Genomic DNA, 54,251 nt, shown 5'->3' with positions numbered 1-54,251 from the left:
CTGCCGACCGGAATCGTCGAGAACGGGCGGGTGATCGTCGAGAACGACCGCATCGTGGGCGGCACCGCCCCGGACAGCGCGGCCTCCCTCGACCTCTCCGGCCACTGGGTCGTGCCGGGCTTCGTCGACATCCACAACCACGGCGGCGGCGGCGCCTCCTTCACCAGCGGCAGCCTCGACGAGGTCCTGACCGGCATCCACACCCACCGGCTGCACGGCACGACCACCCTCGTCGCCTCCTTCGTCACCGGCGAGGCGGACTTCCTCAGACAGCGCGCCGGGCTGCTCTCCGAGCTGGCCGAGCAGGGTGACATCGCCGGCATCCACTTCGAGGGCCCGTTCATCTCGCCGTGCCGCAAGGGCGCCCACGACGAGACGCTGCTGCGCGACCCCGACCCGGCCGAGGTCCGCAAGCTGATCGACGCGGCGCGCGGACGGGCCACGATGGTCACCCTCGCCACCGAGCTGCCCGGCGGCATCGACTCCGTACGGCTGCTCGCCGAGCACGGCGTGATCGCCGCGATCGGCCACACGGACGCGACGTACGAGCAGACGCGCGAGGCCATCGACGCGGGCGCGACCGTCGCCACGCACCTCTACAACGCGATGCCCGCCCTCGGCCACCGCGCGCCCGGCCCCGTCGCGGCGCTCCTGGAGGACGAGCGGATCACCGTCGAGCTGATCAACGACGGCACGCATCTGCACCCCGCCGCCCTGGAGCTGGCCTTCCACCACGCCGGCCACGACCGGGTCGCCTTCATCACCGATGCCATGGACGCGGCCGGCTTCGGTGACGGCATCTACCACCTGGGGACGCTGGAGGTCGAGGTGAGGGAGGGCGTCGCACGGCTCGTCGAGGGCGGCTCGATCGCGGGCTCCACGCTCACCCTGGACACGGCGTTCAAGCGGGCCGCGACCGTCGACCGGCTGCCCGTCGAGTCGATCGTGCGGGCGATCTCCGCCAACCCGGCGAAGCTCCTCGGCATGGACGACCGGATCGGCTCGCTGGAGCCGGGCAAGTACGCGGACCTGGTCGTCCTGGACGCCGACTTCACGCTCAAGGGCGTGATGCGCAGGGGCGCTTGGGTGGTCGAGCCCCACCTGGGCTGATCCGTCCGCGCGCTCCGGCAAGGCGGTTGGCCCGGGGGTCTGGGCCAACCGCCCTCCGTTTGGCATGATCGTGGCGCGTACGGGGACAGCAAGCGCGTTCTGCACGGGGATTGACAGGGTGTACTGGTGATTCTGACGGTCACGCTCAACACCGCGCTCGACATCACCTACCAGGTCCCCGCGCTCGTCCCGCACGCCTCCCACCGCGTCACCGAGGTGACCGAACGCCCCGGCGGCAAAGGCCTCAACGTCGCCCGCGTGCTGGCCGCCCTCGGCCACGAGACGGTCGTCACCGGCTTCGCGGGCGGCGCGACCGGGGAGGTACTGCGCGGCCTCCTGGCCGTCGGGCCGGTGCGCGACGCGCTGGTCCCGGTCACCGGCACCACCCGCCGCACCCTCGCCGTCGTCGACGCGGCGTCCGGCGACACCACCCAGCTCAACGAGCCGGGGCCGCACATCTCCCCCGGCGAATGGGCCGCGTTCCTCACCGCCTACGAGCGGCTCCTGCGCGAGGGCTGCGCGGCGGTCGCGCTCTGCGGCAGCCTGCCGCCCGGCATCCACGTCGGCGCCTACGCCGAGCTGATACGACTCGCCCGCACCGCCGGCGTCCCCGCCCTCCTCGACACCAGCGGCGAGCCGCTGCGCCGGGGCATCGCCGCCCGCCCCGACCTGGTCAAGCCCAACGCCGACGAACTCGCCCAGCTCACCGGCTCCCGCGAACCCCTGCGCGCCACCCAGGACGCCCGCCGCCGCGGCGCACACGCCGTCGTCGCCTCCCTCGGCCCGAACGGCATCCTGGCGGCGACGGCCGACGGCACCTGGCAGGCCACCCCACCGGCCACGGTCAAGGGCAACCCCACGGGCGCCGGCGACTCCACGGTCGCGGGCCTCCTCTCAGGCCTGGTCGAACACCTCCCCTGGCCGGACCGCCTGTCCCGCGCGGTGGCCCTGTCCACGGCGACGGTCCTGGCACCGGTGGCGGGCGAGTTCGACGCGGAGGCGTACGGGGAGCTGCTCACGCGGGTCGTGGTCCGGGAACACGCGGCGGCATGACACACGGGTCCCCGCACACGAAAACGCCGCACAACAACTCGTCCCGGCTCGCGAGCGAGACCGGGACGAGGTGGATGACGGGACGGCGACGTGATCAGGCGTTGGGCCGGACCTCGAGCCAGTCGAGGATCGCGTCGCACTGATTGCCCTGCTCGCACGAGATCTTGATCTCGTTGTCGCCCTCCTGGAGGTCGACCGGCGCCCAGGTGGTCTGCCAGTTGTTCTCCCACGCGGGGTCCGTGGAGTGGCGGAAGTTCTTCAGCCCTATGGGGCTGGTGTTCGCCTTGCCGTTGACGGTCAGCGTCGCGTTCGCGTCGACCATCGGGATGGCGTAGCGCACATACAGCTTGTACCTGCCGGCCTGCTCCAGCTTCGCCTTCCAGGTGACCGAGGCGCCCACCGCGTTGAAGCCGGTGACATACGCGCCGTCCGTGCCCTCGGCGCCCTTGATGTCCTTGGCGAGCATCGCCGGCGGGCCGAGCTTCAGCGTCGCCGCGTCCTGCTTCGGGAGCTTCTGCTGCGGCTTGTCCTCGCCGGAGGGCTCCGCGCTCGGGGACTCCTGGACCTTCGTCGGGCCGCCGCCGGCGTTGTTGTTCGAGCCGGCGCCGTTCTTGTCCTTCTCGCCGCCGTTGGTGAGCAGCGCCGCCGTGATGCCGATCACCACGACCGCGACCACCGCGATCGCGCCGATCAGCAGACCCCGGGTGTTGGGGCCGTCACCGCGGCCGCCGCGCTGGGGCGGGCGGGCGCCGCCCTGCGGGGGGACCTGGCCGTAGGTCTCGGGGGCGGCGTACTGCGCGGCCGGCTGCGCGTACTGCTGCTGCGACACCTGGCCGTACTGGCGCTCGCCGACCGTCCTGACCTGGTTGTACGACGTTCTGGGAACGCCGGGCTGCGCGGCCGGACCGGGGTAGCCGTAGCCACCGCCCTGGCGCGGCGACTGAGCGCCCGACGCCTGTCCGTCCGCATACAGGTAGCCGAACGGATCGTCGTTCTCGGGCGTGTTCGCGCCGTCGTTACCGGCAGCCATCCCTGGTCACTCCTATCCATGCTCGCCAGCCGTCGCCGACCGGCCGAGCCTACCCCGAACGGGCCACCCCGGGCCCCGGCCCTTGACAGGCGGGGGCCTCCCGCGCACCGGGAGCGCCGGCTATCCGGCCCGGCGGTGGACCTTGGCGCGGGAGCGCTTTTCGATGTACATCCGCTGGTCGGCGGAGTTCAGGACCTCTTCGACGGTCATGCCGCACTCCGCCCAGCCGATGCCGAAGCTGGCCCCGACGCGGACCGCCCGTCCGTCCACCCGGATCGGCGGAATGATGGCGTTGCGCAGGCGTACGGCCAGGTCGGCGGCGTCGGCGGCACCGAGGCCGTCGGCGAGGACGACGAATTCGTCACCCCCGAGCCGGGCGACGGTGTCCCCGTCCCGTACGCCGGTGGTGAGCCGGCGCGCGACCTCGATCAAGACCGCGTCACCGGTGTGGTGCCCGAAGCGGTCGTTGATCGACTTGAAGCCGTCGAGGTCGCAGAAGAGCACCGCGAGGCCCTTCGTACCGTCGTCGATGTCACCACCGGTGGGCGCGACGGTGTGCACATGGTGGTCGTACGGTCCGCCGGCCGCCATCCGGTCGAAGTCGAAGCCATCGGCGCGAAAGCTGTGCTCGTAGTCACGGTGCTCGTACTCCCCGGGCTGCGGGTACTCGCCGTACTCGCGCCGGTCCGCGAACGCCGCGTCCAGCGCCTCCACCGCCGTGGTCCGCGCCGCCCCGGGCCGCTCGCACAGCCGGGAGCTGAGGCGGGCACGCAGCTCGGCGCTGTTGGGCAGGCCGGTGAGCGAGTCGTGCGAGGCCCGGTGGGCGAGCTGCAGCTCATGACGCTTGCGCTCCTCGATGTCCTCGACATGGGTGAGGAGGAAGCGGGGGCCGTCGGTGGTGTCGGCGACGACGGAGTTGCGCAGCGAGACCCATACGTACGTGCCGTCACGCCGGGCGAGCCGGAGCTCGGCGCGGCCGCCCTCGGCGGAGGTCCGCAACAGGGTGCCGATGTCCTCGGGGTGGACGAGGTCGGAGAAGGAGTAGCGGCGCATCACGGACGCGGGGCGGCCGAGCAGTCGGCACAGCGCGTCATTGGTGCGCAGCAGCCGGCCGTGCTGGTCGCCGCCCATCTCGGCGATGGCCATGCCGGAGGGGGCGTATTCGAAGGCCTGCCGGAAGGACTCCTCGCTGGCGCGCAGCGCCTGCTGCTCGCGCTCCAGGCGGACCAGGGCGCGCTGCATGTTTGCTCGCAGACGTGCGTTGCTGATCGCAATCGCCGACTGGGAGGCGTACATCTGCAGGGCCTCCTGGCCCCAGGGCCCGGGGTGTCTGCCGTTGCGGGGCCGGTCGACCGAGATCACGCCGAGAAGCTCGCGTCCGCTGCCGGACGCGTACATGGGGGCGTAGAGCCGGTCCTGCGGGTGCCACTCGTCCTCGAAGCGCGGAGCGGGACCCTCGGTGTGCCACTGCGGCACGTCGTCCTCGATGAGGACCCATCCCTCGGTGTGCGGTATGAACCGCAGGTCACCCCAGGCCTCACCCATCGAGAGGCGGCGTTCCCAGGAGGCGCGGGAGCCGACCCGGCCGGTGATCAGGGCTTCGGCGGCGGGGCTGCCGGCGAAGGCGGCGACGACCAGGTCACCGTCGGGGCGTACGAGATTCACGCAGGCCAGCTCGTAGTTGAGCCCCGCGACGATGCCGTCGGCGACGGTCTGCAGCGTGTCAGCCAGGCTGCGGGCCGTGTTGAGGTCGGCCACGGCCTGATGCAGCTGCCGCAGGGTCGCAAGGCGGACGTACGGCTCCGACTCGGTCTCCATTGCTCGCTCTCCCCGAGACCTCGACAGCAACTCCTGGGTTCTCATCGGCACTCCTGCTGCACTGTCCCAGCCACTGAATCACAGCGAGCTGTGCACCCGGTACACAGGGTCAACAATTCCTGGCCTCTGTGACTCAAGTCACAAACGATGATGAAGGGTGGCACGGGAAGCGCGGGAGCGCTCCATCGCTTTATTGAACGCAAATTGAACACCCGGCCATTGCTCCGTGCGCCGTGCGGGTCGCAGGTGCACCCTCGGTCCTAGGACCGGACTGGTCCCAAGGCCCGATGCGCCGGCCGGACGGCCGCAGCTAGCGTGCCGGGTGTGTTGCAGACGACTCCCGCCCCCGCCCATGCCATCCCCCATCCTGAGGGGGTGAGCAACGACGAGTTCCGTGCGGCGATGTCCCGGCTGGCCGCCGGCGTGGTCCTGGTGACGGCCCACTCCCCCGACGAGGGCCCCTACGGCGAGGACGTCGGCATGACCGCGACGGCGTTCATGTCCGTCTCGCTGGACCCTCCCCTGGTCATGGTCAGCCTGCGGAACGGCTCCCGCATGGACGACCTGCTGGCTGAGGAGCCGATGTGGGGCGTGTCCGTGCTGTCGGAGAACCAGCGGCACGTGGCCGGGCGATTCGCCATGAAGGGCCGGATCAGCGACCGGCTGCTCTTCGAGGACATCCCGCACTCGCGCGGCGACATCTGCGGGGCGCCGCTGATCGGCGGCGCGCTGGCGGTACTTGAGTGCCGCACCGAACAGCGGGTCGAGGCGGGCGACCACACGCTGGTGATCGGCCGGGTCCTGCGGGCGGCGCTGCCGAGCGCGGAGAACGGACCGCTGCTGCACTTCAAGGGCCGCTACCGGCATCTGGGATAGCGGGGGCCCGGCTGTCGCGGCGCCGCGTCCGGGCACGGCGTCGGCGAGACCACACCGAGCACCATGACGGGCACCACGCCGAGCACCATGACGGGCGCCGGAACGACGAGCGGGAACCGACTACGTCCAGCCCTGGCCCGACCGGCCCCGCTTCGTCTCCGCCCGCGCCTTCTTCTGCCGCAGCCGCCGCTCGTTGATCCCCCTCGGGATCCGCGTCGCACGGCGGGGCTTGGGCGGCGGCGCCGTCGCCTCGGCCAGCAGGGACGCCAGCCGCACCGCCGCCGTCTCACGGTTGCGCCACTGCGAGCGGTGCTCCGAGGACCGTACGGTGACCACCCCGCCGACCAGGCGGGAGGCGAGGTGCTCCAGGGCCCGCTCCTTCCACACCGGCGGCAGCGACTCCGTCGCCGCGAGGTCGAAGCGCAGCTCCACCTGGGAATCACTGGTGTTGACGTGCTGGCCGCCCGGGCCCGAGGAGCGCGAGAAACGCCACTTGAGCTCGGCCTCCGGCAGGGAGACGGAGCCTCTGATGACATAGGGACCGGACATGCGGTTCATGTTCCCCGTTCCCGCCCCTTTCCGTCACCCTCTTTTCGGCTCCTGGAACCAGTCCGCTACGCGCCGCGTTATGGGGGATGACGGGTCCGGCCACTGGGCGGGACGATCACGAGGAAAGGCACTCCCCATGGCTGTAAGCCTGTCCAAGGGCGGCAACGTTTCGCTGACCAAGGAGGCGCCGGGCCTGACCGCCGTCACGGTGGGCCTCGGCTGGGACGTCCGTACGACCACGGGCACCGACTTCGACCTCGACGCCTCGGCGATCGGCGTGAACCCCACGGGCAAGGTCGCGTCCGACGCGCACTTCGTCTTCTTCAACAACAAGTCGACGCCGGACCAGACGATCGTGCACACCGGTGACAACCGCACCGGTGAGGGCGGCGGCGACGACGAGCAGATCAACGTCAACCTCGCGGGCCTCCCCGCCGATGTCGACAAGATCGTTTTCCCGGTCTCCATCTACGACGCGGTGAACCGCTCGCAGAACTTCGGCCAGGTGCGCAACGCGTACATCCGCATCGTCAACCAGGCCGGCGGCGCCGAGCTCGCCCGCTACGACCTGAGTGAGGACGCCGCCACCGAGACCGCGATGGTCTTCGGCGAGCTGTACCGCAACGGCGCGGAGTGGAAGTTCCGCGCGGTGGGCCAGGGTTACGCGTCGGGCCTCGAGGGCATCGCCCGTGACTTCGGCGTCAGCATCTGACGGAATGCGGCTGTTGGCGCGTACTTCCTGACGCAGCGCCGTACCGAGCCCCGGCGGAAGCCCCCGCCGGGGCTCGGTGCGTCCCCAGGACCTTCCGGCAGGACCCGAAAGACGGGTTCTAGGGACGGGCCGGCTTCTCGTCCCCGTACAGCCAGACGTCCCACAGCTTCGTCAGATCCCGGCCGGACACCTTCTCCACATAGGCGGTGAAGTCCTCGGTGGAGGCGTTGGCGTGGCGGTACTTCGCGGGCCAGCCCGCCAGGATCTCGTAGAAGGTGTCGTCGCCCACCGCCTCACGGATCTTGTGCAGGACCATCGCGCCGCGCCCGTACACCGGGGCGTCGGAGATCTCCTCGGCGGTCGGTGGTTCGGCGGGCGGGAAGGCCCAGTTGTCGTCATCGGCGAAGGCCGCCTCGAAGCTGTCACAGGCCGGGGTGTCCTCGAAGTCCTCCGCGTACAGCCACTCCGCGTACGTCGCGAAGCTCTCGTTCAGCCACATGTCCTGCCAGGAAGCGGGTGACACGGAGTTGCCGTACCACTGGTGGGCCAGCTCGTGGACGAGCGTCGCGGTGTCGAAGGCCGCTTGGGGGAAGACGGGCCGGGTCTGTGTCTCCAGGGCGTAGCCGAGGTCGCCGGTCCGCTCGACGATCGCACCGGCGGAAGAGAAGGGGTACGGGCCGAAGTTCTCCGTCTGCCACTCCAGCAGCTCGGGGATGCGGGCGAGCAGCGGGCCGCTCGCGGCGGTGACGGCCGGGTCGGTGGCGGTGAGCACCGGCGGGCGGGAGGGCGTGCTCCTGGTGTCGTACCGGCCGATGGCGAGCGTGGCCACATAGCTCGCCATCGGCTCGGCGCAGTGCCAGACGGCGGTGGTGCGGCCGTTCGCGGTGCGCTGGGACCGCAGTTCGCCGTTGGACAGCGCCCGCAGCCCGGCGGGGACGGTGACGGTGATGTCGTACGTCGCCTTGTCGGAGGGGTGGTGGTTGCCGGGGAACCACGCCATGGAGCCGGTCGGTTCGCCCACGGCGAGGGCTCCGTCGGCGGTCCGCAGCCAGCCCTCCTCCGAGCCGTCCGCGTCGGTGATCTTCTCCGGGGCGCCCGAGTACGTGACGGTCGCGCGGAACGTGCTGCCCTTGCGCAGGTCGTCGCCGGGGCGCACCGTCAGCTCGTTGCCGGCGCGGCTGACGGCGGCCGGAGCGCCGTCGACGGTGGCGCCGTCGACCGTCAGCCCGGCCAGGTCGAGGTTGAAGGCGCTGAGGTCCTGCGTGGCCCGGGCGGTGATCTCGGCGGTGCCGACGAGCCGGTGGCGGCCGGGGTCGTAGTCCAGGGTCAGGGCGTAGTGGCTGACGTCGTAGCCGCCGTTGCCGAGCTTGGGGAAGTACGGGTCGCGCATTCCGGAGGCGCCGGGGGTGCCGTGAACGCCGCTGCCGGTGCAGCCGGAGGCCAGCAGGGCGACAACGGCTGCGGTCAGGGCACAGGCACGGCTTCGCGGTTCCACCACGTGATCATATGCGCGGAATATCCGGGTCCGGGCGGGGCGTCCGGGGCCCATAGGAACGCGGGGTCGCGGCGGGTGCGCGCGCAAGGGGCGGCGGGAGGCCGCGTGGGCGCCCGGGAGACCCGGGCGCCCACCGAGCGCGCTCACTTGTCCAGCTGCTTGAACGGCTACCTGTCCCGCCGGTCGGCTTGGTTGGCCGGTTACTCGGCCGGACTACTTGTCCAGGGAGGCGACGCCCGCCTGGGCGAACTTCTCGTCCAGGTCGCCGCTCGGCGCGCCCGCCACGCCGATGCCCGCGATCGGCGCGCCCTTCGCCGTGACCGGGGCGCCGCCCGCGAGGAACAGCGTGCCCGGGATGTCCTTCAGGTTCGGGGCCTGCGCGAGCCGCTTCGCCAGCTCGGAGGTCGGCGCGTTCCAGGAGACCGCGGTGAACGCCTTGCGCTCGGCGGACTCGGGCGACTGCGGGCCGGCGCCGTCGCCGCGCAGGGTGACGATGGTGTTGCCGTTGCGGTCGACGACGGCGACGGAAACCCGCTGGTTCTCCTTGCCGGCGGCCTCCAGGACGGCCTGGGCGGCCTCGGTCGCGGCCGCGACCGTCAGGTGGGTGGACTGCTGGAGGTTGCCGTGCGCGGCGTCGGCCTCGACGTTCGAACGGCTCTCGGCCGCCGGGGCGGACGCGCTGGCGGAGACGGCGCCGAAGGTACCGGCGGCGAGGGCGGCAGCGACGGTCGCACCGATCAGGATCTTCTTCATGGGGAGGGCTCCTCGGACGTGGGGTGGCGGGGCGGGGGTCGTTCGCCCTGCCTTCGATCCTGGGGCCGTGTCCGGGGCCGTACGGTCCACGGAGCGGATGCCTCCGTCGCGCATGATGGACGACAGGAGGGTCAGCCGATCGGTTGATGCCGATCTGGTCCCGCCGGGTCACCATGAAGACATCCACCCAGGTCAGTAGGAGACCGAGGTCAGGTCGGTACGAGTCCGAGGTCGGTGCCGGCCCCGGGCCAGTGCCGGCTCGTGGCCGTACGAGCCTGGCCGTACGAGCCCGGCGCCGACCGGATCCCGGGCCGGCCGGATCCCGGACCAGTACCCGTGCCGCGCGCCATGCGAGAGGAGCCAGCGGTGACCCACGAGCACGACCCAGACGCCCACTGGCTCGCCCGGGTCATGCACGCGGCGTTCTTCGTGCTCCTCGGCGCCTCCCTCGCCCGCTATCTGCTGCGCCACCCGTGGGAGGGCCGCAGCCCCTGGATCGTCGCCCTGAGCGGCGCGCTCGTCTCGCTGTACGTCCTCGGTCCCGTCCTCGGCACCCGCGCCACTCCCCGCCGGATCGCCTGGCTGTCCACCGTCGTCGCCGTCTGGATGGTCCTGGTCGTCCTCGCGCCGAGCTTCGCCTGGTGCGCCGTACCGCTCTTCTACACCGGACTGCGCACCCTCCCGCCCCGCGCCGCGATCGTCCTCGTCGCCCTGCTCACCGCGTTCGTCGTCGCCGCACAGCTCCAGCTCGCCCATGGCGCGTTCGACCCGAACCTGGTGGTCGCGCCGCCCGCCGTCGCCGCCGTCGCGACCGCCGTCTTCGTCCACGCGCAGCGCCAGACCGACCGGCAGCGCACCCTGATCGACGACCTGATCAGGACCCGCCGCGAACTGGCCGCGACCGAACGCCGCGAAGGCACCCTCGCCGAACGGCAGCGCCTGTCCATGGAGATCCACGACACCCTCGCCCAAGGCCTGTCCAGCCAGCAGATGCTGCTCCAGGCCGCCGAACGCACCTGGGACAGCGACCCGTCGACCGCCCGTCGCCATGTCCGTACGGCCGAGTCCATCGCCGAACGCAACCTCGCCGAAGCCCGCCGCTTCGTCCACGACCTCGCGCCCGCCGACCTCGCCGAGGGCGGCGGACTGGAACAGGCCCTGCGCTCCCTCGCCGCCCGCGAGTCCGCCGGCTGTCGCGTCGACGGCACACCCGTCCCGCTGCCCGACCGGGTCCAGTCGGCGCTGCTGCGCATCGCCCAGGGCGCGCTGGCGAACGTACGCGAGCACGCGAACGCCACAGCCGCCGCGTTGACCCTGACCTACCTCGACGACCAGGTCGTCCTCGACATCGCGGACGACGGCCGCGGGTTCGACCCGCACGATTCGGCGCTGTCGCCGGACAAGGGCGTACGAGGACACGGCCTGCCCGCGATCCGGGCCCGCGTCCAGCAGCTCGGCGGCACCCTCACCATCGAGTCCGCCCCCGGCGAAGGCACCGTGCTCTCCGCCGCGATCCCCCTGGAGGTCGGGCAGTGACGGTCCGGATCCTGCTCTGCGACGACCACGCCGTCGTACGCGCCGGGCTGCTCGCGCTGCTCGGCAGCGAGCCCGAGATCGAGGTCGTCGGAGAGGCGGGCAGCGGCGAGGAGGCCGTGGCCATGGCCGCCAAGCTCGCCCCCGACGTCGTACTGATGGACCTCCAGCTCGGCCCGGGCATCGACGGCGTGGAGGCGACCCGCCGGATCGCGACCCCGGCCGTGCATGTCCTCGTCCTCACCACCTACGACACGGACGCCGACATCACCCGCGCCATCGAGGCGGGCGCCACCGGCTATCTGCTGAAGGCGGAGCGCCCGGAGGAGCTGTTCGCGGCGATCCACTCGGCCGCCCAGGGCCGTACGACCCTGTCCGCGCCTGTGGCCGGGCGGGTCATGGACCGGATGCGCGGCGCGGCGCCACCCACACTGACCGACCGCGAACGGGACATCCTCGGCCAGCTCGCGCAGGGGCTCGGCAACCGGGAGATCGCCCGGGCGCTGTTCATCAGCGAGGCGACGGTGAAGACCCACCTGGGCCGCATCTACGGCAAGTTGGGAGTGGACACGCGAGCGGGCGCGGTGGCGGTTGCCAAGGAGCGCCGGCTCCTCCCGTAGGGCACGGCGCCTCCCCCGTACGGTGGAGGCAACCGGCCGCGGGGGACGAAGCGCGGGCCCCCTGCCCGGGGCCAGAGTGAGAGCCATGACGACAACAGCAGCCCAGACGCCCACGCCCCGGAACACCCCCGCCCCCGCACCGGCACCGCGCTGGGCCCGTCGCGCCGCCCATGCCATCGCCCTGTGCGCCCTCCCCTCCGGCCTGTGGCGGATCGCCATGGCGAGCGGCATCTACGTCGGCTACAGCGAGCGAATCCTGCGCGACGTCTTCGACATCCCGGGCTGGGGCATCGCGTACGTCGTCGGCCTCTCCGTCCTCTCCGAGCTGGCCGCCCTCCTCCCGCTGCTCCTCGTCACCGACCGGTGGCGGCCCCTGCGCCCCCGGACCCTCGCCGCCTGCGCATGGACGGCGTCGGCCGTGCTGGTCCTGGTCGCGCTGTCGCAGTTCGTGGTCCTCTTCACCGTCGAGAGCCAGACCTACATGACCGCCACGGCCAACACCGTCTGGGGGTTCTTCTTCGCCCCGCTGGCCGCCATCCCTGTCCTGATGACCGCCGTGACCTGGTCCTACGCGAAGCGGCACCGCGCACACCACGGGGCATGACACCATCGCGTACGTGCTCGACATCGGCTACTCCCTCTCCCGCCGCTTCCCGGACCCCCCGCAGACCGACTACCGGCGCGCGGACGTCCAGGCCATCCGCCACGACCTCTTCTGCGGAGACGTCTATCTGGCGGACACCAAGGCCGACCGCGAAGTGTCCACAGCCTGGGGATGGGTCCCGGTGCTCGACTGGGCCTGGGCCCTGTGCGACATCGTCGAGCAGCTCGACCGCGACCCGCGCGGCAGCCGCGCCTCCCAGCCGCAGTACGCCGAACTCGACTTCACCGAGTCCACCGACCGGATGCTCTTCGAGCGACGCTTCGGCTGGGTCGACGTCGAGGCCGACTGGATGCCCGGCGACGAACCCCCGCTCACCTTCAGCCACAGCGAACTGCGCCGCGAGGCACGCGACTTCCTGCACGACCTGATCGCCGACCTCACCGACATGCACGAGGGCCTCGCGGACAACCCGGTGATCTGGGACCTCCAGGCCCGCTTCCCCCGCACCCCCTGAGGCGGCAGCGCGCCCCCTGGCCTCGGCGCACCTCAGACCGGCGCCCACCCCCGCCACGGCTCACCCCCGGCCGGCGCCGCCCCTGCCACGTCTCACCCCGGCCGGCGCCCGCCCCCGCCGCGGCTTGACCTCAAGGGCGCTTGAGGTCGGAGGCTGTTCCCGTAGCAGCCGCCCACCAGGGGAGCCCGACATGCACGCCATCCGCCTCCACGCCTTCGGCCCCGCCGAGAACCTCCTCTACGAGGAGACGCCCGACCCGCAGCCCGGCCCCGGCCAGGTACGGATCGCCGTCACCGCCGCGGGCGTCCACCTCCTCGACACCGCGCTGCGCCAAGGCATGACAGGCCCGTTCCCCGCCCCCGCCGAACTGCCCACCATCCCCGGCCGCGAAGTCGCCGGCACCGTCGACCGGCTCGGCGAAGGCACCGACCCCTCCTGGCTCGGCAAGCGCGTCGTCGCCCACCTCGGCATCGCCCCCGGGGGCTACGCCGAACTCGCCGTCGTCGACGCCGCCAAGCTCCACGAACTGCCCCCGCACCTCGGCGACGCCGAAGCCGTCGCCATGATCGGCACCGGCCGCACCACACTCGGCATCCTGCAGTTCACCGAACTCGGCCCCGGCTCGATCGCGATCGTCCCGGCCGCCGCCGGCGGCATCGGCACCCTCCTCGTCCAGTACGCGAAGAACGCCGGCGCCACCGTCATCGGCCTCGCCGGCGGACCGCAGAAGGTCGCCCGCGTCCGCGAGAACGGCGCCGACCTCGCCGTCGACTACAAGCAGCCGGACTGGCCCGACCACGTCCGCGCCTTCCTCAAGGACAGGCGGGCCACCGACGTCTTCGACTCCGTCGGCGGCGACACCGGCCGCGCCGCCGTCGACCTCCTCGGCAAGGGCGGCCGGCACCTCGTCTTCGGCTGGTCGGGAAAGGGCCCCCACGACGGGACCCCCCTCACCTTCACCGACGAGGAACTCGCCGAGCGCGGCATCACCTCCGAGGGCGTCCTCGGCGCCACCATGATCGAGAAGGCCGGCGGAGACGTACGCGCCCTCGAAACCCGCTCCCTCGCCGAAGCCGCGTCCGGCCGCCTGCGCCCCGCCGTCCAGCGCTTCCCCCTCGCCGAGGCAGCGGCCGCCCACCACGCCCTGGAGACCCGGGGCACGATGGGCAAGGTCGTCCTGATCCCCTGAGCTTCTGAGCTTCTGAGCTTCTGAGCTTCTGACAGGACCGAGACGATCCAGGGTCTACGAACCCAGCTGGGTCAGCGCCTCGTCGGTCAGCCGGTACACGGTCCACTCGTCCTGCGGCCTCGCGCCCAGCGACTTGTAGAAGTTGATCGACGGGGTGTTCCAGTCCAGCACCGACCACTCCAGCCGCTCGTACCCACGCTCCACACAGATCCGCGCCAGCTCCGCCAGCAGCGCCTTCCCGTGCCCGCCGCCCCGCATCTCCGGCCGGACATACAGATCCTCCAGATAGATCCCGTGCACCCCCCGCCACGTCGAGAAGTTGAGGAACCACAGACAGAACCCGGCCACCTCACCCTCCTCCGTCTCAGCGATGTGAGCGAACGCCGCGGGCCGCTCCCCGAACAACGCCTCCCGCAACTGCGCCTCACTCGCCCGCGCCTCATCGAGCGCCCGCTCGTACTCGGCGAGCTCACGGACCATCGCGTGAATGACAGGGACATCGGCAGGTTCAGCAGTACGAATCATGAAGTCAGCCTCCCCCGAACCCGCCCTCCCGCGCCAGCAACAACCGAGCGGCCACCCGCGCCCCACACGACGAAATCCGCAGGCCCAAAGCCCCGCCGCATCCAGTAACGTCCCGCCACACGCACCCGTCCGCACCCACTCGCACCGAGGAACACCATGAGCACCGTCAACGGCGGCATATCGTTCTGGTACGCGCAGGAGGGGGTCCCCGCCCCCCGCGAGCCGCTGCCCGGCGACGCCACGGCCGACGTCTGCATCGTCGGCGGCGGCTACACCGGACTCTGGACGGCCTACTACCTCAAAAAAGCCGTGCCCTTCCTCAACATCACCGTCCTCGAAGCCAAGTTCTGCGGCTACGGCGCCTCCGGCCGCAACGGTGGCTGGCTCTACAACGGCATCGCCGGCCGCGACCGCTACGCCAAGCTCCACGGCCGGGACGCCGCCGTCCGCCTCCAGCAGGCGATGAACGACACCGTCACCGAAGTGATCCAGGTCTGCGACACCGAAGGCATCGACGCCGACATCCACCACGGCGGCGTCCTCGAAGTCGCGCACTCCCCCGCCCAGTTGACTCGCCTCAAGGCCTTCCACGCCGCCGAGACCGCCTTCGGCGAAAAGGACCGCGAACTCCTCGGCGCCCGCGAAACCGCCGAGCGCATCCGCGTCACCGGAGCCGTCGGCTCCACCTGGACCCCCCACGGCGCCCGCCTCCACCCGGTAAAACTCGTCCAGGGCCTCGCCGCCGCCGTCGAAGCACTCGGCGTCACCATCCACGAATCGACGCCCGTCTCCGAGATCCGCCCCAAGCACGCCATCACCCCGTACGGCACGGTCCGCGCCCCGTACATCCTGCGCTGCACCGAAGGCTTCACCGCCAACCTCAAGGGCCTCAAGCGCACCTGGCTCCCCATGAACTCATCCATGATCGCCACCGAGCCCCTCCCCGAGGAGATCTGGGCACAGATCGGCTGGGAAGGCCGCGAAACCCTCGGCGACATGGCCCACGCCTACATGTACGCCCAGCGCACCGCCGACAACCGCATCGCCCTCGGCGGCCGTGGCATCCCCTACCGCTACGGCTCCCGCACCGACAACGACGGCCGCACCCAGCCCGAGACCATCGACGCACTCCGCGAGATCCTCGTCCGCTTCTTCCCCCAGCTCGCCGGCGTCGGCATCAGCCACGCCTGGTCCGGCGTCCTCGGCGTCCCCCGCGACTGGTGCGCCACGGTCACCCTCGACCGCTCCACCGGCCTCGGCTGGGCCGGCGGCTACGTCGGCTCCGGCGTCGCCACCACCAACCTCGCGGCCCGCACCCTGCGCGACCTGATCCAGCAGGACTCCGGCCAGGGCGGCCCCACCGACCTGACGACGCTGCCCTGGGTCAACCACAAGGTCCGCACCTGGGAACCGGAACCCTTCCGCTGGCTCGGCGTCCACGCCCTCTACGCGGCCTACCGCACCGCGGACCGCCAGGAGTCCCAGTCCCCCACGTCCGAAACGGCCCGCCTCGCCCAGGTGGCGGACCGCATCTCGGGCCGCCACTGAAAACACCCGTGGCCCGGACCTGAAAACGGTCCGGGCCACGAGTCTGCTGGAGCCCCACTGTCGGATTCGAACCGACGACCTACGCATTACAAGTTGTCAGATCTTGTTCCGGGGGTGTCCGCACTCGTCCGCGAAGGGCATGGCCTCGCTGGTCAGCGTCGTTGCGAGTCGTGAGCCGACATCCCCGGACAGCAGTGGAAACCGAGGCAACTGAGACCAGGAATGAGACCGCCAAAGCGGTTATCTGGGGTGCTCAGGAGCCGTAAGGCAAGCAAGTCAAGTGGGTCCGATCGGTCCGTGCCTCACAGATATCCGGGGGTCGTCAGGCACGTACGGCACGTCAACGACGGGCGTGTTCGGCGGCCTGGGCGAGGTCTGCCGCGAAGTCCGGATTCTCCCGGTTACAGCGTCTGTGCGACATCACGCGAGTTCTCCTGAGCCCCAATGAGCCTCGACCGCTGTGGCCAGGGGATCCTTCCCCCTCCGAGTGTCTCGGCGCCGGGTGACGTAACTTCGGGATTTTTGACGCGCCCTCATCGTGTCCGACCGATCTGCGGTCCGGGTGAAGACGAAGCGACGCAGGTTGTCGATGCCAGCAGCGGCGGGACAGGAAGGGTGCCCATGGATCAAGGACTCGCGGCCTTTCTCACCGACATGGCACCCTACGGCCTGTCTACTTGATCAGGGCATTCGCGATAATGATCACCAGGCCGATCAGCATGTCCAGGCCCCCTGCCCGGCACGAGGACGGCCATCCGTGCCCGGCGGTGCGGGCGGCCCAGGTGCCCCAGCCGAACAAGGCGACGGTGTTGAACAGCAGGGCCGCGTCCACAGCCGTGGCCTCTGCCCACCACCCGGCTACCGCGGCAAGCAGCATCCCCACCGTGGGCAGCACGGCGGCGACCAGTGGCCACTCGGAGAGCACCGACCGCAGTCTGCTGGTGGTGGCTGCCCCGTCGACGGACGCACGCTGGGCGATGACGTGCGCGTACCCGTGGGCGGTGCCTGACGCCAGCGCGGTGAGCAGTACCCACAGTGCGTCCGGACCGGGATCGGCCTTCTCGCCCGTCGCGTCCAGCGCGGCCACCAGGGCGCTGGCCAGCACCAGTCCGTAGATGCCGCTGAACAGCGACTGCTCCGGCGGCCGGTGCCGCGAGATCCACCTTGGTGCGACGTTCTCGGGGCGGGCAGGGCCGGCGCGGTCGGGCATCGCATCGCCTCGGTGCGGGAAAAGGGGCTGGGTCCGCACATACTCACCCGCGTGACGTCAGGGAACACGACGCCACGCGCTGCTCGCATGATTGTTGTGCCCTAATCAAGGGTGGCCGGACGCCGGTGTCGGGTCCCCTGTCGGTAACGGCCGGCACGGCACCCCATCGGGTCAGCAGCAGCGGCTGCTCGGATGGGCCTCCTGGTGCCGGGTGCTGCCGGTGTTCGTAGTGCCGACGGGTCGGCAGGGGGCGTGCGGGTGGCTACGGCGGTGGCGTGCGCAGCAGCGGTCGTACTCCGCCTCGCCGGTGAGCTTCTCCAGACCAGCCTCGGCGCTGACCCGGCGTGTTCGCCGTGAACCCGCGGGCCCATCCCCGAAAATGGTGGCACCGGACCGTCGGGTTCCCGCTGAAACACCTTCAGTTACCGCGAACCCGCGGGCTTCGGAGGCCCTGCGCTCGGGTAGCTACGACGAAGTGACAAGTAACGGCCTGTAGTCAAACGTGGCCTTTGGTTTCTTGAAGCCCGACCGGCAGCGCGAGCCGCTCCGGCCGCCATGATCAATCTCACCGTTAACCGCCGTACGGCTACTACTCGCCCCCGGGCGATTCGCATGCGGTCGGGCAGAGGTGGGAATAGCCCAGGTACTCATGTCCGCAGAGTGAGCAATCCTGGGGGGAATCATGACGGGTGACCGTCACAGTGCGGCCAGCCCAGCTCGCCGCACCCGGCGCCAGAAGATAGCGGCTCGGTTTAGTCTCCATCCGATAACGATCGCCATATGGGGCTTTTTGCTGCTGCTGGTGGTGCTCGGCGTGATTGTTGCGCACACCTACCACGGCACTGGCGAGCCGTGCCCGCCCAGCAAGGTCTGTAATTTCGTCCGTTGAGCTTGCCGAACCGGCCAAACTCCCACCGGACGTCGTCCAGGTCGAGCATCCGTGCCTCGTTGATCCGCAGTCCCAACGGCCTGCGGTCACCCGAACCCGGAACAACACGCCGTCACATCGGCTACAGAGAGCTACTTGTCCCGCCCCCCGGCCGAACATGATCAAGGCCTGATCGCCCGCCAGAACGACGCGGCCCAGAAAGCCACATCAGCCCCATTCGGCCGGCACCCGCGTACGGCGCCCCCGCCATCCCGGAGTTGGAGCGCCCCCGCCGGAGGCATGCTTGTGCGTGATGGAACCGCCAGCCCGCAGGGATTGGGCTCGACTCATGCCCTTGGCCCGACGGCCGGCCGCTGGACCCGCGTCAGGACTGGGAGGAGTTCAAGGAAATTTTGGAGGAGGCGGGGATTGACGACCGTCGTCTCTACGACGGGAGCCGCCACACTGCCGGCACGATCCTGAACGAGCTGGGGGTGCCCCTCGTGACCATCATGGAGATCCTGCGGCACACCCAGGTGACCCAGACCCGCCGATATGTGAAGGGTCGGTCCGAGCAGTCCCGGGACGCGATGAAGCGCATGGGAGACGCCTTCCTCCCCAGCTCCGGCCGCCGGTTCGGCGGGCTCCGCAGGACCCTACTGAGACCAGAACTGAGACCACCGGCAGCCGGGCCGCCCGCGCCCGACTCCGGCGTCGCATTCGTTGAACAACAAAACCCCAGGTCAGAAAGAATCTGACCTGGGGTTCTCGTGGAGCCCCCTGTCGGATTCGAACCGACGACCTACGCATTACAAGTGCGTTGCTCTGGCCAGCTGAGCTAAGGAGGCAAGGAGTGCAGTGTAACCAACGCCCGCACCGCCCCGGTCGAAAATTTCCGCGCCTCCGGACTGCTGACAGATCGGACATCGCCAGGTAGCGTCCTGACCCAGTTCACTCAGCTGGACTACACCACTCATCCCTGTACTCGGATCGTCCGGCACGTTCCTGCCGGTGAAGGGACACATCACCATGGCTTCTGTCACGTTCGACAAAGCGACCCGGCTCTACCCGGGGTCCACCAAGCCCGCCGTCGACCAGCTCGAGCTGGAAGTCGCGGACGGCGAGTTCCTCGTACTCGTCGGCCCCTCCGGCTGCGGCAAGTCCACCTCGCTCCGGATGCTCGCCGGGCTCGAGGACGTCAACGGCGGTGCCATCCGCATCGGTGACCGTGATGTCACGCATCTGCCGCCGAAGGACCGGGACATCGCCATGGTGTTCCAGAACTACGCGCTCTACCCGCACATGACCGTCGCCGACAACATGGGCTTCGCGCTCAAGATCGCCGGGGTCAACAAGAGCGAGATCCGCGCGAAGGTCGAGGAGGCGGCGAAGATCCTCGACCTCACCGAGTACCTGGACCGCAAGCCGAAGGCGCTCTCCGGTGGCCAGCGGCAGCGTGTCGCGATGGGGCGCGCCATCGTGCGGGAACCGCAGGTGTTCCTCATGGACGAGCCGCTGTCCAACCTCGACGCCAAGCTCCGCGTCTCGACCCGTACGCAGATCGCCTCGCTCCAGCGGCGTCTCGGCATCACCACCGTGTACGTCACGCACGACCAGGTCGAGGCCATGACCATGGGCGACCGTGTGGCCGTCCTCAAGGACGGTCTGCTCCAGCAGGTCGACTCGCCGCGCAACATGTACGACCGCCCGGCCAACCTCTTCGTCGCCGGCTTCATCGGCTCCCCGGCCATGAACCTGGTCGAGGTTCCGATCACCGACGGTGGTGTGAAGTTCGGCAACAGCGTCGTCCCGGTCTCCCGTGAGGCGCTCACCGCAGCCGCCGACAAGGGCGACACCACGGTGACCGTCGGCGTCCGCCCCGAGCACTTCGACGTGTCCGGCGCGGACAGCGAGGAGGGCCTGGCCGTCTCCGTGAACGTCGTCGAGGAGCTCGGCGCCGACGGCTACGTGTACGGCTCCGCCCGGGTCGGCGGCGAGGACAAGGACCTGGTCGTCCGTGTCGGTGGCCGTGCCGTCCCGGACAAGGGCGCCGTGCTGCACGTGGTCCCCCGCCCGGGTGAGATCCATGTGTTCTCGACGTCGACGGGCGAGCGCCTCAGCGACTGATCCGCAACCGCAGTTCCGCCACCTGGCCCCGCACTCCGGTGCGGGGCCTCGTGCGTGCTCCGGACACCCTCGAACTCGTGTCGACAAATACCCCGGCAGACCGGCCAATTCGGACTTCGGCGTCAACACCCGATTCGAAAAGAACCCTCGAACCATCCCCCGCGAGAGTGACTAAATGTCGCCAAATCATCACCGGGCGCTACGCTCGCCTCCGTGACCCACACAGCCCGCCGAATCGGCCGCTCTCTCGCCCTCGTCCTGCCCGTCGTCCTGGTGCTCTCCGGAACTCTCGCGGTCACCAGTGTCCCGTGGGCAGGTCATGGAACCGACTCCCAGATGCTGACCGCATCCTCGGAGGACGTCTCCGTACGCGCCAAGCCGCGTGCACCGCAGGATATTCTCCGCGACCGCCTTCTCGCAGAACTTCAGGAGAAGGACCCCGGCACGGCGCTCACCCACCTCCAGCGTGAGGTCGAGGCGCGCCCCTCGCTGGCCAAGCACTGCATGTCGATCGCCCGCGCCCTCGGCCGCGCCGCGGTCCAGCACTACGGCCCCACGCGCGCGCAGTCGTACTCCCGCCCCGTCTGTGACACGTCGTTCGCCTCCGGCGTTCTGTACCAGAGCTGAGCCGGTCCCAGAGGTGCGCATATCGTGCGCGGTATGCATACCTCTCCGACGCAGGCCGTGATCCTGGCGGGCGGCCAGGGCTCGCGCTTGCGCCCGTACACCGACGACCGCCCCAAGCCGATGGTCGAGATCCCGGGAACAGGGGTCCCGATCATCGGCCATCAGCTTTCCTGGCTGGCGTCCGAGGGCGTCACGGACGCCGTGGTGTCCTGCGGGCACCTCGCCGGGGTGCTCGAGGACTGGCTCGCGGGCGCCGATCTGCCGTTGCGGGTCAAGACGGTCGTGGAGACGGAGCCGCTGGGCCGCGGTGGCGGCCTCAAGTACGCGGCCGCGCATCTGCCGGAGCCCGAGCAGCCCTGGTACGCCACCAACGGTGACATCTGGACCCGCTTCTCGCTGCGGGAGATGGCCGCGTTCCATGCCGAGCGTGACGCGACGGCGACGCTGGCCCTGGCCCGGCCCCGGATTCCGTGGGGGGCCGTGGAGACCGACGCCTTCGGTCACATCACCGACTTCATCGAGTCGCCGCCGTCGCCGTACCTGATCAACGCGGGTGTGTACGTCTTCTCCGCCGCGTTCACCGAGCTGCTGCCGGACCAGGGCGACCACGAGCGCACGACGTTCCCGCGCCTGGCCCGCGAACGGAGCCTGGCGGGCTTCCCGTTGCCGCAGGGGGCGTACTGGCGCGCCATCGACACGGCGAAGGACCTGGCGGAGGCCGCCAAGGAACTGGCGCTCCACGGCCCCTGAGCGCCTTCCTCCCGGCCCTGGTTCCCGCCCGGGGCCCCGGGGCCGTGAGGACCTCCGGCGTCCCTGCCCGAGCGTCCAGGCCCACCCACGGCTCCCCCTCGCGCACAGAAGGGCGGCCACCGCTTCCGCGGTGGCCGCCCTTCTCCGTGTCCGTGGGGAGGTCAGCCCAGCAGGCCGCCGATCGGGTTGCTGCTGTCGCCGCCCGAGCCGCCGTCGTCGGAGCCGCCGGTCGAACCGCCGCCACCGGTGCCGCCCGTGGAGGTCGGGCCGGTGCTGGTCGCCGGCGGGGGTGCCGGCTTGGAGTGCCGCGGGGGACGCTGGCCGGTGCCCTGGGAGGAGCTGGGACGGCCGCCCTCGATCCGGCCCGACTCGCGGACCTTGCCCGCCGGGGAGGACTTCTCCGCCGAGGGACTGCTGTCGGCGCCGCCGGAGGGGGACGGCTTGGGCCGCTTGGTCGGCGCCTTGAAGGACGGGCTGCGCTCGCCCGGCTCCTGCGGAAGGGGCTGGCCCGGCAGGTGGTTGATCGGGTCGTCGTTCGGTCCGGGGACGGTGACCATGTCGGTGGACCGTACGGCTCCGCCGAGGACCGAGCCGGTCAGCAGTGTCAGGCCGACGACGAGGGCCGCCATGACGGTGCCGCGGCGCAGTACCCGGCGCCGCAGGTCCCAGAGTTCGGCGCGCGGGCCGAGCCTGCGCCAGGCCTCGCCCGCGAGACGGCCGTCGAGCGAGTAGACGGGGGCGCCCGCGATGATCAGCGGGGACCAGGCGGCGAGGAAGATGATGTCGGGCGCGTCGTAGACGGGGACGGTCTTCCAGCTGACGGTGAGGATCAGCGCGGCCGACAGGAGAGCCCCGCCGACGGCCGCGACCCGCTGCCAGAGGCCGAGGACGGTGAGGACGCCGACGACGACCTGGAGGAAGGCCACGGTGAGTCCGGCGCCGACGGGGTGCTGGAGGGCGAAGTCGCGCAGCGGTTCGGCGAGGGGCCACGGGTGGAGCGAGGTGAGCCACTTGACCATGGAGCCGCGCTCGCCGCCGTCGAAGTAGACGGGGTCGCAGAGCTTGCCCATGCCGGCGTAGATGGAGATGAAGCCGAGGAAGACGCGCAGCGGGAGCAGGACGACGCCGAGGTTCATGCGGCGGCCGGGGTAGTAGGCGTGGCGGACGCCGGCGGTGTCGGAGGACGCGGGGCGGGTGTCGCCGCGCTGCTGGGGCCGGACGTCGAACCGCTCGTCCTCGTCGGTCCCGCGTGCGTACGACTGGTACGCCTCGTACTCGTCGTAGGCGCTCTCGGCGCGGCGCATCGTCGGCAGCAGCGGGGTGGCGGGGCGGCCGCGAGAGGGGCCGCCGACGGCGGGGCTCTCCATGGTGTCGTCGGCGAGGTCGAGGCGCGGAATGACCTGGGTGGCGCCGGCGTCGAGGGTGCCCACCGCGCCGCTCTCACGGACGGCCTGGAGCAGACCGGTCGCTCCCGGATCTCCGGGGGAGGAGCGTCCGCTCCAGACGACGGGGGCCCTGCGCCGCGCCATGGCCGCCCCGCTGAGCGCGGAAGCCCTGGCGCTCACGGCGAACTTCGGCTTCTGGGCCGGGGCGAGCTGCACACGGAAACTGGCGTGGTTCACGATGACCTGCGCGGGATCGCAATCCACCTTGACCATGCTCAATGCAGGCTGATCGTCGAACCCCGGCCGGGGCGTTCTGGTGTCCACACTCATCTAACCGAGTGACGCGGGATTAGGACACTGCCTTGACGGGCTCGGAATGTCCGAGACCCGTCAAGATCGCCTTCGGCCGGACGGAGTAAGCGCGGGGGTACGGCGGGGGCCGCGGAAAGCGCCCAGTTCAGAGCGCCGGACGCCGGTGTTCCGAACGGCGCCGCGGGTGACCCCCGCCTGTACCTCCGGTGCTAGTGGGCCCTGCGCCGGGCCACTTCGTAGAGCACGATGCCCGCGGCGACACCGGCGTTGAGCGACTCGGCGCCGCCCGGCATCGAGATGCGCACGCGGTAGTCGCAGGTCTCGCCGACGAGGCGGCCGAGGCCCTTGCCCTCGCTGCCGATGACGATGACGACAGGGCCGTCGAGCTGCTCCAGGTCCTCGACCGTGTGCTCGCCGTCGGCGGCCAGGCCGACGACGGTGAGGCCGGCCTTCTGGTAGCTCTCCAGGGCCCGGGTCAGGTTGGTGACGCGGGAGACCGGCGTACGGGCGGCGGTGCCGGCGGAGGACTTCCAGGCGCCGGCCGTCATTCCGGCGGCGCGCCGCTCGGGCACGACCACGCCGTGGCCGCCGAAGGCGGAGACGGAGCGGACGATCGCGCCGAGGTTGCGGGGGTCGGTGACGCCGTCGAGGGCGACGATCAGCGGGTCCTCGCCGTTGTCGTAGGCGGCGGCGGTGAGGTCCTCGGGGTGGGCGTACTCGTAGGGCGGGACCTGGAGGACGAGGCCCTGGTGATTGAGCCCGTTGGTCATCCGGTCGAGCTCGGGGCGCGGGGCTTCCATCAGGTTGATGTTGCCGCGCTCGCCGGCGAGCTTGAGGACGTCACGGACGCGCTCGTCGTTGTCGATGAACTGCTGGACGTAGAGCGTGATCGCGGGGACGCCGTCGCGCAGGGCCTCGTAGACCGGGTTGCGGCCGACGACCATTTCGGACGTGCCCTTGACGCCTCCGCGGCGGGGCGCGGGGCGGCGGGCGGCGGCCTGCTTGGCCTGGGCGTTGGCGATGCGGTTCTTCTTGTGCCCCTTGCGGGCGGAGGCGGGCGGCGTGGGGCCCTTGCCTTCGAGGCCGCGGCGTCGCTGGCCACCGCTGCCGACCTGCGCGCCCTTCTTGTTGGACGTGCGGCGGTTCCTGCGCTGGCTGTTCCCGGCCATGGCTATCTGTTTCCCGTCAATCTCCATCCACATGAGGAATGTGGATCGCGTACATAAGTCAAAGTGTGCCGCCCGGGCTGCCGGGCGGCACATCAGCGGCGGCTCAGCGCGCTCCCAGCGTCCACCGGGGCCCGTCGGGGCTGTCCTCGATGGCGAGGCCGGACTGGTTCAGCTGGTCGCGGATCGCGTCCGCGGTCGCCCAGTCCTTGCGCTCCCGTGCCGACTCGCGCTGCTGGAGCACCAGCCGTACGAGGGTGTCGACGGCACCGTGCAGGTCCTCGCCGCGCTCGGTCTCGCCGGCCCATCGCGGGTCGAGCGGGTCCAGGCCGAGGACACCGAGCATCGCACGTACCTCGGCGAGGCGGGCGATGGCGGCGTCCTTGTCGTCGGCGGCGAGGGCGGAGTTGCCCTGGCGGACCGTGGTGTGGACGACCGCGAGCGCCTGCGGGACGCCCAGGTCGTCGTCCATGGCCTCGGCGAAGGCCGGCGGGACCTCGGCGGAGGGCTCGACGGGGCCGCCCGCCTTCTCCACGACGCGCTGGATGAAGCCCTCGATCCGCGCGAACGCGGACTCGGCCTCGCGCAGGGCCTCCTCGCTGTACTCGATCATCGAGCGGTAGTGCGGGGTGCCCAGGTAATAGCGCAGGACGATGGGGCGCCATGTCTTGGTCATCTCGGAGACGAGCACCGAGTTGCCGAGCGACTTGGACATCTTCTCGCCGCTCAGGGTGACCCAGGCGTTGTGCATCCAGTACCGCGCGAACTCGTCGCCGAAGGCCTTGGCCTGGGCGATCTCGTTCTCGTGGTGGGGGAAGATCAGGTCGAGTCCGCCGCCGTGGATGTCGAAGACGCTGCCCAGGTACTTGTGGGCCATCGCGGAGCACTCGAGGTGCCAGCCGGGGCGGCCGCGGCCCCACGGGGTCTCCCAGTCGGGCTCTCCGGGCTTGGTCGCCTTCCACATGGCGAAGTCGCGGGGGTCGCGCTTGCCGGTGATGCCTTCCTCGCTGGGCTGGCGCAGGTCGTCGATGTCCTGGTTGGACAGCGCCAGGTAGCCGGGGAAGGAGCGCACGTCGAAGTAGACGCTGCCGTCGGCCTCGTACGCGTGGCCGCGCTCGATGAGGCTGCGCATCATCTCGATCATCTCGGGGACGTGGCCGGTGGCGCGCGGCTCGTAGGTCGGCGGCAGGCAACCGAGGGCGTTGTAGCCGTCGTTGAAGGCGCGCTCGTTCTCGTAGCCGATGGACCACCAGGGGCGGCCCTGTTCGGCCGACTTGGCGATGATCTTGTCGTCGATGTCGGTGACGTTCCGGATGAAGGTCACGTCGTAGCCGCGGTAGGTGAACCAGCGGCGCAGGATGTCGAAGTTCAGGTAGGACCTGACGTGCCCGATGTGCGGGGCGGCCTGCACGGTCGCGCCACAGAGGTAGATCGAGACGCAGCCCGGCGTGAGCGGGGTGAAGTCACGGATCTGCCGGGCGCTGGTGTCGTACAGGCGAATAGTCACGGCATCCAGGGTAGTGGCCCCATACCAGTGCCCCGCGACCTATTCCCGGTCGCGGGGCGTCTTTTTGCGCACGCTTTCGCCTGCGGGGGCGGCGGCGGAGGGCTCAGGCCGTACGGAAGACCAGCGCCGTGGCGATCGCGGCGAGGCCTTCACCCCGGCCGGTGAGGCCGAGTCCGTCCGTCGTCGTACCGGAGACGGAGACGGGGGCGCCGGCCGCTTCGGAGAGCGCCTTCTGTGCCTCGTCGCGCCGCTTGCCGACCTTCGGCCGCACTCCGATGACCTGGACGGCCACATTACCGATCTCGAAGCCCTCGGCGCGGACGATCCGGGCGGCCTCGGCGAGGAGGGTCACTCCGGAGGCGCCCGACCACTCGGGCCTGCTGGTGCCGAAGTGGGCGCCGAGGTCGCCGACCCCGGCGGCCGAGAAGAGCGCGTCGCAGGCGGCGTGGGCGGCGACGTCACCGTCGGAGTGGCCGGCGAGGCCGTACCCGTCGTTCTCGGCGCCGTCCCAGAGCAGGCCGGCGCACCACAGTTCGCGGCCCTTCTCGAAGGCGTGGACGTCTGTGCCGATACCGACGAGGGGGAGCGTGCTAGAAGCCATCGTTGGCCCTCCTGCGGGCGAGAACCGCCTCGGCGAGTACGAGATCGAGGGGCCGGGTGACCTTGAAGGCCTCCTCGTGACCGGGGACGACGACGACCCGCAGGCCGAGCTGCTCGACCATGCTCGCGTCGTCGGTGACGTTGTCGGTGACGGTCGCGTGGGCGCGCGCCAGGGTGTCGTGGTCGAAGCCCTGCGGGGTCTGCACCGCGCGCAGGAGGGACCGGTCGGGGGTCGCGACGACGGGCTCGGGCTCGCCCTTCTCGCGGGGCTCGACCTGCTTGACGGTGTCCGCGAGCGGCAGTGCGGGGACCACGGCGACGGCGCCGTCCCGTACCGCCTCGATCACCGCGTCGACGGTGTCGACGGGGACGAGGGGGCGGGCCGCGTCGTGGACGAGGACGGTGGTGATGCCCTCGGGCAGCGCTTCGAGGCCGAGCCGGACCGACTCCTGGCGGGTGTCGCCGCCGGGGACGACGAGGTAGTCGGTCCTCTCGGGCAGGGCGTGGTCGTCGAGGAGGTTCTTGACCTCGTGGGCGCCGTCGGGCGGGGCGACCACGACGACGAGCGAGACCGCGCGGGAGGCGGCCATCGCGCGGATGGCGTGGATCAGCATGGGGGTGCCGTTCAGGGCGCGGAGCGCCTTGGGGGCGCCGGGGCCGAGGCGGACGCCCCGGCCGGCCGCTGGGATCACCGCGGCGGTGCGGCCAGGCCGCGTTTCGTCTGACATCGGTTGCACTCCGGCAGGTTTGTTGGCTCGGCCGACATGGGTATGGCCTTGGGGGCACCCCCCGGGCCCGGAGGTTCCCGAGGATTGGGGGAGTGCCGGGCGCTCGACCGGACCCTTCCGTGACACCGGTTGAGCACCAGCTGCGTCAGCTGCCCGGCCCGGCACACCAGGGGTGCGGTGGGTGTGAGGCGCTGGGGTGTGGTGGTCCGTGGTTTCGGTGTGATGGCCAGTGGTGCGCCTGTGGTGCTAGGCGCGGTGCCTCTGTGGTGCAGTGCGTCTGTGGTGCAGACATGCCGCAGCGCCCGGCGACAAGCCTGATTTCTCAGGATGTCAGCGGGCACCGCGGCATTGACTACAGCGACCAGCGACCTTGAAGCAGGTCACTCAGGACGCGAGGACCTCGTCGAGCAGAGCCTCGGCCTTGTCCTCGTTCGTGTTCTCCGCGAGGGCCAGCTCGCTCACCAGGATCTGCCGAGCCTTGGCAAGCATGCGCTTCTCACCTGCGGAAAGTCCGCGCTCACGCTCGCGGCGCCACAGGTCGCGCACCACTTCGGCGACCTTGATGACATCGCCGGAGGCGAGCTTCTCGAGATTTGCCTTGTAGCGACGGGACCAGTTCGTCGGCTCTTCGGCGTACGGCGCGCGCAGCACCTCGAAGACCCGGTCCAGCCCGTCCTGACCGACCACATCGCGCACGCCGACGAACTCCGCATTGTCCGCAGGCACACGTACCGTCAAGTCGCCCTGGGCGACCTTGAGCACCAAGTAGGTCTTGTCCACGCCTTTGATCTGGCGAGTTTCGATAGCCTCGATCAGCGCGGCCCCGTGATGGGGATAGACCACGGTGTCGCCAACCTTGAACGTCATGTGACAGGTACCCCTTCCGTGGCTATCCAGGGTAACACGGATACGGCTTCTTCTGAATGGCGTTTTCGCAGGTCAGGGCATATCTCGGGGCTTGACAACAGCGATGGGCACGTGCTGCGCAGGGCTTACGGAAGGGGGTATTCGCAGGTCGGAGCGGCTGCGCGGGGGGCGAGAAACCCGGACGTTACACGCACTTGGAGGCCCTCCGGAGAACCCTGATGTCCCGTTTTGCCGGTTCCAAGAGGTGATCTTCCCGTACTCCGTTCGGATGTCGGTCACCCGTACGGACGCATCCGCGCCGAATCCACGAATTGATCACCGGCCGATCACGCACGGCTATTCGGTAACGGCCGGGAAGTAATGCGCGGCGGCCACTTAATTGATCAAGGCGGATATGTGAACGGCGGACGAATCGGCGGGATCCCGCCATCGGCGCGGTACGACTCCGGGTCGGCGGCGGCCGGACTGCGTGGCGGGTGACGGTCCGAGTCCGAGGCGGCGGCGAGGCCTTGGGGGCGGGTCGGGTGCGGCGGGGGCGGGACGGCTCGGTAACCTGAGCGCGCTGAACCATGCACAGCCCGTCCACAAGCCCGTCCGTACGTCCAAGGAGATGCCGCCGCCGTGAGCCGCAGCCTTCGACGCGGCGCCCTCGCCGCCACCGCCATCGTTCTCTCGATCGCCTCGCTCTCCGCCTGCGGTGCGGGCAACGACGCCCAGACCCTCGAAGTAAGGCCGGACAACGCCGCCGTCACCGTCGATGACGTCAAGATCCAGAACGCCGCGGTGATCACGCAGCCGAAGGGCGCCGAGGGTCCCGCCGTCGTCTCGGCGACGATCTTCAACAACGGCCGCGAGGAGCAGAAGCTCGAATCGATCACCCTGCCCGGCAGCTCCGGCACCGTGAAGCTCACGGGCGTCAAGGGCTCCTCCGGCGTCACCGTGCCGGCCAACGGCTCGATCGTCCTCGGTGGCAAGGGCAACCCCACCGCGGTGATCGCGAACGGCCGCGAGGCGACGAAGGACGGCGATGTGCAGGACGTCGTCTTCAAGCTGAGCAAGACCGGTGACGTGAAGATCCAGGCGCTGGTCGTCTCGGCGACGGGCTACTTCAAGAACTACGGCCCGGACGAGGTGCCGGCGCCGCCGGCCGGCGGGCCGGACAAGAAGCCGTCGGGCTCGGCGACGGGCGAGCCGGCCGACGGTGCGCACGGCGAGGGTGAGCAGTCGGACAAGCCGGCCGGCGGCGCGACCGCCCCGTCGGACGCCGCCTCAGCGTCGCACTCGGCCGCCGGTCACTGAGGCCGCGCGTCGCCGACCCCCTGAAACACCGCGTGCGCCCCGCCGGACGGATCCGGCGGGGCGCACGCGTATGAGGCCATGAGTCCCGGGTGTACGCGGAAGCCCTACGGGGCCCCGCGCGGGCCGGCCTACGGCTCGAACTTGTAGCCGAGGCCGCGGACCGTGACCAGGTAGCGCGGCGCGCCCGGGTCCGGCTCGATCTTGGCGCGCAGACGCTTCACATGGACGTCGAGGGTTTTGGTGTCGCCCACGTAGTCCGCCCCCCACACCCGGTCGATGAGCTGCATCCGGGTCAGTACGCGGCCCGCGTTGCGCAGCAGCATCTCCAGCAGGTCGAACTCCTTCAGCGGGAGGTCGACCTTGCCGCCGGAGACCGTGACGACGTGGCGGTCCACGTCCATCCGGACCGGCCCGGCCTCCAGGGCGGCCGGGGTGACCTCCTCCGGCTCTCCGCGGCGCCGCAGGACGGCGCGGATGCGGGCGACCAGCTCGCGCGAGGAGAAGGGCTTGGTGACGTAGTCGTCGGCTCCTATCTCCAGGCCGACGACCTTGTCGATCTCGCTGTCCTTGGCGGTCACCATGATGACCGGGACGTTGGAGCGGCCGCGCAGCTGGCGGCAGACCTCCGTACCGGGCAGACCCGGCAGCATCAGGTCGAGGAGGACCAGGTCGGCACCGTTGCGCTCGAACTCGTCGAGACCGTCGGGCCCGGTGGCCGCCACAGCGACTTCGAAACCCTCCTTGCGGAGCATGTAGGAAAGGGCGTCGCTGAAGGATTCCTCATCCTCGACGACAAGCACTCGGGTCACGGAAGGACCTCCGGGGCGGGGAGCGGTTCGGTGGTGGTCACAGGGTCGATGTCATGGTCGGCGGTCGAGGCCGGCGAGGGGGAGGCGGAGGACGAGGAGGAGCGTTCGCGGCCGGCTCCGGCCTCCGGCAGCCGCAGGGTGAACGTGGAGCCCTGACCCTCGGTGCTCCAGACGGTCACCTCACCGCCGTGCGAGGCGGCCACGTGCTTGACGATGGCCAGGCCGAGGCCCGTACCGCCGGTGGCGCGGGAGCGGGCGGGGTCGACGCGGTAGAAGCGTTCGAAGACCCGCTCGCGGTCCTTCTCGGAGATGCCGATGCCCTGGTCGGTGACGGCTATCTCGATCATGTCCCCGCCGGGGGCGGTGACGCGGCGCGCGGCGATACCGACGCGGGTGCGGGCCGGTGAGTAGTTGACGGCGTTCTCGACGAGGTTGCCGAGAGCGGCGGCGAGCTGGCCGCGGTTGCCCCACAGGATCAGGTCCGCGGCTCCCCCCGAGGCCATGGTGATCTGCTTGGTGGAAGCGGTGTGTCGGGAGCGGTCGATGGCCTCGGCGACCAGTTCGTCGACCCGGACGGGCTCGGAGTCCTCCAGCGGGTCGTCGTTCTGCACCCGGGAGAGGTCGATCAGCTCCTGGACGAGGTTGGTCAGCCGGGTGGCCTCGATCTGCATCCGGCCGGCGAAGCGGGTGACCGCCTCGGGGTCGTCGGAGGCGTCCATGACGGCCTCGGAGAGGAGCGAGAGCGCGCCCGTCGGGGTCTTGAGCTCATGGCTGACGTTCGCCACGAAGTCACGGCGCACCGCTTCGATACGGCGGGCCTCGGTGAGGTCCTCGACGAGCAGCAGCACGAGCCGGGAGCCGAGCGGGGCGACCCGGGCGGAGACGGCCAGGGCCTCGCCGCGGCCGGTGCCCCGCCGGGGCAGGTCCAGTTCGACCTGGCGTATCTCGCCGTCCCTGCGGGTGTCGCGGGCCATGTGGAGCATGGGCTCCACGGCCAGCTTTCCGCCGCGGACCAGGCCGAGCGCGTACGCCGCGGAGCTCGCCTTCACCACCGAGTCGCTCTCGTCGAGTACGACGGCGGAGGAGCGCAGGACGGACAGGACGGTGTCGACGCCGGGCGGGAGCACGGCGTCGGTGTGCAGGGAGGTGCGGGTGGGCCTGGCCTGGTCGCGCTCGCTCCAGCGGAACGCCAGCATGGCGATCACGCCGGTGCACACCCCGGCGATAGCGGCCAATGCGGCAACCGCCGCGTTCACGTCCATGCATCCAGGTTATGCGTGGTCACAGACACTCTCCCAGCCGTCCGGGTGGCTGCTCGAACAGTCGTCGCCCAGAGTTCACCGAGGGGATGGTGCGGGTTCACTTGGTCCGAGGCGGACCCCGGGCCGCGTCGCCCAGAGTTCACCCGGGTGAAAGTGCCGGTTCACTTGTGGTGGGAGAGCCGGACGCGTAAGGGGCTGACCGTGGGAACGTGGGGGTCCGAGCCCCACCCGGACCCCGGTTGCCGTGTAGAGAGGGACACCCATGCGGGACGCGTACCACGAGGAACTCGACTCGATCGGCGAGGGCCTGGTCGAGATGGCCAGGCTGGTCGGGTCGGCGATCGGGCGCGCCACGACGGCCATGCTCGACGCGGATCTGAAGCTCGCCGAGAGCGTGATCGCGGCGGACCAGAAGGTCGACGATCTGCAGCACGATCTGGAGGCCCGGGCGATCGCGCTGCTCGCCCGTCAGCAGCCGGTCGCCACGGACCTGCGGATCGTGGTGACCTCGCTGCGCATGAGCGCGGACCTGGAGCGCTCGGGCGACCTGGCACAGCACGTGGCCAAGCTGGCCCGGCTGCGTTTCCCGGACACGGCCGTGCCCCGGGATCTGCACGCGACCATCCTTCAGATGGGTCAGCTGGCGCAGCGCCTGATGGCGAAGGCAGGCGAGGTCATCATCACGAAGGACGTCGATCTGGCGCTCCAGCTGGAGCAGGACGACGACGAGATGGACCTGCTGCACCGGACGCTGTTCCAGCACCTGATGGACGACCGCTGGAAGCACGGCATCGAGACGGCGGTCGACGTGACGCTGCTGGGCCGTTACTACGAGCGCTTCGCGGACCACGCGGTGTCGGTGGCCAAGCGTGTCGTCTATCTGGTGACGGGTGAGCACGCGGACGATCTCCAGCAGTCGGAGGCTCCGGTCGAAGGCGCCTGATTGCCGCAATGCGCCGTTGATGCGCCGGGAGTTGTGGGCATGCAATGGGGAGAGGCGATGTACGCCCTTGAGGAGGGACCCCATGGCCGATTCCCCCACGACCGACTCCCCGCAGGAAGCGCCTGTCGAAGTGGTGCTCCTGCCCGTTCTCGGCGCCTGCGGCTGCGGCTCGGGCTGCGGTTGTGGCTGCCAGTCCGGCGCGCCGTGCCAGTGCGGAGGCTGAGGCGGCCGTTCGCATGGACGACGACGAAGGGCCCTGCCCCCCTCGGGGGCGGGGCCCTTCGTGGCGGCATTGACGGCTCACCCGGTGGGCAGGTCCCGTACACCGACGGTCTGGCCGCCGCTGGTCTCGCCCGTCGGGCGGAAGCCGAGCCGCCGATAGAACTCCCCCGGGCCCTCGTCGCCCGGCTCCCAGGTCGTGTAGACCCGTGTCCCCCCGCGCCGGCGCACCTCATCGCACACCGCTTCCACGGCGAACCGCCCGTATCCGCGGCCCTGTTGGCCGGCCGCGATGTTGAGCCGCCACAGTCCGCTGCGGCGGTCGTCCGGGTCGTTCTCCGGATTCCAGCGGATGTCCAGGAACGCCATCAGGAAGCCCACGAGCACGTCCCCGTCGAAGATCAGGCGGGGCCAGGCGGTGTCACCGTACGCGTACGCCTCCGCGAGGGACGTGACGACCGGTGAGACGTTGCGCTCCTGGTCGGGCCGTACCCGCAGGGCTGTCGCGGCGTCGACGGTGGCGGGGGTGACCTTCTCCAGGCGGGGTGTCATGCGCGCACCATAAAGATCTTTCCGCGTCCTGTCACACTCTCGCGCCGCGCCGGGTCAATGCGGTGAGAGCCCAACGCACCGCGCCGGAGCGACTCCGCACCGGCTTCCGCCCGAAGAGGAGCTTCCGATGTCCACCACCTACGTCGTCGTCACCGTCCTGGCCGCCGTCATGACGGGCTTCTCCGCCGGATCCGTCTTCTTCCGTGCCAAGTGGGTCGTCGAGCCCCTCGCCGACTACGGCGTCCCGCGGTCCTGGTGGACCTGGCTCGGCGTCGCCAAGGCCGCCGGAGCCGTGGGCCTGCTGGTGGGCCTGGCGCTCCCGGTCGTCGGCGTGCTCGCCGGCATCGGCCTGGTCCTCTACTACGCGGGGGCCGTCATCACCGTGATCCGGGCGCGCTGGTACGCCCACACTCCCTTCCCGCTGGTGTACGCGGCCCCGGTGGTCGGCGCGCTGGTCCTGGGGTTCACCGCCTGAACACCACCCGGATCCGGCACGGTCCGCACCGCGAGAGCTAGGATCCGGGCCATGGCCCTGACCACGAACGACGTGGACCGTTTCGAGGCCTCCAGGCCCCGCCTGGAGGCCATCGCCTACCGCCTCCTGGGCTCCGCGAGCGAGGCCGAGGACGCCGTGCAGGAGACGTTCCTGCGCTGGCAGGCCGCCGACGTCGACCACATCGAGGTCCCCGAGGCCTGGTTGACGAAGGTTCTCACCAACCTGTGCCTCAACCAGCTCACTTCGGCACGCGCGCGGCGCGAGACCTATGTGGGCCAATGGCTGCCCGAGCCGCTGCTCGGCAGCGACCCGATGCTCGGCCCCGCCGAAACCGCCGAGCAGCGCGAATCGGTCTCGTACGCCGTTCTCGCCCTCCTGGAGCGCCTCTCCCCCGGCGAGCGGGCGGTGTACGTGCTGCGGGAGGCCTTCGGCTACCCGCATCGGGAGATCGCCGAGATCCTCGACCTCACCGAGGCCGCCAGCCAGCAAATCTTCCACCGCGCCAAGAAGCACGTCGCCGACGGCAAGGCCCGTACCGAGATCGACGAGGCCGCCGCCCGGCGGATCGTCGACGAGTTCCTCGAGGCCGCCACCAGCGGTCGCACCGAGCCGCTCGTACGGCTGCTCACCCAGGACGCCATCTCGATCGGCGACGGCGGCGGGAAGGTCCCGGCCCGCACCAAGGCGTTCGAGGGCGCTCTCGCGGTCGCGAAGTTCATGCGGGGCCTGTTCAAGCCCAGCAAGGCCAAGCGGACCCTGGTCGGCGGCTCGCCCGAGGTCTACGCCACGACAGCCAACGGCGACCCCGCCATCGTGGCGGTCCTCGGCGGACGGGTCATCGGCATCATGTGCCTGGAGGTCACCGCCGACGGCATTGCCGCGGTCCGCAACCAGGCCAACCCCGACAAGCTCGAACGCGCGACCCGGCAATGGGCGGCCACCGACCACGGCGAGCCCCTGCTCAAAAACGCCTTCTGACCCCGATGTGAGGTGCTTCACATCGCGTTCCTGTCAGGAAACGGCCGGCCGCCCGGTTCAAGTGGCGAATCCGCTCAAGACAGGAGCAAGGAAATGCAGCACCGCATCATCGTCCTCGGAGCCGGATACACCGGAGCCATCGCCGCCGGGCGCCTCGCAAGGCGGCTCCGCCGCGAAGACGTCGCCATCACCCTCGTCAACGCCGAGCCCGACTTCGTCGAGCGCGTCCGGATGCACCAGCTTGCGGTCGGCCAGGACCTCAAGCCCCGGCCCTTCAGTGAGATGTTCGCGGGCACCGGTGTCGAACTGAAGCTCGGGAGGGTCACCGGCGTCGACGTCGACCGCCGGACGGTCTCCGTGATCGACGCGAACGGCGCCGAGGAGCTGGAGTACGACACCCTCGTCTACGCGCTCGGCAGCGGCTGGAACGACCAGGGCGTCCCCGGCACCGCCGAGCACGCCCACGAGATCGCCAGTCGCCCCGGAGCGCTCCGGCTGCGCGAGCGCCTGGCCGCTCTGGCGGCCGGAGAGCCCGTGGTCGTGGTCGGCGGCGGCCTCACCGGCCTGGAGGCCGCGACCGAGATCGCCGAGGCCCGCCCGGACCTCGACGTCACCCTCGCCGCCCGCGGCGGCCTCGGCGACTGGCTCTCGCCCAAGGGCGGCCGGCACCTGCGGAAGGTCGTCGACCAGCTCGGCATCACCGTGCACGAACACGCCGCCGTCACCGGCGTCGAGGCCGACCGTGTCGCCACCGCCGACGGCAGGTCCCTCCCGGCCGCGGTCACGGTGTGGACCACCGGTTTCGCCGTCCACCCGATCGCGAAGGCCACCGCCCTGGAGGTCACCGACACCGGCCAGATCGTGGTCGACCGGACCATGCGCTCGGTCTCGCACCCGGACGTGTACGCGGTCGGCGACGCGGCCATGGTGATGGGGCCCGGCGACAAGCCGCTGCGGATGTCGTGCGCCTCGGGCGTCCCCGTCGCCTGGCAGGCCGCCGACGCCATCGCGGCGCGCCTGACCGGCGGGAAGCTGCCGAAGGTGCCGGTCCGGTACTTCAACCAGTGCATCTCGCTGGGCCGCAGGGAAGGCCTGATCCAGTACGTCACCGCCGACGACCGCGCCGTCCGGGCGGCCCTGACGGGACGGCTCGCCGCCGTCTACAAGGAGCTGGTCTGCAAGGGCGCGGCCTGGGGCGTCGCCAACCCGCTGCTCGTGCCGACCCGGCCCCGCCGCGTGGTGCGGGAACCGGCCCGGGCGGGCGCCGCGCTCAAGGCGACGGCCTGACGCTCCACGTGCACCCGCACCTGACGAAGCCCCCTGCCGGCGGAGAAACCGCGGCAGGGGGCCTGATCAGTACCGCTTACTTCTTGCCCTGGTTCTTCACGGCCTCGATGGCCGCGGCCGCCGCGTCCGGGTCCAGGTAGGTGCCGCCCGGCTTGACCGGCCGGAAGTCGGCGTCCAGCTCGTAGGCGAGCGGGATGCCCGTCGGGATGTTCAGGCCCGCGATGTCGGCGTCCGAGATGCCGTCCAGGTGCTTGACCAGCGCGCGGAGGCTGTTGCCGTGCGCGGCGATCAGGACCGTGCGGCCCGCCAGCAGGTCCGGGACGATGCCGTCGTACCAGTACGGCAGCATCCGCTCGACGACGTCCTTGAGGCACTCGGTGCGCGGGCGCAGCTCGCTCGGGATCGTCGCGTAGCGGGCGTCGTGTGCCTGCGAGAACTCGTTGTCGTCGGAGAGCGGCGGCGGCGGGGTGTCGTACGACCGGCGCCACAGCATGAACTGCTCCTCGCCGAACTCGGCGAGCGTCTGCGCCTTGTCCTTGCCCTGGAGCGCGCCGTAGTGGCGCTCGTTCAGGCGCCAGGAGCGGTGCACGGGGATCCAGTGGCGGTCCGCGGACTCCAGCGCGAGCTGCGCGGTGCGGATGGCGCGCTTCTGGAGCGAGGTGTGCAGTACGTCGGGGAGCAGACCGGCGTCCTTGAGCAGCTCACCGCCGCGGACTGCCTCCTTCTCGCCCTTCTCGGTGAGGTTGACGTCCACCCAGCCGGTGAACAGGTTCTTCGCGTTCCATTCGCTCTCGCCGTGGCGGAGGAGGATCAGCTTGTACGGTGCGTCGGCCATGCGTACGAGACTAATGGACGTCCCCACCGGCTCGCGGGCCGCTCGACGCTTGACGACTCCCGTCAATTGAGTGGCCGTGCCAGAGCACGCGCTTGTAAGTTGCTGGTGCCGGATCAGCCACTTACAGGCGGCGCTGCCGCCGTCGGCCCAGGGGGAATGCGCGAATGTCCATGGCTACGCTCAGACATGCTGCTCTGGTCGTCCGCCTCTCGCCGGTGGGTGCGGGCGCTACCAGGGCATGTACACGCCGTCCTGGTCCGCGGCCGCGCTGGTCGCCCCGCTGATGTCCGGCTGGGCGATCGACCGCTTCGGGGCGCAGCTGTGGGGGACGTGCGCGGTGCTCGGAACGGTCGCGGGCCTCGGGTACGGGCTGCTGATGCGCGGTCTGGCCTCGGAGGACGAGATCGCCGGCGAGCCCGCGAAGGCGCCCGCGCCGACAGCGCCCGCGCCCACTCCGACCGAGCAGGTCACCGCCTGAGCGCGCGCTGCGCCTCGTACAGGTTCCGGGGGCGTACGGCGCCGGGCGCGCCGTACGCCTCCAGGCGTGAGTTCAGTACGCCCGTGAAGTCCGGGACGTCGATCTGGTCGAACTCCCGGACCTCGCTGATGCCGACGGTCGCGCTGCGGGGCGCGATTCCGTCGATCTTGACGAGGCCCGCGCGCTCATTGGTGACGGTGATGTTCCAGTGGGCGAAGCGGGCGCCGTAGAGCGGTCCGGCGGAGGCGTCACCGCCGTGGCGGCCGGTGTTGTTCACCGTGATCTCGGTACGGACGTTGGCGAACGGCATGCCCCGGTGGGTGTCGAACGTCCCCGTCTCCATCAGCCCGCGCGACCACACGTTGTGGCTGGAGAGCCCCTCCACGTTGATGCCGTGGAGCTGGGTGCCGGCGGGAGCGGGCGTCGTGCGCGCGGCGAGCGTGAAGTCCTCGATCAGGTTGTCGTGGGAGCCCTCGCGGCAGAAGTACGGATGGTGGGAGCCGCGGCCCTCCACCCGGGTCCGGCGCAGGGTGCAGGCGGAGGCGGCGACCAGGCCGAACCCGTTGTCGACATGGCGGACCGTGACGTCGTCGGCCCAGCAGTCGTAGGCGCACTGGAAGGTGACACCGTTGTAGCCCTTGTCGAGGAGGTGCGGGGACTGCGGGGTCTCGACGGCCTCGAGGGTGAGCCCTTCGACGCCGGAGCCGGTGAGCGGGGTGACGAGGGTGGTGAACCTCGGGTCCCACTCCGGGCGGACGTCCAGCGGCAGGGCGCGTTCGAGAAGGACTCTGCGGCCGCGTACGGAGGTGACGCGGACCGGCCACTCGTAGGGGACGTACGACGTCAGCTTGGTCTTGTCGTCCCAGGTGTACGCCGCCGGGCCCGGCCCGTCACCCGCCATGTGCCGCAGGAGGGTGTGGGAGGTGTCGTCGGCGAGGCGCAGCAGGATCAGTCGGCCGGGGTGCAGTTCCGACGGGTCGTCGACCGTGAGCGACCAGTCGCCGCGCCGGGCGGGGCGGAGGGTGGTGAGGGTGCGCCACTCGTCGCGGGCGTTGCCGGTCCAGCCCTCGAAGGGCCAGTTCCGGGACCGGATCGCGGTGGTGAGCGAGGCGTGGCGGTCGGCCGGACTGAGCCAGACCAGCCCGCCGGCCCAGGACCAGGAGGACTTGTCGCCGCCGTAGCGGGAGCCGTACGGGCCGATGAGTTCGGTGAGGCTCTTCGTCGCGAGGAGCGTGGTGCGGGCGGAACCGGCGCCCCGCAGAACGACGTTGCTGTGGCCGATGTGGATGAGGCCGTCGACGCGGTACGTGCCGGGCGGGACCAGGACGGTGCCCCCACCGCGTTCACCGGCGGCCGCGAGGGCGCGGTTGATGGCCGGGGCGGAGTCGGTGGCGCCGCGCGGGTCGGCACCGTGATCGCGGACGTCGACGACGAGCGGGCGGCGGGGGCGCGGGTGGGCGCCGGCGTGGCCGACGTAGGGGATCTGGTCGTGGGTGTACGGGTCTTCGAGGAACTCGCGCCACAGCGGCGTGACAGCGGGGGCCTTCGGTGCGGGGCCGGCGGCGGGGGCGGCGGGGCCCGGGGCCGCTCCCGTGGTAGCCGCGGTGCCCACGGCCGTCGCGCCGACGAGCAGAGTGCGCCTGGTGATACCGGTTCCAGCCATGACCATTCTCCAAGTATGTGAACGCTATGCAGGCGTACGTGCACAACGCCGGGAGCATGTCATGGCAGGGCAGAGCCCGGGAAGGAGTGGTGCAGGGGTTGTTGGGAGAACCCGCGACGGTGGAGCCCGTCAGCCGGACGTGCCGCCGGTCAGATTCGTGAACGCGTCCAGATTGCGCGTGGATTCACCGCGGGACACCCGCCACGCGTACTCCTTGCGGATCGCGCTCGCGAACCCCAGCTCCAGCAGGGTGTTGAACGAGCCGTCCGCCGCTTCCAGGACCGACCCCAGGAGCCGGTCCAGCTCCTCCGGAGTGACCGCCGACAGCGGGAGCTTGCCGGTCAGATAGATGTCGCCGAGGCTGTCGACCGCGTAACTCACCCCGTACAGCCTCAGGTTCCGCTCCAGGAGCCAGCGGTGCACGCCCTCGGCGTTCTCGTCGGGATGACGGATCACGAAGGCGTTCAGGGAGAGGGAGTGGCGGCCCACCCGCAGGGAGAGCGTGGTGGAGAGCTTGCGCGTGCCGGGGAGTTTGACGACGTACGAGCCGGGCTCGGGCGATTCCCACTCCAGCTCGGCGTCCTTGAACGTGTCCTCGATGACCTGCCGCACGTCAGCCATGGTGGGAGCGTACGCGACGCCGGTGTTCGTGCATCGCCGCGGTGTAGACGTCGGCCGTTCCCGAGGCCGCCGTGTCCCAGCCGAACGAACCGGCGTGCCGGGCCGCCGCCGCGCCCATGCGGGCCGAGAGGGACGGGTCGTCGACGAAGCGGCCCAGGGCGTGCGCGTAGTCGGCCGGGTTGTGACCGGGGACCAGGAAGCCGGTGAGGCCGTCCCTGACGGCGACGGGCAGGCCGCCGACGGCCGCCGCGACGACGGGCGTCCCGGCCGCCTGCGCCTCGATGGCGACGAGGCCGAAGGACTCGCTGTACGAGGGCATCACGAGGACCGACGCGGCCCGGAACCAGTCGGCGAGCCGGTCCTGGCCGACCGGCGGATGGAAGCGGACGACGTCCGCGATACCGAGCCGCGCCGCGAGCTTCTGGAGTCCTTCGGGCTTGGCCAGGCCGCTGCCGCTCGGACCGCCGACGATCGGGACGACCATGCGGGAGCGCAACGAGGGGTCCTCGTCCAGCAGCCGGGCGGCCGCGCGCAGCAGGATGTCCGGGGCCTTCAGGGGCTGGATGCGGCCCGCGAAGACGGGGATGAAGGCGTCGGCGGGCAGCCCGAGGCGGGCGCGGGCGGCGGCGCGGCCGTCCAGCGGGCGGAACCGGTCGAGGTTCACGCCCGGGTGGACGACGGCGACCTTGGCGGGTTCGGCGTCGTAATGGCGGACGAGTTCGTCGGCCTCCTCGTCCGTGTTGGCGATCAGCCGGTCCGCCGCGCGCACGATCTGGGTCTCGCCGATGACGCGGGCGGCGGGCTCGGGGGTGTCGCCCTCGGCGAGCGCCGCGTTCTTGACCTTGGCCATGGTGTGCATGGCGTGGACGAGGGGGACGCCCCAGCGTTCGGCGGCGAGCCAGCCGACATGGCCGGAGAGCCAGTAGTGGGAGTGGACCAGGTCGTAGTGGCCCGGCCGGTGGCCCGCCCAGGCCTGCATCACCCCGTGCGTGAAGGCACAGAGCTGGGCCGGCAGGTCCTCCTTGGGCAGCCCTTCGTACGGCCCCGCGTCGATGTGGCGGACCAGGACGCCCGGTGCGAGCTCGACGAGGGGGCGGAGCCCGCCGGTGGTGGCGCGGGTGAAGATCTCGACCTCGATGTTGATGGCCGCGAGCCGTTTGGCGAGTTCGACGATGTAGACGTTCATGCCGCCCGCGTCGCCCGTGCCCGGCTGGTGCAGCGGCGAGGTGTGGACGCTGAGCATCGCGACCCGGCGGGGGGCCCGGGAGCGGCCGGGGAGCCGCAGCCTGGACGGCGCCGCCAGGGTGCCGGCGAACCGGGACACGTACTGGCTCACGTCACGGTCCTTCCGCTCGGGACATGGCATGGCGAACCCGGAGGCGAGCGCGTGCCTCCACGACCCGCTCAACAGCGGAATGCCTCCTTTCATTTCCGCTTTGCCAATTCATTGCCCGGGCGTCGGCGTGTCCGTATGCACGTGCCCGGGACGGGAGGCGTGCCGGGCGGACGGAGGGACGGCTTACGCTCGTTCCATGGCCCCGCGCACCACCCGCCCCGTCGGCACGCCCACCCGCGGGACCACCAACCCCAATCGTCTGCGCCGCATGGACCGCTGGATCGCCGCCACGCACGGCCCAGCCCTGCGGCGTTCCGCCGACGCGCCCGTCGCGGTGGACCTGGGGTACGGGGCGGCCCCCTGGACCGCCTTGGAGCTGCTCGAACGGCTCCGCACCGCTGCCCCGCACACCCGGGTGGTGGGCATCGAGATCGAGCCGGCGCGCGTCGCGGCCGCCGCTCCCTACGCCCGCGAGGGCCTCTCCTTCGTCCACGGAGGCTTCGAGGTGCCCGTGGCGGGCGAGGCGATGCTGATCAGGGCGGCGAACGTGCTGCGGCAGTACGACGAGGACGAGGTGGCCGCCGTGTGGCGGCGGCTGTGCGACCGGCTCGCACCCGAGGGCCTGCTGGTCGAGGGAACCTGTGACGAGATCGGGCGGCGGCACGTGTGGGTCGCGCTCGGGCCGGAGGGCCCTCGCACGGTGACCTTCGCCACCCGGCTGGGCTCGCTGGACCGGCCGTCGGATCTGGCGGAGCGGCTGCCGAAGGCGCTGATCCACCGCAATGTGCCCGGCGAACCGGTGCACGCGTTCCTCCGCGACTTCGACCGGGCGTGGGCGGCGGCGGCTCCGTACGCGTCGCTCGGCGCCCGGCAGCGCTGGATCAGGACGGCGAAGGACCTGGCGGCCGACTGGCCGCTCGCGGACGGGCGTGGGCGGTGGCGGCAGGGCGAGATCACGGTGGCGTGGCCGGCCCTCGCACCCAACTCCCGGTGAGCCGCGCGCCGGTGTCCGCCGAATGGTTGGCGCCCAAATGGAACGGATCGCCACGATCATTCGTCCCACACGGGTGGATGTGACCCGTCGGGCGGCGGTTGCCCCTGTCGCTTTGCCGTGGGGCGTGGCACCATCGCCCACGTCACTGGGAAGTTACTGACGGTAAATCACATTCGCGTACTGGCGTGTCCGGAGGGGGAAGCTTGTGAACCGACGCCGTTGTGCCACCGCCGCGATCACCGCGGCCTGCGCCCTGACGGTGCTGGCGTCATCCATGCAGGCGGCGTATGCGTCACCGCTCCCGCCACCGCTCCCGAAGAAGAGCCTCGAAGAGGTGCGCAAGGAGATCGACGGCCTGTACCGCAAGGCCGCGGTCGCCACCGACGCGTACAACCTCGCCGAGGAGCAGACCAAGAAGCAGTCCGCCGAGATCGTGAAGCTGGCCCGGGCGATCGTGGCCGGCCAGAACCGGATCGGCGACCTGAAGGGCCGGGCCGGCGCGGCCGCCCGCGCACAGTACCGGGGCGGCGGCCTGCCCCCCGAGGCGCAGCTCGTGCTCACCGACGACCCTCAACTCTTCCTGGACGGCGCGGGCCGCCTCCAGGAGGGCCAGAAGGCGACGAAGGACCTGCTCGGCGAACTGACGCGGGCGCAGAGCGAGTTGACGGCCTACACCAAGGACGCCAGCGACCGGTGGACCAAGCTGGAGGCCAACCGCGTCAAGCAGGCGAAGGCCAAGAAGGACATCAACGACAAGATCGCCGCGGCCAAGAAGCTGGAATCCCGGCTGGCGGCGGCGGAACTGGCGCGGCTGCTCGAACTGGAGCAGCAGGACCAGTACAAGCAGCAGGCCGCCTGGCTGAACACCGGCGTGCTGAAGGGCCTCAGCGGCGCGACGACCGAGCAGGGCAAGAAGGCCGTCGCCTACGCGACCCAGCAGATCGGCAAGCCGTACGTGTGGGGCGCCGAGGGCCCCGGATCGTTCGACTGCTCCGGGCTGACGCAGAGCGCCTGGGGCGCGGCGGGACGCGGGATCCCGAGGACCTCGCAGGAGCAGTGGCGGCTGCTGCCGAAGGTCCAGATCAAGGACATGCGGCCGGGCGACCTGATCATCTACTTCGCCGACGCGAGCCATGTCGGGATGTACGTGGGCGGCGGGGCGATCGTGCACGCCCCGCGTCCGGGGCGGAATGTGACGATGGCCGGTGCGGGCTCGATGGCGATCCTGGGGGTCGTCCGCCCGATGTGACGTGGCGCGGTGATGCCACGGGCTGCCGTATTGAGCCGACTTCGCCGGATGTGACCGTACGTGCGGCGGCATGACATGTGACCCACGCCATGCCGCCGTCCACCGCCCCCGGCGTGATGTTCGTCATGACCCGTCATGACCCTGGGGGCAACTACCTCCCCATGCGCGGCATATGCCATCCGCTCTTCGTCGATCACCATTCCGCTGGGCCGCCGCCTACCGCTATGGTCCCCGTCTGGCGGTGCGTCGATCGGCGCTCTGCCGCGCCCTCGGGGGGAGGGAAGGAAACCGGACCGATGGCCGTACCCGTACCGCGACAGAGGAACACCGCCGTCGCGGAGGCCGCGCATGGCGGCGTCAACGGCACCGATCTCACCCTTCTGGTGATCGAGAACGACCCGACGGGCACCTTCACCGTCCCCGAGCTCCTCGACGCGGCCGGTACGAGGGTCCGGATCCGCACCGCCCGCAACCTCACCGAGGCGGAGCGGCTCCTCACCGACGACATCCACTGCATCCTCGTGGACCTCGCCCTGCCGGGGCGCCCGGAGGACGACGAGCTGGCCCCCCTGAAGCACGTCCTGCGTCTCGCGCCCCGCCACGCCGTCCTGGCGCTGACCGGGTCCGGCAATGCGGAGCTGGCGGCGGAGGCCGTCCGGGTCGGCGCCCAGGACCATCTCGTACGCGAGGAGCTCGACGGGCGACTGCTGAGCCGGGCCATCCGGTACGCCGTGGAGCGCAAGCGCGCCGACGCGGTCCAGGTGAAGCTGGCCGAGTCCCGGCTGCGGGCCCAGGAGAACGCGCGCCTGGAGCGCGGACTGCTGCCGACCCCGCTGCTGGAGGGCTCGGACCTGCGGTTCGCCGCGCGCTACCGCCCCGGCCGCTCGCGGGCACTGCTCGGCGGAGACTTCTACGACACCGTCCGCACGCCCGACGGCACGGTCCACGCGATGATCGGCGACGTCTGCGGCCACGGCCCGGACGAGGCCGCGCTCGGCGTGGAGCTGCGGATCGCCTGGCGCGCGCTCACCTTCGCGGGCCTGTGCGGCGACGAGCTGCTCTCGACGCTCCAGCAGGTGCTGGAGCACGAGCGGGAGAGCGAGGAGATCTTCGCGACGCTGTGCACGGTGGACATCGCTCCGGACGGGCGCCGGGCCGGGCTGTGCCTGGCCGGCCATCCCTCACCGCTGATCACCCGGCACGGCAGGGCCGCGCAGCTGCTTCCGTACGAGGACAGCGGCCCGGCGCTCGGGCTGCTGCCGCGTGCGCGCTGGCCGCGCCGCCAGGTCGAACTGGGCGGTTCGTGGAGCCTGATGATGTACACCGACGGCCTGATCGAGGGCCGCTCGGCGGGCCCCGGATCGCCGCGGCTCGGCCAGGACGGCATGGTCGAGATGATCAATCGCCAGCTGGCCGAGGGCCTCGGCGGCGAGGAGCTGCTCGAGGCGGCGGTGGCGCAGGTGCGGGAGCTGAACGGCGGTGAGCTGACCGACGACGTGGCGGTGCTGCTGCTGGACCGAGACCGCCCCTGAGGGACGCGGCGGCTACCGGCCGCCGTTGTAGGGGCCGTACGGTCCGTCGCTGCTGGACCCACCGCTGCGGCCCCGGCCGCCGCCGGAGACCTGCCTGAGCGCGGGACGGACGTCGACGAAGAACACGATCGACGCGATCAGTCCGGCGATCTGCAGGAAGAGCATGGGCAGCACGAGGTTCACGACCACCGTGATGCCGAGAATGATCAGCCAGAACTTCTTGGTCTGCTTCTCGGCCGCGCGGTAGGCGTCTTCGCGTGCCAGCGCCGCGAGGACGAAGGCGGCGATGCAAGTACCGAGGAAGACCAGGCTGAGGACCAGCCCGAGAATGTTGTCGAATCCCGCACGCAACATGGGTGAGCACCGCCTAGTGAGTGGATGGAGCGTCTCGCGGCCAAGGTACCCGTATACCCCGGAAACGTATCCCGGGAACGGTGTCCGCGGCGTGAGGGGAGCCGCCGGGGGGGGGACGGTGAAGTGCCCGCCCCGGGACCGGTCTGCCTCTTCGCGCTTACGTGTTCTTCGCGCCTGCTTCTCGGTGACTACTTCTCGGTGATCACTTCTCGGTGACCGGGGCGGTCTTGCGCACCGGCGTCTTGCGGGCGGGGCCCTTCTTGGCCGCCGGAGCGGCCTTGGACTCCGTGGCGGCGGAGTGGGCGGGGGCTTCCTCCTGCGCCGGCACGGTCGGCTTGGCGTCCGGCTCGACGGCGACCGCGATCTCGGCGATCTCGTCGGCGGCCTCACCGCGCCACGCCCGTACGGCCTCCTCGCCGTGAGCGGCGACCTCTTCGTACTTCTCACGGGCCTTGACGGCGTACTCGGCGGCCACGCCGACACCACGCAGGGCCAGGTCCTGTGCGGTCTCGCCGAGCTTCTTCAGGTCGGTGTCGAAGTTCCCGAGCACCTCGGTGAACTTGGCCTGGACCGTGGCCTGGGCCTCCTTGGCCTGGCTGGTCACCTTCTCCTGCACGGCCTTCGGGTCGGTGTTGCGCACGGCGTCGATCCGCGCGGGGGCCTCGGCGGCGATCTGCTCGATCAGGCCCGGCACCTTCTTGGCCTGCTGAACGGCGAGGTCGGCCGTGCCGGCCGCGAAGTAGAGGGGCGTGCGCAGCTCTTCGATGATGGCCATGACTGTGGTCCTCCCGGATCGCAGAGTCAGAGGTCGGATGAGGGTGATGCGGGTGATGCGGCACCACTGCCGTCGGCCGTGCGGGGGCCTTCATCGGCGGTGTCATCGGCGCTTTGGGCGCTTTCGACGTTCCTGGTGCTTTCGGAGCCGTTCGTGCTCTCGGCATCCTTGCGCCCGGCACGCTCCGCGGTCTCGTTCTCGAGCGCGTTTTCCTTGCGGAACGAGTCGTAGATCTGGAGCAGCACCTGCTTCTGCCGCTCACTGATCGAGGGATCGGCCAGAATGACGGCCCGCGTCTCCAGCTCGTCCCGCTCCCGTTCGTCGAGGATCCCGGCCCGCACGTACAGCGTCTCGGCGGAGATCCGCAGGGCCTTGGCGACCTGCTGCAGCACCTCGGCGCTGGGCTTGCGCAGACCGCGCTCGATCTGGCTGAGATACGGATTGGACACTCCGGCGGCTTCGGCGAGCTGCCTCAGGGACAGCTGCGCGGTGCGCCGCTGCTCACGGAGGTAGTCACCGAGATTGCCGACGTTGAGTGATGCCATGCGTCCGATGGTGCCCCGAGACGCTAACTATTGCAAGCACACGCTTGCAATAGTGCGCCGTGTCACCCGTCCCGGGCGGAGGGCTGCGTTCGGTACAGGCGTCCGTGCGTTCGTCCAACGGTGGTTTTGCCGGAAGGGACTGCGACGGTGCCGTGCTGTCTCGTGCAGCCGCGGCGAGCCGTTGGTGCTGATGCTCTCGCGCTCGGCGGTCAGGATGGCTGGACTTGGTCGAAGAGGGCGAGGGCTTCGGCGGGGTCCGGGCTCACGAGGCGTTCCAGACCGGCCATCGTGATCTTCGCCCACCTGCCGGCCCGTGCCCACATCTGTTCCTCGAAGGCGCGAACGGCCTCGTCCAGGTCTTCAGGGCCGGTGGCGATGGACTCGGCGAGTTCGGCGCCTTCCAGCATCGCGAGGTTCGCGCCCGCCCCCAAGGGGGGCATCAGGTGGGCGGCGTCGCCCAGTAGCGTCACTCCGGGGACGTGGGTCCAGGTGTGGGACACGGGCAGGACGTAGAGGGGGCGGTGGACGAACGCGGTGCCGTGGCGGAGGAGGTCGAGGACGGGAGCGGCCCAGCCGTCGAAGAGAGTCAGCAGGCTCGATCGCACGGCCTCGGCGTCGGCCAGGTCCAGGTTCGTGTGCTCCAGCGGCGCGCGGAACTGGGCATACACCTTGACGTGGCCGCCGCTGTTGCGCTGGGCGACGAGAGCTCGGTTCACGCCGTACACAGCCACGGAACCGTCGCCGATCAACCGAGCGAGGTCAGGGTGGCGGGTGTCGACGTCGTCCAGGGAGGTCTCGACCGATGCGACGCCGGTGTAGTGCGGCGTCACCGACGAGACTGCCGGGCGGATCCGGGACCAGGCGCCGTCCGCGCCGACCACGAGGTCGAACGTCTCCTGTCGCCCGTCCGCGAAATGGACCAGTACGCCATCCCGGGTCCCCGGCACCACCTGCGTCACGTCCCGACCCCACTGGACGTCGAGAGGGCCGAGCAGCAGGTCACGGAGTTGCCCGCGGTCGATCTCGGGATTGGCCCGGTCATCCGGGCGGGGTTGCCAGTCACGCAGGACGGTCCCGTCCGTGTCCAGGATGCGCATGGCCTGCCCCTCGGGACGAGACAGCGCCTGGAACTCCGCCAGCAGCCCCGCCTTGTCCAGCGCGAGCTGGCCCATCCCTTCCTGCAGGTCCAGCGCACCGCCCGGGGGGCGGGCGTCGGGGGCGGGATCGCGTTCGAGGACGGTGACGGGGTGGTCATGGCGGTGCAGGACGCGGGCGAAGGTAAGGCCGGCAGGACCACTCCCGACCACTGCGATGCGGTGTCTCATGTCGATACACTGTATTTCCCGAATACGGTGCATCGCAACGGTACGGTGTGAGCATGACTGTCTGGGACCGGCCGGAGCCGCCGATTCGCCCCGTGCCGCTCGACCGGGAGCGGATTGTCGCCGCCGCCATCGCACTGGCCGACGAGGGCGGGCTGGAGGCGGTGTCAGTGCGCAAGGTCGCGGCCCGCCTGGACGCCGGTCCGATGCGGCTGTACGGATACATCTCCACCAAGGAGGAGCTGTTCGACCTCATGGTGGACGAGGTCCAGGCCGAGATTCTCCCCGAGGAACAGCCCGGTGACTGGCGGGAGGCGCTGCGCATCCTCGCCGACCGCACCAGGCGAGCCGCTCTCCGTCACGAATGGCTGGCCGACCTGCTCGGCGGCCGCCCGACCCTGGGCCCGAACGGCCTCGCCGTGACCGAGGCCACGCTGGCCGCCCTCGACGGCCTCGCCGACATGGACACCGTCATGCGCGCTGTGGAGACTGTCAGCGCCTACTTCACCGGCGCGATCAGGCGCGAGATCGCGAACCTGCGGGCCGAGCGCGCCACGGGCCTGTCCAAGCACGACTGGCAGCGCGCCCACGGCCCGCATGTGACGAGAATGCTGGCCACCGGCCGCTTCCCGGCGCTGGCCAAGGCCGTGTACGACGGCACGGACGTGGACGCCGAGACATCCTTCGCAACCGGCCTGGACTGGGTCCTCGACGCCGTGGCCGCCAAACTGACCCGGCCGCCGGCGTGACGCTCAGCTCTCGCCGAATGTGAGCGAGGTCGGGGTCGGAAGAGCATGAAGGCCCACGTCCGGTCCGGTCCGGTGAGAAGACGCAGCCGATCCTGACCTGAACGGCTTCGAGCCGGGTGAGGATGTCGACGGTGGATGGCAAGGCGAGAGTCTCAGTACCTCGCCTCCTCGCCCGTCGGAGGCGAGCCGCCCAGATGTCGGCAAGCTGCCGGCCGGGAACGCTGCCGTCCCATACGACGAACTCGCCTCCGTCGAGAAGCGCCGCTCCGGCGGGTTCGCAGGCCCTGGTGGCCTCCCGGCATCCCGGCGAGTTCTGCCCGGTCCGTCTGTCGCCCTTTCGCCTGCTGTCCCGCTGTCCTGCTGTCCCGCTGTCCGCTCAGACGTCAAAGTGGAGCTCAGGCCGGGTCCAGAGGGTGAGGTCGCTGCTGGTGGCGACCGCCAGGGTCAGTCCGGAGGGAGAGAACCCGGCCGCGCGGAGTTCTGAGTACTCGGAGTGGAAGACGTGCCACCACGTCCCTCCCGCCGGGCCTTTGTGGGACCCGCCGTCGGCGGAGAGGATGACGCGGTCGTGGGGCCACTCGGGGCTGACGACGTCCAGGGTCCAGCCGTCTGGTGTGGTGCTGTGCAGGCCGCCGCCGAAGAGCCCGGCGATACGCACCGGCGCGCCCTCGATCGGGCCGAGCCCGGGGCAGGCGAGCTCCGGCGACGCGTCCGGAGTGCTGGTGTCGGGGTCCGGGTCCCGGTCGCGGGCGACCTTCTCGCCGGTGACCGCGTCGAAGAGTCCATGGCCGTCGCTGGACACGACCATGACGAGGTCGTGCCCGCTGTCGGGATGGACGGCGAAGCCGATGCCGAGCAGACCCCCGATGGGGGTCCTGTGGTCCAGCACCGGCTGCCACGGCTCCGGAGCCGGCATGACGGTGGCGGCGAGGTAGCGGTCGCGCAGCTTCTGCTGGTACTCCGTGATCAACTCGTCTCCTCGGAGCGTCTGGGGCGAGGGTCAAGACCACGAACGATCTCAAGGTGACAAGTTCCGTGCTCGGTCACACTCACCCCTCCAGGACCGTCAGGTCCAGCTGGAGCAGCCGCTCCGGGTCGGTGAGGACGTCGATCGCGACCGTCTTCCCGTCCGTGACGGTGAAGGCCATGACGGACATCGGCCGGCCGTTGACGATCACGACGACACCGGCGGCGCCGTTGATCAGCGCCGGGCGCACGAACGGGGACAGCTTGCGGAAGGTGATCGCCTGGGAGGCCACCGTCCGCGCGCCGTTGAGCACGAGCGTGCCGCGGGTGCCCCGGTCGCCGTCGGCGCGCAGGATGACGTCCGGATGGAGTACGGCGACGAGCGCCTCGAAGTCGCCGTCGCGCGAGGCGGCGAAGAAGGCGTCCACGACCTCGCGCTGGCGGGCGAGGTCGGGGTCGGGGACCGGGGCCCGGCCCTGCACCCGGCGGCGGGCACGGCTCGCGAGCTGCCTCGTCGTCGCCGGGGTCCGCTCCAGCAGCGGGGCGATCGTGTCGAAGGGCACGGCGAACATGTCGTGCAGGACGAAGGCGATCCGCTCGTCCGGGGACAGCGACTCCAGGACCACCATGAGCGCGAGGCCGACCGAGTCGGCCAGCAGTACCTCCTGCTCGGGTTCGATCCCGCTGTCGCTGCTGATGACCGGGTCGGGCATCCGTATCTCGATGGAGTCCTCGCGCCGCTGCTCACGCGAGCGCAGCATGGTCAGGCACACCCGCGCCACCACCGTGGTCAGCCACCCGGCCAGGTTCTCGACGTCACCGGTGTCGGCGCGGTCGTAGCGCAGCCAGGCCTCCTGAACGGCGTCCTCGGCCTCGCTCAGCGACCCCAGCATCCGGTAGGCCACCGCCCGCAGCCGGGCCCTGTGCGCCTCGAACTCCTCCACCGGCAAAGAAATCTCGTCCACGCCGCCCCGCCCCGTTCTTCCCTCAACGCCCTTGTGGCGCCCGGAAGATCATCCTGAACGATTCGCCCGCGGGGGGCCATGAGTCGGTGCGCATGAGTTGGTGGTCATGAGTGGGCAGCCATGAGCCGGCGGCCATCGCGCGCCCGCCTGTCGGGTGGATCGAAAAGTCCGCTTGCTGATAATCCGCCACGGACCGAATTGCTAGGCTGGCCGCATGACTGCCATGGCGCCCACCCGCACCGAACCGGACCTGTCGTTCCTCCTGGACCACACCAGCCATGTACTGCGGACCCAGATGGCGGCCGAGCTCGCCGAGATCGGGCTGACGCCGCGCATGCACTGCGTACTGGTCCACGCCCTGGAGGAGGAGCGGACACAGGCACAGCTTGCCGAGCTCGGGGACATGGACAAGACGACGATGGTGGTGACCGTCGACGCGCTGGAGAAGGCGGGACTCGCCGAGCGACGGCCGGCCACGCACGACCGGCGCGCCCGGATCATCGCGGTGACCGAGGAGGGGGCGCGGGTCGCCGGGCGCAGCCAGCGGATCGTCGACGGCGTGCACGAGCGGGCACTCGCCGCGCTCCCCGAGGGGGAGCGGGAGACGCTGGTGCGGGCGCTGAAGCGCCTTGCCGAGGGCCATCTGGCCACCCCCGCCGAGAGCCCCCGACCGGCTCGGCGGGCCCGTCAGCGGGAGTGATAGGCCCCGCCTAAGCCCCGTCGCGCCGCGCCCGCCCACCCCGAAGCCCGAGCGGCACCACAGTCGATCCGAAAGAAATAGTCTGCAACAAAACTATCTGCTACCGTCTCTCCTGTTGGCCCATTCGACAGGAGAGCCCTCATGTCCGCCACCTCCGGCCCCGCCCCCGCCCCCTCCCTCACGGCGCACCGCAACCGCTGGCCGGCCCTCGCGGTCATCGCCACCAGCCTGCTGATGATCATCCTCGACGGCTCCATCGTCACCGTGGCGATGCCCGCCATCCAGGCCGACCTGGGCTTCACCCCCGTCGGCCTCAGCTGGGTCGTCAACGCCTATCTGATCGCCTTCGGCAGCCTCCTCCTGCTCGCCGGGCGACTCGGTGACCTCATCGGGCGCAAGCGGATGTTCCTGGCCGGCACCGCGGTCTTCACGGCCGCCTCCCTGCTGGCCGGTGTCGCGACCTCCCCCGCCCTGCTGATCGCCGCCCGCTTCCTCCAGGGCGTCGGCAGCGCGATGGCGGCGGCCGTCAGTCTCGGCATCCTCGTGACGCTGTTCACCGAGCCCAAGGAGCGCGCCAAGGCCATCGCCGTCTTCAGCTTCACCGGCGCGGCCGGGGCCTCCATCGGCCAGGTCCTCGGCGGGGTCCTCACCGACGCCCTCGACTGGCACTGGATCTTCTTCATCAACCTGCCGATCGGTCTCGCCGCGCTCGCCGTCGCCGTCCCGGTACTCCCCGCCGACCGCGGCCTCGGCCTGCGGGCCGGAGCGGACGTCATGGGCGCGCTCCTGGTCACCGCCGGTCTGATGCTCGGCATCTACACGGTCGTCAAGGTCGAGCAGTACGGCTGGACTTCCGGGCACACCCTGGGCCTCGGCGCCCTCGCCGCCCTCCTGCTCGCCGCCTTCGTCGTCCGCCAGGCCACCGCCGCGACGCCCCTCATCCCGCTGCGCGTCTTCCGCTCCCGCAGCGTCGTCGGCGCGAACCTCGTCCAGATGCTGATGGTCGCCGCGCTGTTCTCCTTCCAGATCCTCGTCGCCCTCTACCTCCAGAAGGTGCTCGGATACGGCGCCGCCGAGACCGGCCTCGCGATGCTCCCGGCCGCCGCGGTCATCGGCGCCGTGTCCCTGGGCGTCTCCGCCCGCCTCAACGCCCGCTTCGGTGAGCGGGCGGTCCTCCTCACCGGCCTCGTCCTCCTCGTCGGCGTCCTCGCACTGCTCGCCCGCGTCCCGGTCGACGCCTCGTACGTCACCGACCTGCTGCCCGTCATGCTGCTCGCCGCGGGCTTCGGCCTCGCGCTCCCCGCTCTGACCACGCTCGGCATGTCCGGCGCGAAGGAGGAGGACGCCGGCCTCGCGTCCGGGCTGTTCAACACCACCCAGCAGATCGGAATGGCCCTGGGCGTCGCGGTCCTTTCCACCCTGGCGGCCTCCCGCACCGAGACCCGCCTCTCCGACGGCCGGACCCGGGCCGAGGCGCTGACCGACGGCTACCACCTGGCCTTCGCCGTCGGCGCGGGGCTGCTCGTCACCGCGTTCGTCCTCGCCCTCACCGTCCTGCGCCGGCCGAAGCAGCCCGGCGCCGGGACGCGGACCCCGGCCGCCACCCACGCCGCCCTCTGAAATCGGCGAACTCCTCCGCGCCACAAGCCCGTCGGGGCCACGCGCTCCCGCCGCGACGGGATCCCGCAGAATCGTCGCCATGAGAGCCGATCGTCTGGTGGCGACCCTGCTGTTCCTGCAGCGGCGCGGGCGCGTGACCGCCGCCGAGGTCGCCGGGGAGCTGGAGGTGTCCGAGCGCACGGCCCGCCGCGACCTGGAGGCCCTGGCGACGGCGGGCATCCCGGTCTACTCACAGGCCGGCCGGGGCGGCGGGTGGTCCCTCGTCGGCGGCGCCCGGACCGATCTGACCGGGCTGACCGCCGGCGAGATCCGCGCGCTGTTCCTGGCGGCGGGACCGTCCGCCGGCCCCTCGTCCGACCCGTCCACGGCCGCGCCGCAGCTCAGGACCGCCCTCAGCAAGCTCGTACGGGCTCTCCCCTCGACCTTCCGCTCCGACGCCGAGGCGGCGTCCCGCGCGGGGGTCACCGACGGCACGGACTGGTCGCGCACCCCGGCCGGAGACGGCTCCCCGCTCCACGACGCCCTGCAGCGCGCGGTGCTCGACGGCGTCCAGGTCCGCCTCGGTTACGCGGCCGCCGGCCGGCCCGCCCACACCCGTACGGTCCATCCGCTCGGCCTCGCGTCCAAGGCCGGGGCGCGGTATCTCGTCGCCGGGACGGAGCGGGGACTGCGGACGTTCCGGGTCAGCCGGGTCACCGCCGTCGAGCCGACCGGTGAACCCGTCGTGCGACCCGAGGACTTCGACCTCCCGACGGCCTGGCGCTCCCTCGCGGCGGGGATTGAGCGGCGGATGGTCGCCGCGACCGTACGGGCCAGGGCCGAACGGGGCACCGAGGCGGTCCTGGACGGTCTGTTCGGCGGGCGGCTGCGCGTCGGCGCCCCGCGCGCCGACGGATGGCTGGACATCGAGATCGACGGCCCCTCCCCCCAGGTCCTGGCCGCGCAACTCGCCGGTCTCGGCTCCCGCGTGGAGATCCTCGACCCGCCCGAGGCGCGCGAGCGCATGGCGGAACTGGCCGCGGAACTCCTGGCGTTGTACGGCGCGCCACCGCCCTCCGGCCCGGCGTGAGCCACCTTGGGCCCAGCCCGGCCCTGACCTTGACCTCAACCGCGCTTGACGTTCAAGACTCACCGCACGGGCGCCGGACGGACCGGCACGGCCCGAACGGAGGGGTGAACGGTATGCGTGTCACACAGGCGATCGAGTTCGGCGGCCCGGAGGTACTGGTTCCGGTGGAGGTGCCCGAACCGGTCGCGGGCCCCGGCCAGGTGCTGATATCCGTCGCAGCCGTGGACACGATCTTCGTGGAGACCCAAATCCGGGGCGGCTGGGGCGCCGACTACTTCCCGATCACCCCGCCGTACGTCCCCGGCGGTGGCGTCGCCGGCACGGTCCGCGCCACCGGCGAGGGCGTGGACGCGGCGTGGACCGGCCGCCGGGTCGTCGCCTCCCTCGGATTCACCGGTGGATACGCGGAACGGGCCGTCGCGCCCGCCGAGGCACTCGCCGCCATCCCGGACGAGGTCTCCTTCACCGACGCGGCGGCCCTGGTCCACGACGGGGTGACCGCCGCGAAGCTGCTGGCCACGACGGCCGTCCGGCCCGGCGAGCAGGTACTGATCACC

54 protein-coding genes, 1 tRNA gene and 1 pseudogene (2 of these 56 cut by a window edge) are annotated in these 54,251 nt (G+C 71.1%); 29 read left to right on the top strand and 27 right to left on the bottom strand.

Annotated features, from left to right (window positions below; genetic code table 11):
• Positions 1–1,110 carry the 3' portion of an N-acetylglucosamine-6-phosphate deacetylase gene (nagA, locus tag ACZ5VC_RS30480; RefSeq protein ID WP_469123204.1) on the top strand. 39 nt of this gene lie to the left of the window's left edge, so 1,110 of the gene's 1,149 nt are visible here — the last part of the coding sequence; the start codon falls outside the window, past its left edge; it ends in the stop codon at positions 1,108–1,110.
• A gap of 126 nt (positions 1,111–1,236) precedes the next feature.
• On the top strand, positions 1,237–2,163 hold the full coding sequence (locus tag ACZ5VC_RS30475) for a 1-phosphofructokinase family hexose kinase (RefSeq protein WP_469123203.1): 927 nt from the start codon (positions 1,237–1,239) through the stop codon (positions 2,161–2,163).
• Positions 2,164–2,257: 94 nt separating this feature from the next.
• On the opposite strand, the gene ACZ5VC_RS30470 is transcribed toward ACZ5VC_RS30475, so the two are convergent.
• A complete protein-coding gene (locus tag ACZ5VC_RS30470; protein WP_469123202.1) occupies positions 2,258–3,193 on the bottom strand; it encodes a CBM35 domain-containing protein in 936 nt (311 codons plus the stop codon).
• Positions 3,194–3,313: 120 nt separating this feature from the next.
• Positions 3,314–5,011, bottom strand: a complete 1,698-nt coding sequence (cdgB, locus tag ACZ5VC_RS30465; RefSeq protein WP_469123201.1) for a diguanylate cyclase CdgB — start codon at positions 5,009–5,011, stop codon at positions 3,314–3,316.
• A 375-nt stretch (positions 5,012–5,386) separates the two neighbouring features.
• Between cdgB and ACZ5VC_RS30460 the strand changes: the two genes are divergently transcribed.
• Entirely contained in the window at positions 5,387–5,887 is a 501-nt protein-coding gene (locus ACZ5VC_RS30460) for a flavin reductase family protein (protein ID WP_469123200.1), read from the top strand.
• 120 nt (positions 5,888–6,007) lie between these two features.
• On the opposite strand, the gene arfB is transcribed toward ACZ5VC_RS30460, so the two are convergent.
• The gene (gene arfB / locus ACZ5VC_RS30455; RefSeq protein ID WP_469123199.1) at positions 6,008–6,445 is read right to left on the bottom strand and encodes an alternative ribosome rescue aminoacyl-tRNA hydrolase ArfB; all 438 of its coding nucleotides are present in this window, start codon (positions 6,443–6,445) and stop codon (positions 6,008–6,010) included.
• A 127-nt stretch (positions 6,446–6,572) separates the two neighbouring features.
• Here arfB and ACZ5VC_RS30450 point away from each other — a divergent pair, with 127 nt between their 5' ends.
• On the top strand, positions 6,573–7,148 hold the full coding sequence (locus ACZ5VC_RS30450; protein WP_468712465.1) for a TerD family protein: 576 nt from the start codon (positions 6,573–6,575) through the stop codon (positions 7,146–7,148).
• A gap of 118 nt (positions 7,149–7,266) precedes the next feature.
• Here the strand turns inward: ACZ5VC_RS30450 and ACZ5VC_RS30445 are convergent, their stop codons facing one another.
• Complete coding sequence (locus ACZ5VC_RS30445; RefSeq protein WP_469123198.1) at positions 7,267–8,643, bottom strand: M1 family metallopeptidase; 1,377 nt, start codon at positions 8,641–8,643, stop codon at positions 7,267–7,269.
• Between the two features lie 213 nt (positions 8,644–8,856).
• A complete protein-coding gene (locus ACZ5VC_RS30440; RefSeq protein ID WP_468712469.1) occupies positions 8,857–9,396 on the bottom strand; it encodes a GlcG/HbpS family heme-binding protein in 540 nt (179 codons plus the stop codon).
• A gap of 348 nt (positions 9,397–9,744) precedes the next feature.
• Between ACZ5VC_RS30440 and ACZ5VC_RS30435 the strand changes: the two genes are divergently transcribed.
• The 5 genes from ACZ5VC_RS30435 (at position 9,745) to ACZ5VC_RS30415 (ending at position 13,856) form a co-directional block, all read left to right on the top strand.
• Positions 9,745–10,932 (top strand): sensor histidine kinase, encoded by a 1,188-nt coding sequence (locus tag ACZ5VC_RS30435; RefSeq protein WP_469123197.1) that lies wholly within the window; start codon positions 9,745–9,747, stop codon positions 10,930–10,932.
• Entirely contained in the window at positions 10,929–11,549 is a 621-nt protein-coding gene (locus tag ACZ5VC_RS30430) for a response regulator (RefSeq protein ID WP_469123196.1), read from the top strand. Before ACZ5VC_RS30435 ends, ACZ5VC_RS30430 begins: the two co-directional genes overlap by 4 nt.
• A gap of 85 nt (positions 11,550–11,634) precedes the next feature.
• Positions 11,635–12,153, top strand: coding sequence for a hypothetical protein (locus tag ACZ5VC_RS30425; protein WP_469123195.1), 519 nt, complete (start codon positions 11,635–11,637; stop codon positions 12,151–12,153).
• Between the two features lie 13 nt (positions 12,154–12,166).
• On the top strand, positions 12,167–12,667 hold the full coding sequence (locus ACZ5VC_RS30420; protein WP_468712476.1) for a hypothetical protein: 501 nt from the start codon (positions 12,167–12,169) through the stop codon (positions 12,665–12,667).
• Between the two features lie 190 nt (positions 12,668–12,857).
• On the top strand, positions 12,858–13,856 hold the full coding sequence (locus ACZ5VC_RS30415) for a zinc-binding dehydrogenase (RefSeq protein WP_469123194.1): 999 nt from the start codon (positions 12,858–12,860) through the stop codon (positions 13,854–13,856).
• Positions 13,857–13,910: 54 nt separating this feature from the next.
• On the opposite strand, the gene ACZ5VC_RS30410 is transcribed toward ACZ5VC_RS30415, so the two are convergent.
• On the bottom strand, positions 13,911–14,381 hold the full coding sequence (locus ACZ5VC_RS30410; RefSeq protein WP_469123193.1) for a GNAT family N-acetyltransferase: 471 nt from the start codon (positions 14,379–14,381) through the stop codon (positions 13,911–13,913).
• A gap of 156 nt (positions 14,382–14,537) precedes the next feature.
• On the opposite strand from ACZ5VC_RS30410, the gene ACZ5VC_RS30405 reads away from it, so the two are divergent.
• Positions 14,538–15,929, top strand: a complete 1,392-nt coding sequence (locus tag ACZ5VC_RS30405; protein ID WP_469123192.1) for an NAD(P)/FAD-dependent oxidoreductase — start codon at positions 14,538–14,540, stop codon at positions 15,927–15,929.
• A gap of 673 nt (positions 15,930–16,602) precedes the next feature.
• Here the strand turns inward: ACZ5VC_RS30405 and ACZ5VC_RS30400 are convergent.
• On the bottom strand, positions 16,603–17,139 hold the full coding sequence (locus tag ACZ5VC_RS30400; protein WP_469123191.1) for a hypothetical protein: 537 nt from the start codon (positions 17,137–17,139) through the stop codon (positions 16,603–16,605).
• A 1,227-nt stretch (positions 17,140–18,366) separates the two neighbouring features.
• Here ACZ5VC_RS30400 and ACZ5VC_RS30395 point away from each other — a divergent pair.
• Positions 18,367–18,734 (top strand): annotated as a pseudogene (locus tag ACZ5VC_RS30395) (tyrosine-type recombinase/integrase); the annotation flags it as partial.
• A 44-nt stretch (positions 18,735–18,778) separates the two neighbouring features.
• Here the strand turns inward: ACZ5VC_RS30395 and ACZ5VC_RS30390 are convergent.
• Positions 18,779–18,855: transfer RNA gene (locus ACZ5VC_RS30390), tRNA-Thr, on the bottom strand.
• Positions 18,856–19,036: 181 nt separating this feature from the next.
• On the opposite strand from ACZ5VC_RS30390, the gene ACZ5VC_RS30385 reads away from it, so the two are divergent.
• The 3 genes from ACZ5VC_RS30385 (at position 19,037) to ACZ5VC_RS30375 (ending at position 21,511) form a co-directional block, all read left to right on the top strand.
• Positions 19,037–20,134: an ABC transporter ATP-binding protein gene (locus ACZ5VC_RS30385; protein WP_469123190.1), complete on the top strand. Its 1,098-nt coding sequence runs from the start codon at positions 19,037–19,039 to the stop codon at positions 20,132–20,134.
• A gap of 213 nt (positions 20,135–20,347) precedes the next feature.
• Entirely contained in the window at positions 20,348–20,761 is a 414-nt protein-coding gene (locus ACZ5VC_RS30380; RefSeq protein ID WP_468712489.1) for a hypothetical protein, read from the top strand.
• A gap of 33 nt (positions 20,762–20,794) precedes the next feature.
• On the top strand, positions 20,795–21,511 hold the full coding sequence (locus tag ACZ5VC_RS30375) for a nucleotidyltransferase family protein (protein WP_469123189.1): 717 nt from the start codon (positions 20,795–20,797) through the stop codon (positions 21,509–21,511).
• Positions 21,512–21,672: 161 nt separating this feature from the next.
• On the opposite strand, the gene ACZ5VC_RS30370 is transcribed toward ACZ5VC_RS30375, so the two are convergent.
• The 6 genes from ACZ5VC_RS30370 to ACZ5VC_RS30345 form a co-directional block, all read right to left on the bottom strand.
• Positions 21,673–23,226 (bottom strand): DoxX family membrane protein, encoded by a 1,554-nt coding sequence (locus ACZ5VC_RS30370; protein ID WP_469123188.1) that lies wholly within the window; start codon positions 23,224–23,226, stop codon positions 21,673–21,675.
• Positions 23,227–23,417: 191 nt separating this feature from the next.
• Positions 23,418–24,377: a 23S rRNA (guanosine(2251)-2'-O)-methyltransferase RlmB gene (gene rlmB / locus ACZ5VC_RS30365; RefSeq protein ID WP_469123230.1), complete on the bottom strand. Its 960-nt coding sequence runs from the start codon at positions 24,375–24,377 to the stop codon at positions 23,418–23,420.
• A 103-nt stretch (positions 24,378–24,480) separates the two neighbouring features.
• Positions 24,481–25,881, bottom strand: a complete 1,401-nt coding sequence (gene cysS / locus ACZ5VC_RS30360; protein WP_469123187.1) for a cysteine--tRNA ligase — start codon at positions 25,879–25,881, stop codon at positions 24,481–24,483.
• Between the two features lie 103 nt (positions 25,882–25,984).
• Positions 25,985–26,482, bottom strand: coding sequence for a 2-C-methyl-D-erythritol 2,4-cyclodiphosphate synthase (gene ispF, locus ACZ5VC_RS30355; RefSeq protein WP_469123186.1), 498 nt, complete (start codon positions 26,480–26,482; stop codon positions 25,985–25,987).
• Positions 26,472–27,209, bottom strand: a complete 738-nt coding sequence (ispD, locus tag ACZ5VC_RS30350) for a 2-C-methyl-D-erythritol 4-phosphate cytidylyltransferase (RefSeq protein WP_469123185.1) — start codon at positions 27,207–27,209, stop codon at positions 26,472–26,474. Before ispD ends, ispF begins: the two co-directional genes overlap by 11 nt.
• 384 nt (positions 27,210–27,593) lie before the next feature.
• Complete coding sequence (locus tag ACZ5VC_RS30345) at positions 27,594–28,076, bottom strand: CarD family transcriptional regulator (RefSeq protein WP_003953493.1); 483 nt, start codon at positions 28,074–28,076, stop codon at positions 27,594–27,596.
• A gap of 621 nt (positions 28,077–28,697) precedes the next feature.
• On the opposite strand from ACZ5VC_RS30345, the gene ACZ5VC_RS30340 reads away from it, so the two are divergent.
• Entirely contained in the window at positions 28,698–29,375 is a 678-nt protein-coding gene (locus tag ACZ5VC_RS30340) for a copper chaperone PCu(A)C domain-containing protein (RefSeq protein ID WP_469123184.1), read from the top strand.
• A 128-nt stretch (positions 29,376–29,503) separates the two neighbouring features.
• Here ACZ5VC_RS30340 and phoP read toward each other — a convergent pair whose 3' ends face one another.
• Complete coding sequence (gene phoP / locus ACZ5VC_RS30335) at positions 29,504–30,175, bottom strand: two-component system response regulator PhoP (protein WP_465270246.1); 672 nt, start codon at positions 30,173–30,175, stop codon at positions 29,504–29,506.
• Positions 30,176–30,180: 5 nt separating this feature from the next.
• Positions 30,181–31,446, bottom strand: coding sequence for a two-component system sensor histidine kinase PhoR (gene phoR / locus ACZ5VC_RS30330; protein WP_469123183.1), 1,266 nt, complete (start codon positions 31,444–31,446; stop codon positions 30,181–30,183).
• Between the two features lie 262 nt (positions 31,447–31,708).
• Between phoR and phoU the strand changes: the two genes are divergently transcribed.
• The gene (phoU, locus tag ACZ5VC_RS30325) at positions 31,709–32,389 is read left to right on the top strand and encodes a phosphate signaling complex protein PhoU (protein ID WP_469123182.1); all 681 of its coding nucleotides are present in this window, start codon (positions 31,709–31,711) and stop codon (positions 32,387–32,389) included.
• 82 nt (positions 32,390–32,471) lie between these two features.
• Positions 32,472–32,612, top strand: coding sequence for a hypothetical protein (locus ACZ5VC_RS30320; protein ID WP_469123181.1), 141 nt, complete (start codon positions 32,472–32,474; stop codon positions 32,610–32,612).
• A gap of 77 nt (positions 32,613–32,689) precedes the next feature.
• Here the strand turns inward: ACZ5VC_RS30320 and ACZ5VC_RS30315 are convergent, their stop codons facing one another.
• On the bottom strand, positions 32,690–33,160 hold the full coding sequence (locus ACZ5VC_RS30315; protein ID WP_469123180.1) for a GNAT family N-acetyltransferase: 471 nt from the start codon (positions 33,158–33,160) through the stop codon (positions 32,690–32,692).
• 127 nt (positions 33,161–33,287) lie between these two features.
• Here ACZ5VC_RS30315 and ACZ5VC_RS30310 point away from each other — a divergent pair, with 127 nt between their 5' ends.
• The 3 genes from ACZ5VC_RS30310 to ACZ5VC_RS30300 all read left to right on the top strand — a co-directional run bounded on the left by ACZ5VC_RS30310 (position 33,288) and on the right by ACZ5VC_RS30300 (position 35,921).
• A complete protein-coding gene (locus ACZ5VC_RS30310) occupies positions 33,288–33,635 on the top strand; it encodes a DoxX family protein (protein ID WP_468712512.1) in 348 nt (115 codons plus the stop codon).
• Positions 33,636–33,686: 51 nt separating this feature from the next.
• On the top strand, positions 33,687–34,634 hold the full coding sequence (sigJ, locus tag ACZ5VC_RS30305; RefSeq protein ID WP_469123179.1) for an RNA polymerase sigma factor SigJ: 948 nt from the start codon (positions 33,687–33,689) through the stop codon (positions 34,632–34,634).
• A gap of 93 nt (positions 34,635–34,727) precedes the next feature.
• Positions 34,728–35,921: an NAD(P)/FAD-dependent oxidoreductase gene (locus tag ACZ5VC_RS30300; RefSeq protein WP_469123178.1), complete on the top strand. Its 1,194-nt coding sequence runs from the start codon at positions 34,728–34,730 to the stop codon at positions 35,919–35,921.
• Between the two features lie 76 nt (positions 35,922–35,997).
• Here the strand turns inward: ACZ5VC_RS30300 and ACZ5VC_RS30295 are convergent, their stop codons facing one another.
• Positions 35,998–36,756: a phosphoglyceromutase gene (locus ACZ5VC_RS30295; RefSeq protein ID WP_469123177.1), complete on the bottom strand. Its 759-nt coding sequence runs from the start codon at positions 36,754–36,756 to the stop codon at positions 35,998–36,000.
• Positions 36,757–36,994: 238 nt separating this feature from the next.
• Between ACZ5VC_RS30295 and ACZ5VC_RS30290 the strand changes: the two genes are divergently transcribed.
• Positions 36,995–37,234 carry a hypothetical protein gene (locus tag ACZ5VC_RS30290; RefSeq protein ID WP_469123176.1) on the top strand — a complete coding sequence of 80 codons (240 nt, stop codon included), beginning with the start codon at positions 36,995–36,997 and terminating at the stop codon, positions 37,232–37,234.
• Here ACZ5VC_RS30290 and ACZ5VC_RS30285 read toward each other — a convergent pair.
• The 3 genes from ACZ5VC_RS30285 to mshA form a co-directional block, all read right to left on the bottom strand.
• The gene (locus ACZ5VC_RS30285) at positions 37,224–38,897 is read right to left on the bottom strand and encodes a glycosyl hydrolase family 28-related protein (RefSeq protein ID WP_469123175.1); all 1,674 of its coding nucleotides are present in this window, start codon (positions 38,895–38,897) and stop codon (positions 37,224–37,226) included. The two genes, ACZ5VC_RS30290 and ACZ5VC_RS30285, sit on opposite strands and share 11 nt — an antisense overlap.
• 129 nt (positions 38,898–39,026) lie before the next feature.
• Positions 39,027–39,518 (bottom strand): type III secretion system chaperone family protein, encoded by a 492-nt coding sequence (locus ACZ5VC_RS30280; protein WP_469123174.1) that lies wholly within the window; start codon positions 39,516–39,518, stop codon positions 39,027–39,029.
• Positions 39,511–40,854, bottom strand: a complete 1,344-nt coding sequence (gene mshA, locus ACZ5VC_RS30275) for a D-inositol-3-phosphate glycosyltransferase (RefSeq protein WP_469123173.1) — start codon at positions 40,852–40,854, stop codon at positions 39,511–39,513. Before mshA ends, ACZ5VC_RS30280 begins: the two co-directional genes overlap by 8 nt.
• A 196-nt stretch (positions 40,855–41,050) precedes the next feature.
• Between mshA and ACZ5VC_RS30270 the strand changes: the two genes are divergently transcribed.
• The 3 genes from ACZ5VC_RS30270 to ACZ5VC_RS30260 all read left to right on the top strand — a co-directional run bounded on the left by ACZ5VC_RS30270 (position 41,051) and on the right by ACZ5VC_RS30260 (position 44,629).
• A complete protein-coding gene (locus ACZ5VC_RS30270; RefSeq protein WP_469123172.1) occupies positions 41,051–41,848 on the top strand; it encodes a class I SAM-dependent methyltransferase in 798 nt (265 codons plus the stop codon).
• Positions 41,849–42,053: 205 nt separating this feature from the next.
• Complete coding sequence (locus tag ACZ5VC_RS30265) at positions 42,054–43,097, top strand: C40 family peptidase (protein ID WP_469123171.1); 1,044 nt, start codon at positions 42,054–42,056, stop codon at positions 43,095–43,097.
• Positions 43,098–43,393: 296 nt separating this feature from the next.
• Positions 43,394–44,629, top strand: coding sequence for a PP2C family protein-serine/threonine phosphatase (locus ACZ5VC_RS30260; protein ID WP_469123170.1), 1,236 nt, complete (start codon positions 43,394–43,396; stop codon positions 44,627–44,629).
• Positions 44,630–44,641: 12 nt separating this feature from the next.
• Here ACZ5VC_RS30260 and ACZ5VC_RS30255 read toward each other — a convergent pair whose 3' ends face one another.
• The 4 genes from ACZ5VC_RS30255 to ACZ5VC_RS30240 all read right to left on the bottom strand — a co-directional run bounded on the left by ACZ5VC_RS30255 (position 44,642) and on the right by ACZ5VC_RS30240 (position 47,628).
• Entirely contained in the window at positions 44,642–44,983 is a 342-nt protein-coding gene (locus tag ACZ5VC_RS30255) for a DUF2516 family protein (protein ID WP_469123169.1), read from the bottom strand.
• Positions 44,984–45,185: 202 nt separating this feature from the next.
• A complete protein-coding gene (locus ACZ5VC_RS30250; protein ID WP_469123168.1) occupies positions 45,186–45,758 on the bottom strand; it encodes a hypothetical protein in 573 nt (190 codons plus the stop codon).
• A gap of 26 nt (positions 45,759–45,784) precedes the next feature.
• Positions 45,785–46,303 carry a helix-turn-helix domain-containing protein gene (locus ACZ5VC_RS30245; protein WP_469123167.1) on the bottom strand — a complete coding sequence of 173 codons (519 nt, stop codon included), beginning with the start codon at positions 46,301–46,303 and terminating at the stop codon, positions 45,785–45,787.
• 209 nt (positions 46,304–46,512) lie between these two features.
• On the bottom strand, positions 46,513–47,628 hold the full coding sequence (locus ACZ5VC_RS30240) for an FAD-dependent oxidoreductase (RefSeq protein ID WP_469123166.1): 1,116 nt from the start codon (positions 47,626–47,628) through the stop codon (positions 46,513–46,515).
• Between the two features lie 53 nt (positions 47,629–47,681).
• On the opposite strand from ACZ5VC_RS30240, the gene ACZ5VC_RS30235 reads away from it, so the two are divergent.
• On the top strand, positions 47,682–48,374 hold the full coding sequence (locus tag ACZ5VC_RS30235; protein ID WP_469123165.1) for a TetR/AcrR family transcriptional regulator: 693 nt from the start codon (positions 47,682–47,684) through the stop codon (positions 48,372–48,374).
• A 376-nt stretch (positions 48,375–48,750) separates the two neighbouring features.
• Here ACZ5VC_RS30235 and ACZ5VC_RS30230 read toward each other — a convergent pair whose 3' ends face one another.
• Together ACZ5VC_RS30230 and sigJ (ACZ5VC_RS30225) are read right to left on the bottom strand one after the other, a co-directional pair.
• Positions 48,751–49,344: a hypothetical protein gene (locus ACZ5VC_RS30230; RefSeq protein WP_469123164.1), complete on the bottom strand. Its 594-nt coding sequence runs from the start codon at positions 49,342–49,344 to the stop codon at positions 48,751–48,753.
• Between the two features lie 79 nt (positions 49,345–49,423).
• Positions 49,424–50,305 (bottom strand): RNA polymerase sigma factor SigJ, encoded by an 882-nt coding sequence (gene sigJ / locus ACZ5VC_RS30225; RefSeq protein ID WP_469123163.1) that lies wholly within the window; start codon positions 50,303–50,305, stop codon positions 49,424–49,426.
• Between the two features lie 214 nt (positions 50,306–50,519).
• Between sigJ (ACZ5VC_RS30225) and ACZ5VC_RS30220 the strand changes: the two genes are divergently transcribed.
• The 4 genes from ACZ5VC_RS30220 to ACZ5VC_RS30205 all read left to right on the top strand — a co-directional run.
• The gene (locus ACZ5VC_RS30220; RefSeq protein WP_469123162.1) at positions 50,520–51,005 is read left to right on the top strand and encodes a MarR family winged helix-turn-helix transcriptional regulator; all 486 of its coding nucleotides are present in this window, start codon (positions 50,520–50,522) and stop codon (positions 51,003–51,005) included.
• 141 nt (positions 51,006–51,146) lie between these two features.
• Positions 51,147–52,625, top strand: a complete 1,479-nt coding sequence (locus ACZ5VC_RS30215) for an MFS transporter (RefSeq protein ID WP_469123161.1) — start codon at positions 51,147–51,149, stop codon at positions 52,623–52,625.
• A 79-nt stretch (positions 52,626–52,704) separates the two neighbouring features.
• Positions 52,705–53,694, top strand: coding sequence for a helix-turn-helix transcriptional regulator (locus ACZ5VC_RS30210; RefSeq protein WP_469123160.1), 990 nt, complete (start codon positions 52,705–52,707; stop codon positions 53,692–53,694).
• A gap of 113 nt (positions 53,695–53,807) precedes the next feature.
• Positions 53,808–54,251, top strand: the start of a protein-coding gene (locus tag ACZ5VC_RS30205; protein ID WP_469123159.1) for a zinc-binding dehydrogenase. Its footprint extends 528 nt past the window's final position; 444 of the gene's 972 nt are visible here — the first part of the coding sequence; its start codon is at positions 53,808–53,810; its stop codon lies off the right edge, out of view.

This window comes from Streptomyces sp. NPDC033174 (assembly GCF_055577795.1).
Note: the sequence above shows the minus strand (reverse complement) of the source record. Positions and strands in the feature narration are given on the sequence as shown.

What these genes read in the sequence shown, in the direction of transcription:
- ACZ5VC_RS30470 (WP_469123202.1), bottom strand. Translation starts at nt 3,193, where the DNA reads ATGGCTGCCGGTAACGACGGCGCGAACACGCCCGAGAACGACGATCCG.
- cdgB (WP_469123201.1), bottom strand. Translation starts at nt 5,011, where the DNA reads ATGGAGACCGAGTCGGAGCCGTACGTCCGCCTTGCGACCCTGCGGCAG.
- arfB (WP_469123199.1), bottom strand. Translation starts at nt 6,445, where the DNA reads ATGAACCGCATGTCCGGTCCCTATGTCATCAGAGGCTCCGTCTCCCTG.
- ACZ5VC_RS30450 (WP_468712465.1), top strand. Translation starts at nt 6,573, where the DNA reads ATGGCTGTAAGCCTGTCCAAGGGCGGCAACGTTTCGCTGACCAAGGAG.
- ACZ5VC_RS30440 (WP_468712469.1), bottom strand. Translation starts at nt 9,396, where the DNA reads ATGAAGAAGATCCTGATCGGTGCGACCGTCGCTGCCGCCCTCGCCGCC.
- ACZ5VC_RS30435 (WP_469123197.1), top strand. Translation starts at nt 9,745, where the DNA reads ATGCGAGAGGAGCCAGCGGTGACCCACGAGCACGACCCAGACGCCCAC.
- ACZ5VC_RS30425 (WP_469123195.1), top strand. Translation starts at nt 11,635, where the DNA reads ATGACGACAACAGCAGCCCAGACGCCCACGCCCCGGAACACCCCCGCC.
- ACZ5VC_RS30415 (WP_469123194.1), top strand. Translation starts at nt 12,858, where the DNA reads ATGCACGCCATCCGCCTCCACGCCTTCGGCCCCGCCGAGAACCTCCTC.
- ACZ5VC_RS30410 (WP_469123193.1), bottom strand. Translation starts at nt 14,381, where the DNA reads ATGATTCGTACTGCTGAACCTGCCGATGTCCCTGTCATTCACGCGATG.
- ACZ5VC_RS30405 (WP_469123192.1), top strand. Translation starts at nt 14,538, where the DNA reads ATGAGCACCGTCAACGGCGGCATATCGTTCTGGTACGCGCAGGAGGGG.
- ACZ5VC_RS30400 (WP_469123191.1), bottom strand. Translation starts at nt 17,139, where the DNA reads ATGCCCGACCGCGCCGGCCCTGCCCGCCCCGAGAACGTCGCACCAAGG.
- ACZ5VC_RS30385 (WP_469123190.1), top strand. Translation starts at nt 19,037, where the DNA reads ATGGCTTCTGTCACGTTCGACAAAGCGACCCGGCTCTACCCGGGGTCC.
- ACZ5VC_RS30375 (WP_469123189.1), top strand. Translation starts at nt 20,795, where the DNA reads ATGCATACCTCTCCGACGCAGGCCGTGATCCTGGCGGGCGGCCAGGGC.
- ACZ5VC_RS30370 (WP_469123188.1), bottom strand. Translation starts at nt 23,226, where the DNA reads ATGAGTGTGGACACCAGAACGCCCCGGCCGGGGTTCGACGATCAGCCT.
- rlmB (WP_469123230.1), bottom strand. Translation starts at nt 24,377, where the DNA reads ATGGCCGGGAACAGCCAGCGCAGGAACCGCCGCACGTCCAACAAGAAG.
- ispF (WP_469123186.1), bottom strand. Translation starts at nt 26,482, where the DNA reads ATGGCTTCTAGCACGCTCCCCCTCGTCGGTATCGGCACAGACGTCCAC.
- ispD (WP_469123185.1), bottom strand. Translation starts at nt 27,209, where the DNA reads ATGTCAGACGAAACGCGGCCTGGCCGCACCGCCGCGGTGATCCCAGCG.
- ACZ5VC_RS30345 (WP_003953493.1), bottom strand. Translation starts at nt 28,076, where the DNA reads ATGACGTTCAAGGTTGGCGACACCGTGGTCTATCCCCATCACGGGGCC.
- phoR (WP_469123183.1), bottom strand. Translation starts at nt 31,446, where the DNA reads ATGGACGTGAACGCGGCGGTTGCCGCATTGGCCGCTATCGCCGGGGTG.
- phoU (WP_469123182.1), top strand. Translation starts at nt 31,709, where the DNA reads ATGCGGGACGCGTACCACGAGGAACTCGACTCGATCGGCGAGGGCCTG.
- ACZ5VC_RS30320 (WP_469123181.1), top strand. Translation starts at nt 32,472, where the DNA reads ATGGCCGATTCCCCCACGACCGACTCCCCGCAGGAAGCGCCTGTCGAA.
- ACZ5VC_RS30315 (WP_469123180.1), bottom strand. Translation starts at nt 33,160, where the DNA reads ATGACACCCCGCCTGGAGAAGGTCACCCCCGCCACCGTCGACGCCGCG.
- ACZ5VC_RS30310 (WP_468712512.1), top strand. Translation starts at nt 33,288, where the DNA reads ATGTCCACCACCTACGTCGTCGTCACCGTCCTGGCCGCCGTCATGACG.
- sigJ (WP_469123179.1), top strand. Translation starts at nt 33,687, where the DNA reads ATGGCCCTGACCACGAACGACGTGGACCGTTTCGAGGCCTCCAGGCCC.
- ACZ5VC_RS30300 (WP_469123178.1), top strand. Translation starts at nt 34,728, where the DNA reads ATGCAGCACCGCATCATCGTCCTCGGAGCCGGATACACCGGAGCCATC.
- ACZ5VC_RS30295 (WP_469123177.1), bottom strand. Translation starts at nt 36,756, where the DNA reads ATGGCCGACGCACCGTACAAGCTGATCCTCCTCCGCCACGGCGAGAGC.
- ACZ5VC_RS30290 (WP_469123176.1), top strand. Translation starts at nt 36,995, where the DNA reads ATGTACACGCCGTCCTGGTCCGCGGCCGCGCTGGTCGCCCCGCTGATG.
- ACZ5VC_RS30285 (WP_469123175.1), bottom strand. Translation starts at nt 38,897, where the DNA reads ATGGCTGGAACCGGTATCACCAGGCGCACTCTGCTCGTCGGCGCGACG.
- ACZ5VC_RS30280 (WP_469123174.1), bottom strand. Translation starts at nt 39,518, where the DNA reads ATGGCTGACGTGCGGCAGGTCATCGAGGACACGTTCAAGGACGCCGAG.
- ACZ5VC_RS30270 (WP_469123172.1), top strand. Translation starts at nt 41,051, where the DNA reads ATGGCCCCGCGCACCACCCGCCCCGTCGGCACGCCCACCCGCGGGACC.
- ACZ5VC_RS30260 (WP_469123170.1), top strand. Translation starts at nt 43,394, where the DNA reads ATGGCCGTACCCGTACCGCGACAGAGGAACACCGCCGTCGCGGAGGCC.
- ACZ5VC_RS30255 (WP_469123169.1), bottom strand. Translation starts at nt 44,983, where the DNA reads ATGTTGCGTGCGGGATTCGACAACATTCTCGGGCTGGTCCTCAGCCTG.
- ACZ5VC_RS30250 (WP_469123168.1), bottom strand. Translation starts at nt 45,758, where the DNA reads ATGGCCATCATCGAAGAGCTGCGCACGCCCCTCTACTTCGCGGCCGGC.
- ACZ5VC_RS30245 (WP_469123167.1), bottom strand. Translation starts at nt 46,303, where the DNA reads ATGGCATCACTCAACGTCGGCAATCTCGGTGACTACCTCCGTGAGCAG.
- ACZ5VC_RS30240 (WP_469123166.1), bottom strand. Translation starts at nt 47,628, where the DNA reads ATGAGACACCGCATCGCAGTGGTCGGGAGTGGTCCTGCCGGCCTTACC.
- ACZ5VC_RS30235 (WP_469123165.1), top strand. Translation starts at nt 47,682, where the DNA reads ATGACTGTCTGGGACCGGCCGGAGCCGCCGATTCGCCCCGTGCCGCTC.
- ACZ5VC_RS30220 (WP_469123162.1), top strand. Translation starts at nt 50,520, where the DNA reads ATGACTGCCATGGCGCCCACCCGCACCGAACCGGACCTGTCGTTCCTC.
- ACZ5VC_RS30215 (WP_469123161.1), top strand. Translation starts at nt 51,147, where the DNA reads ATGTCCGCCACCTCCGGCCCCGCCCCCGCCCCCTCCCTCACGGCGCAC.
- ACZ5VC_RS30210 (WP_469123160.1), top strand. Translation starts at nt 52,705, where the DNA reads ATGAGAGCCGATCGTCTGGTGGCGACCCTGCTGTTCCTGCAGCGGCGC.